This is a genomic window from Paenibacillus sp. FSL R10-2771 (assembly GCF_038000205.1).
Lineage (GTDB): Bacteria > Bacillota > Bacilli > Paenibacillales > Paenibacillaceae > Paenibacillus_AQ > Paenibacillus_AQ phytohabitans.
In genome coordinates, this window is the sequence record NZ_JBBOBM010000001.1 from 7,492,465 (window position 1) to 7,550,135 (window position 57,671).

Genomic DNA, 57,671 nt, shown 5'->3' on the forward strand with positions numbered 1-57,671 from the left:
CAGTACTGGCCGAAATTGAATCGAAAGAGGGGCTATTCGAATGAAGGTCATTTTCATCAAGGATGTTAAGGGTCAAGGCAAGAAGGGGCAGGTTAAAGAGGTGTCGGAAGGTTATGCAGCCAACTTCCTGCTGCCGCGGGGACTGGTTCGTCCGGCTACCGACGGCAATGTGAAGACGCTGGAGAACCAGGCGGCAGCGGAACAGCGCCGTAAGGACCAGGAGAAAGAGGAAGCTGTTCAGCTCGGCAAGAAGATTGATGAGCTGATCTTGACGCTGAAGGCCAAAGCGGGCGAAGGCGGGCGTCTGTTCGGAGCAATCACCAGCAAACAGATCGGCGAAACGCTGGCGGCTACGCAGGGAATCGTGATCGACAAGCGCAAAATTGAACTGAGCGATCCGATCCGCCATGTAGGCACGTTCCAGGTAACAGTGAAGCTGCACACTGAAGTAAAGGCTAACCTCACGGTGCAGGTAACGGAGGAGTAGAATGGGTGGAGATCTCTTTTTCGATCGGGTTCCCCCGCAGAATCTAGAGGCAGAACAGGCCGTACTAGGTGCGGTTCTGCTGTCGGATGAAGCGCTTATTACCGCGATGGAGCGGGTGAATACCGAAGACTTCTACGACAAACCGCATCAGATGATATTTGAGGCGATGGTGCAGCTCGGAGAAGAGAGCCAGCCGATTGACCTGATTACATTGACATCCCGGCTCCAGGACAAGGGGGAGCTTGAGGATGTCGGCGGTGTCAGCTATTTGGCTAAGCTGGCGCATGCAGTACCGACTGCGGCCAACGTCGACTATTATGCACAGATTATAGAAGAGAAGGCGATGCTGCGGCGGCTGATCCGTACAGCAACGCAGATTGTCAGCGAAGGTTATACGGGCGGCGAAGATGTGGGCATCATGCTGAGTGATGCCGAGCGGCGGATCCTGGAGATCTCTAACCGCCGCAGCGGCAGCGGGTTCATTGCCATCCGTGATGTGCTGATGCAGGTATTCGACCGGGTGGAACTGCTCCATCAGAACAAGGGCGGCACTTCGGGGATTCCCTCAGGGTTTGCCGATCTTGACCATATGACGAACGGTTTCCAGCGTAACGACTTAATCATTGTGGCTGCCCGTCCATCCGTAGGGAAGACGGCATTTGCCCTGAATATCGCCCAGAATGTTGCGGTCCGAGCCAAAGAGACCGTAGCGATCTTCAGTCTGGAAATGTCGGCGCCCCAGCTGGTACAGCGTATGATCTGCGCAGAAGCCAATCTGGACGCCAATATTATGCGTACCGGTGATTTCAAAAGCGATGATGACTGGTCCAAGCTGACCATGGGGATCCAGTCCTTGTCTGAGGCTGAAATTTATATCGATGATACACCGGGGGTTACCGTTACAGATATCCGCGCGAAATGCCGCCGGCTGAAGAAGGAAAAAGGCCTCGGTATGATCGTCATCGACTACCTGCAGCTGATCCAGGGCCGCGGCAAAGCCGGAGAGAACCGCCAGCAGGAAGTATCCGAAATCTCCCGTACCCTGAAGCAGATTGCCCGTGAGCTCGATGTTCCGGTTATTGCCCTGTCCCAGCTCAGCCGTGGTGTGGAGCAGCGTCAGGACAAACGGCCGATGATGAGTGACCTTCGTGAATCGGGTTCGATCGAGCAGGATGCCGATATCGTAGCGTTCCTGTACCGTGACGATTACTACAATCAGGATACCGAGAAGAAGAATATTATTGAAATCATCATTGCCAAACAGCGTAACGGTCCGGTAGGCACGGTAGAGCTGGTATTCCTCAAGAACTTTAACAAGTTCGTCAACTACGAGCGGGCACATGCGGAACCGTTCGCAGGTTAGGCGAATTTCGCACAATACACGAACGATCGCACATCTTCAACTGTGATCGTTCGTTTTTATTTGACTTTAAAAAGTGCCGCTGTTACACTGATTATTGTGCTTTGGCGGGCTAGCCCGCCCTGGTGTCCGGAGGGCTGCGTACATAAGAAGTCCGTACCGAGCCCATATTACAAGTGGAAACAGCTTCGCTGTCCGTATAAAGGGACGGCGGGTTTCAGCGTGGAAATAGAAGGATAATTTATAGCTTAATCATGATAATTTATAGCGTAAGCATATAAATTCTTCTATTTTGAAAAATAATGGTGCTTGCTAGCACCTACGGAGGAATGAACATGTCAACGGTAGTCGTCGTGGGAACACAATGGGGAGACGAAGGCAAAGGAAAGATCACGGATTTTCTGGCAGAGAGTGCAGATGTGGTCGCTCGGTATCAAGGGGGTAACAATGCCGGTCACACGATTCTGATTGACGGGAAGAAGTTCAAGCTCAGCTTGATTCCATCAGGTGTATTTTATAAAGAAAAAACTTGTGTTATCGGCAACGGAATGGTTATCAATCCAGAGGCCCTGATTCAAGAAATTAATTATATTCATGAGAATGGCTTTGATACGAAGAACCTGGTGATCAGCGACCGCGCCCATGTCATTATGCCTTATCATATGCTGCTGGATGCGCTTGAAGAAGACCGCAAGGGTCCGAACAAAATCGGAACCACACGCAAGGGGATTGGCCCGTGCTACATGGATAAAGCCGCCCGCAACGGTATCCGGATTGCCGATCTGATGGACGCCGAGGAATTCGAACTGAGACTTCGTCCGTTGATGGAAGAGAAGAATCAGGTTATCACTCAGGTATATGGTGCAGAGCCGCTGGATGTAGAAGAAATTCTAACCAAATATCTAGAGTATGCTGAAGTGCTGCGCGGTTATGTGACGGATACTTCGGTTGTGCTGAATGATGCTATTGATGCAGATTCCAGAGTATTGTTCGAGGGTGCACAGGGTGTAATGCTTGATATTGACCAGGGTACCTATCCGTTCGTCACTTCATCCAATCCTTCCGCAGGCGGTGTCTGCATCGGTTCGGGCGTTGGCCCGTCCAAGATCAAACAGGTTATTGGTGTGGCTAAAGCCTACACTACCCGCGTTGGCGACGGTCCGTTCCCTACAGAACTGAACGATGCCACTGGTGATTATATCCGTGAAACAGGCCACGAGTACGGTACTGTAACCGGCCGCGCACGCCGTGTGGGCTGGTTCGACAGTGTAGTTGTACGTCATGCCCGCCGCGTAAGCGGAATCACGGGTCTGTCCCTGAACTCGCTGGACGTGCTGAGCGGCCTCGAAACCGTCAAGATCTGCACAGGCTACAAGTTCCGCGGAGAGATCATTACGCATTACCCGGCCAGCCTCAAGATGCTCGCGGAATGCGAAGCTGTCTATGAAGAGCTTCCAGGCTGGAGCGAGGATATTACAAGTGCGAAGACTCTAGACGATCTGCCTGCTAACACTCGCAAATATGTGGAACGTGTATCAGAGCTGACAGGTATTCCAATCTCTATCTTCTCCGTAGGCCGTAACCGGGAACAGACAAATCAGGTACTGCCAATCTATATCTAGATTGAAGCAGAATGAATATGAATTACAGGAGCAGGGGCCTCGGAGGAGGCTCCTGTTTTTGTATTTTGGCAGCTGCTAAGCGGCTTTTCTAGGGATAACAGAGGTTTCCCGGGCCGGGTTCTAGTCAATACTGGGAGAATAGGATCACCAAGGACTGATTCTCCGGAGTTGAATAGAGCAGGGCATAAGGGAGCGATGATGATGAAACTAATGAAACGGACGCTTGGCATATGTATGATTGTTGTACTGGCCAGCGGGTTGTCCATGCTGACGACTGCGTATGTGGTCAATACGTATATCCAGTCAGTGCTGGCAGGCTTTGATATTAAGGTAGACGGGCCTGAGCCGGGTATGCTTGGCTTCGTGAAGAGTCTGACGGGGATGGGAAGCAGCAGTTCCTCGTCTACGGATACTAAGGATACTAAGGATACAATTAAAGAGGCAGACTCAAGCAAGGTGGACGGAGAAAAAGGAACTGGCGGAGATTCTCCCGCGAGTGAAACCGGGGATACGGTGGACGAAACGGTGCCTGAGGATGCGCTGCCTGTAATGGGACAAGCGGCGGCCGGAGAAGAACAGAGTGACCGTGCACTGGATCAGGAGCTGGTGATGACGCCGGGTGCACTAAACGACTTGAAGGAGAATATTCCCGCCGATGAGAAATCCAATATTTTCAATATTCTGATGAATAAGCTCCCGCAGGAGGAAATGCTAAAGATTTCCTCGGCTATGGAAGACGGGTTGACAGAGAGTGAGGTAAAGGAACTGCAGGAGATCATTGCGAGGTATGTGGATGAGGAGGAATATGAGTCCTTAATGAAAATGCTTACACCTGATTCTGTACCCTCCACGCAAAATTAATAAATGTCACTTTTTGGACACGGTATATCTGTTTAAAACGCATATTTTGGGATTAAACCCGCGATTTTCGCGGGTTTTGTTGTGTGAAGAAAGTTGAAATTTTTCTTCAGGCTATGGTACAGTAAAAAAGGACTATGAGGGGTTAATATTTTGTAACCTTTTCCGGGCCCAAAAAAGCAGCAATATTCATACTCATGCAAACAGATAAATAGATGACGTACAACATATAAAAGGGGCTCTAAAAATAAGTTTATCCGCTAAGGCGGACCGTATGGGCGGACTGAAAGGGAGAGTTTCATGAAAGGTTTTAAGTTTATGCGCCGGATGGGGAAACTGCGGAACAGCGAAGAAACATCCGCAGGGTCCGGTGCAGCAGGTCAACAGGGCAATAGCACTGCCAGCGAACTCCGGGTCTTTCAGCCGGAAACCAAACCACGCAGACTCCGGCGTTCATGGATAGTGGCTACTGCCGGTCTGGTTCTTCTGACTACCTTCTTAATCGGAGCGGAGAAGAAACATGTTGCGGCGAATACAGTAACCTACTACAAGGTGCTGGTGAAAGGCGAAGAGATCGGAACTTTAAGTCAGGATTCGGATCTTAACAAGCTGTTTGAAGCGAAGAGACGGGAATATCAGCTTAAGTATCCGGATTCCGTCATGGTGCTGCAAACCAGCGGTATCACGACAGAGGCAGCCGAGGCGTACAAACCGGAGATCGACAGCGAAGCTACACTGGACAAGCTGGATGGCATGCTCAAAGCCTATGCGGTAGGCGTGGAATTGACGGTTGATGGCAAACCGCTCGGGATCGTGAAGGATCAGGAGACGGCAGCCGCGGTACTCGAGGCCGTGAAGGCGCATTATATTCCGCAGGCTGTAGCCACTGGCGCGAAGCTGATGAAGACGGCGGCCAAGACGACAGCAGCAGCATCAGCTAAGGCAGACCAAGTGGAATCGGCGGCCATCCGCGAGGAAGTCAGCATTGTTCCGGTCAAGGCAGACCCCAACAAGGTGCTTAGTGTAGAGGAAGCCGTGAAGGTGCTGACCGAAGGCAAGGAAGAGCCGCTGGTCTACTCGGTTCAGGAAGGAGACACGGTCTCTGCCATCGCTTCCAGATTCCAGATTACCCAGGCCGATATCTTCCGCAACAATCCTGCCGTCAAGGAACTTAGCCTGCAGATCGGGGATCAGTTGCAACTGACGGTTCCCCAGCCTGATCTTACGGTCGTGACTGTGGAGCAGGTAACTGAACAAGTAGTTACAGAGCCTGAAGTCATTGTACGCAAAAGCGATCAGCTGGCGGCAGGCAAGAGAAAGGTGGTCCGTGCCGGTCAGACGGGACTCAAGACGATGCAATACAGGCTGACCAAAGAAAATGGACTGGTTGTCAAAGAAGAATGGCTCGGACAGACGGTTGTGAAGGCTTCGCTGCCTGAAGTGGTCTATTCTGGTACAAAGGTTGTAGGTGAAGGAACGGGAATGTTCGCCTGGCCGGTTACCGGAGCTACGATATCCAGCAGTTACGGCGAGCGTTGGGGACGTGCACATAAGGGACTGGATATTGTATCCGGCAACCGTACAATCAAAGCCGCTGATGCCGGTACGGTAAGCTTTGCCGGTGTGCAGAGCGGATACGGTAATGTGGTTATCGTCAATCACAACAATGGATACGTTACTTACTACGGACATTTAAGCAGAATCTCCGTCTCCGTCGGCCAGAAGCTTGGACAGGGCAGCCAAATAGGCATTATGGGCAACACCGGCCGCTCAACCGGAACACATCTGCACTTCGAAATCCGCAAGAATGGAACAGCGGTCAACCCTATGAAATATCTGAAATAATATATATATTTTAAGCTCCGCTTATAGAATGACCAGCCGTCCGGATAATTTCGGGCGGTTTTTATTTAGTTAGATGTGACGCCCGTACAGGTATGTTAAAATAAAGGAATCAAGGACCTGAGTATCGTTAGAAAGGTGAAGCTGAGCATATGCAAATGGGCACGATTCTGGTAGTGGATGATGAACAACCTATTGCTGATATATTGAAATTCAATCTGGAAAAAGAGGGCTATGAGGTTATCTGTGCGTTTGACGGCAACAGTGCGGTTGAGCTGGCCCTGTCCAGACGCCCCGACCTGATGCTGCTAGACCTGATGCTGCCCGGCAAGGACGGGATGGACGTGTGCCGTGAGGTGCGCTCTGCACATCTGGATATTCCGATCATCATGCTGACCGCCAAGGACGGAGAAATTGATAAAGTGCTGGGCCTGGAGCTGGGCGCCGATGACTATGTAACTAAGCCGTTCAGTACGCGTGAGCTGCTGGCCAGAGTCAAAGCCCAGATGCGCCGCCAGCATAAGCCGGCCTTATCCGAAACGCCGAACGAAAGCGTGGAGAGCAAGCAGGGTGTATATCATTTCGGCTTATTCATCGATACGGATATGTATTTGGTCTACAAAGACGGCGAGCCGCTGGATCTGACGCACCGTGAATACGAACTGCTGTATTATATGATTCGCCATGCCGGTAAAGTAATGACCCGGGAGCATCTGCTGCAGGCCGTTTGGGGCTTCGAATATTTCGGTGATGTGCGGACTGTGGATGTAACGATCCGCCGGCTCAGAGAAAAAATTGAGGAGAATCCCAGCAAGCCGGAATATATATTCACACGGCGCGGACTCGGTTATTTGATGCATAGCCCCAAAAGCGGAGGGCTGTGATGAAAGCACTGTCCTTTTTCCGGACGATTCAGGCCAGGCTTATCGTAATTTATGTGCTGCTGATTCTGATTGCGATGCAGCTGATCGGCGTATACTTTGTCAGCTCCATGAAGAATTCCCTGACTGATAATTTCACCAAGGACCTGAAGGCGCGTGCAGAGATGCTCTCGATCCTTACCGCCGACAAGTTCGGGAGTGAGACGGGCACGGCAGATGAAGAATCTGCTGTGGAAAGCCTGCGGGGCATGGTGAACAATCTGTATATTAACGGCGCAGAAATCCAGGTGCTGGATGCGAGCGGCAAGATTATTACCACCTCTGTTCCTTCACAGAATGATTATGTGGGCCGGCGCAATACACAGACGGTTGTCAGCCGTGCCTTACAGGGAATCAGTGACAACGAGGAATATATCATTGCGGATGACAACGTGCGCAAGAAGGTTGTGGCCAAGCCGGTGATTTCCGGTGATAAGGTCGTAGGGGCGATCTATATCGCCGCAGATATGAAGGATTTATATGCCACCATGAGCCGGATTAACAGCGTATTCCTCTCGGGGCTGCTGCTGGCGCTCGCGCTGACAGCAGTGCTGGGGGTTATACTCGCGCATACGATTACCCATCCGATAAAAGAAATGACCAAGCATGCCACTGCGGTGGCAGAAGGACGCTTCAACCGGAAGGTTCCCGTATTCGGCAACGATGAGATTGGCCAGCTAAGCCAGGCATTCAACTATATGACGGACAGACTGCGCGAAGCGCTGTCGCAGAATGAAGAGGAGAAGGAGAAGCTGTCCTCCATCCTCGCGAATATGAGTGATGGCGTGGTAGCGACAGATGAGAGCGGCGCAGTCATTCTGATGAACACCCGCGCCGCCCTGATGCTTGGAGCGGAAGGGCCGCTTCCGGAGGGAGCGCCGCTCGATGAGCTGCTCGGCCTTGACCATGAGCAGTCCGGATCGCTGGCCCAGGGCAATGCGCAGTCGGCAATGCTGCATCTGTCTCCGATGGGCGGAGAGGACCCGAATATCGTGAGGGTCACCTTCACCCCGATCCACCGGCGCGATGGCGGCCGAATCGCCGGGACGATTGCGGTGCTGCAGGATGTCACCGAGCAAGAGAATCTCGAGGAGTCCCGCCGTGAGTTCGTAGCGAATGTATCTCATGAGCTGCGGACGCCGCTCACGACCATTAAGAGCTATGCGGAGGCGCTGGATGACGGTGCGCTGGATGATCCGCAGCTTGCCGTGCGGTTTGTCGGGGTTATCCGCAACGAAACGGAGCGGATGATCCGCCTGGTCACCGATCTGCTGCATCTGTCACGCCTGGATTCGAAGGAGTCCAGTCTGCGCATTCAGCAGACAGACATCTCCGAGATGCTGGAAGATGTGGCGGACCGCTTCTCCTTCCAGATCCGCCAGAAGCGGATTCATATCAGCACGAGAGTGCATAAGGAGGTAGCCGCTGCCTGGCTGGACCGCGATCAGATTGATCAGGTGCTGGGCAACCTGGTCTCCAATGCCTTGAAATATACGCCTGAAGGCGGGACGATCCGGCTTGAAGCCCGTAAGACTGAGGACGGAATGCTGGCCGTTTCTGTACGCGATTCCGGGATCGGGATTCCGAAGAAAGATATTGAACGCATCTTCGAACGCTTTTACCGGGTCGATAAAGCCCGCTCCCGGAACATGGGCGGAACGGGTCTCGGGCTGTCCATTGCCCGGGAAATTGTCAAGGCGCACGGCGGCTCCATTTCCCTGCAGTCTGAGCTGAATGAAGGCTCTTTGGTAACGTTCACGCTGCCTTTGATGAAGCATAGGGGGAGTGAGGCGTGAAGGAGAAAATCAAGTCATGGATGCTGTTCCTGCTTATACTCGGAAGCCTTGTGGAGAGCTATTACTTAATTTACAGGCTGCCGGGCAGTGATTCGGCGGTATTGTCGGAGAGCCTCTATGTAAAGACCGATATTATGGGACCTAAAGAGAAGGTGGAGAACCTGCTCTACCCGGATAAAATGATCATTCATATGGGTGAGGACAAGCACACGCTTTTCTATCCCAGCTCAACCTTCTATAATCTGATTCTGAACCGGCTGAAGGGGCGAAGCTTCGAGAGCTTCCAGCGCCGCTCTGTGCAGGATTTCGACTGGAATAAGATCCGCAGTGAGAATTCTGGCATTGAGCTGTCCTTCGGGGCAGGCATTCCGGTAACGCTGCTGCAGCGGGTGATGCAGATCTCGCCGGATTCGCTGTTTGAAGGAGAGAGCATCGACCGGATCTGGATTTACAATATCAAGAATGATTCCAAAGCGCATGCCATCTTCTTCAGCACCCGCGGTGATATTGTGTATGAGGCGGCCAAGGCCGACCTTACGGTGCAGGATGTGCAGCAGCATGTGGACTTTGGCAAGAACCTGACACTGTACACCACGTTGAACGGGGATTATTATGTGCCTGAGGCAGCCATTCCGCTGGTTGAGGTAGTAATGCCTGCGGGTATGTATACCATTGAGCAAATGCAGAGCAATCTGTTCTTTGATGCAGGCAGCACAAGATATATCCCTGAGAAGGATGGCTCCAAAATTTACACTGACAGCAAACGCAGCCTGCAGGTGGACCAGGAGCAGAACTGGATGAGCTTTAGTGATCCTGCAGCACTTCCGGACGGGGACAGCACACCGGCGAAGGATGCGCTGGAGGCGGTGGAATTCGTCAATAACCATGGCGGCTGGAACGGAACCTATAGGCTGGCTGCGACTGAAGAAGGCCGGCAGGACCGCAAGGTGTCCTTTCAGCAATATTACGGTGCCTATCCATCTGGTTCCTATCCGATTATGAGTAATCCTCAGCTCCAGTACGGTGTGATCCATCTGGAGCTGCAGCAGGGGACTGTATCCTCTTATGAGCGCTCCCTGATGTATATGGATGAAGAGAAGTCCGAGAAAACCATTGTTGAGCTGTCCGGGGGTGAAGTGCTGAAGCAGCGGCTGACCCAGATCGGCAGCTCCTTGCGGGTTACCGATCTGACGCCCGCCTATATGCCTACGCTGACTGAGGAGAAGCTGCAGCTTCGTCCGGTCTGGCGCGTGACGCTCAGCGACGGCAGTGTACTGACGTTGAATTAGATTAGAGGAAAGCAAAGCTGATTTAACAAAAGGCGTGGAGGATCGAAGGGGGATTTTGGAACTGTAGGAGCGGTAGCGACCGCCTTTGTCTGCGGATTTCCACCGCGAAAAGCGGTTGAATTAAAGAAATCTGTAGACAACAGCGGCCGGAAGTCCAAATATTCACCGTAGTGACGTCTTAGCCTTACGTTGTTATCTGAGGAGGAAAGAGTATGGACTGGGGAAGAGCCAAAAGTGTATTAATCTACGCCTTTCTGGTGCTGAATCTGCTGCTATGCTATCAGCTATGGATAGACGTGCGTGATCAGGTCAGCGCGGGGCTTGATTTCACTTCCCTGTCCGCAGAAACGCAGGCGGTGATGGAGGAGAAGGGCATCCGGCTGCTGTGTCCGATTCCGGCTGCCACTCCGCAGCTGCCGGATATCACGTACCGCTACTCCGGAGAAGAGCAGAATGAAGTGCCGGTGAAGCTTAATGAGCCGATCGACAGCAAGCTGATGTATTCCTCGTTCTCCGAGCTGAGCAGTCTGCTGGAGAGCCGGATTCCGGATATTTCCAATTATCGTTTTGATGATCAGGAGAGTGAAGTGGGCAAGTTCGTGCTTCATCCGCTTGTAGACAACAAGTGGTCGCTGTTCAGAGTGCGGCTGGAGCTGATCAACAGCGATCAGAAGATTGTGGCGTACCGCTGGCCGCAGATTGAGATCGGTGCAAGCCGGAGTGATAATCTGCAAAAGGTGCTTCCGGCCTCACAGGCGCTCAGCAGCCTGATCGAGAAGTATTTTCCGGCCGATTCTGCGGTGAAGGAGATTGAGCTTGGCTATTACGGCGAATTGTTCAATTCCGAGAGTCAGGTGGCTTCGCCGATGTGGCGGTTTATGCTGGAGAACGGCAGTGCCTATTACGTGGATGCGATAAGTGCGGATATTATCAGTCCCAAGACAACAGAGTAGAAGGAGCAGGAGAGATATGGGGATTTCATTTACAGTACTGTCCAGCGGTTCTACCGGGAATGTGACGGTGGTGCGTAACGGCGAGACCACGCTTATGATCGATGCGGGCCTTAGCGCCAAACGGATAGATGAGCTGCTGGCGATGCGTGAGCTGACCGGAGCAGAGTTAGACGGAATTCTTGTGACCCATGAGCATTCCGATCATATTAAAGGGCTTGGGGCGATGGCGCGCAAATATGATCTTCCGATCTATGCGAATACCAATACCTGGGGAGCGATAGAGAAGGGGATCGGCAAGATTGCCGAGCATAACCGGGTCATTATGGAAACCGGGCAGCACCGGGATTTCGGCAGTATGCGGGTAGAGTCGTTCGCGATTTCCCATGATGCGGCGGAACCGGTAGCCTACAATTTCTATGACGGCAAAGAGAAGCTATGCGTAGCCACAGACCTCGGGTATGTCAGCGACAAGGTAAGGACGGCAATATCGGATGCCGATGTGCTCGTGCTGGAATCGAATCATGATATTGAGATGCTGCGGATGGGACGTTACCCGTGGAATACGAAGCGGCGGATTCTTGGCGATCTGGGGCATCTGTCCAATGAGGCAGCGGGAGCAGCGCTCAGCGAGATTCTGACGGGGCGGACCAAACGCACCTATCTGGCTCATTTGAGCAGGGACCACAACATGATGGATCTGGCAAAAATGTCCGTACGCGGGGCAATGGAGGACCGGGGCTGCTTCTTCAAAGACAGCGAGTTCAGGCTCTGTGACACCTATTATGACCGGCCTACGCCATGGGATAAGGTGAGCCAGTCATAAGGCGGTCCACTTCAGTGATTTTGTGCTCCAGCTCCTGGCGGGAGAACAGCCCTTTGTCAATCAGCAGCTCGATCATCGCACTTTGGACAAGAATCAGGTGGTAGTGTTCATCCTTAAGATCACCCAGCTTGCCGATAAACTGTACCAGATCCATACTTGTTGAGAATGACTCCATAGTCCGACCCTCCTTTTGAAATGGATTGTAGCGGGAATGTAAAAAATTCGCATCTTTTTAACACAGAAAAAATGTGGGCGGTGCTGCTGCCTGTGATACAATCATATAGAACGTTCCTTTAAGTTATGAGCTGTTGCCGCTTCTAATTCTAGTGTAGTCTTTTAGGTTGCAAAATATTCCGGATACAAGCTTATAAACTTTTTAGTAGGTTGCAAGAATAGGAGAGTCCCCTTGCGCTTAGAACCCACAGGAATGTGGTGAATGAATCAAGTGAAACCTTTTAGCACTTTGTGAAGTCTAAGAGATATAGCGGTTAAGCTCGGGCGTGGTTGCTTGGCGTTCAGGTCTTGAATGCGGTGGCAATAGAGGGGAGAGGATTTAACGTGGGATTGTTTGATGATGATTTCTATTCAACCAAGGTGTCGCGGCGCAGAGCCGGCAAACAGGGTACCTCCAATGGATACGCCGAAGGGAAATGGTCTGTCCGCAGGTCACGGCGTTCGCTGGCAACATGGCAGGTATCGCTGATCAGCTCCGTATGCAGTGCGGTTGTGGCTGTATTGCTGTTCAGTCTGGTTACGGGACAGCTCACCGAGGAGAAAGCACAGGCCCCGGCAGTCATTGACAAGGTGGCTGTGAGCAGTGCAGATCCGTTTGACCGGATTATTCAGGCTGCTGCGCTTGTCCGCCCGGCGGCAGTAAGCATCATTAATCATAAGGAAGACAACAAGGAACTTAATATTCTCGATGAGTCTGCATTAGGATCGGGAGTTATCTATAAAAAAGATGAAGATAAGGCATATATCATTACCAATAATCATGTGATTGAAGGCTCCAGCAAGCTGGAGGTTGTTACCGTGGATGGTGTGACCCGCAAGGCAGAGCTGGTCGGCGCCGACAAGGTGAGTGATATCGCAGTGCTCTCCATTGATTCCAAAGGTATCAACACGGTTGCGCAGATCGGGGATTCCTCCAAACTGCGTCTGGGTGAGACGGTCATTGCGATCGGCAACCCGCTGGGCCTCGGCGATACGCTGACCTCTGGCATTGTGAGCAATACAGAGCGGACGATCCCGGTATCTCTGAACCAGGATGGGGTATACGACTGGGAGCAGGAGGTTATCCAGACCGATGCTGCCATCAATGAAGGCAACAGCGGGGGCGCACTGGTTGACCTGGACGGCAAAGTGATCGGCATCAACACGATGAAGATTTCGGATACAGGTGTGGAGGGGCTGGGATTCGCGATTCCTGCCAACCATGTAATGGAGACAGCGGATGAGCTTGCGGCTAACGGGAAAATTGCCCGTTCCTACCTGGGCGTGTACTCTGTAGATTTGAATAATCCGTATGTACCGCTTGCTGAAGACCAGCGCAAAGAGCTTAACCTTCCAACTACGGTAACCGACGGGGTTGTAGTATTGGATGCAGTGGGTCCGGCAAAGGATGCAGGCCTGCAATTCAATGATGTAATTACCAAGTTTGATGACAAGTCGATTACATCCACCTTGTCCCTGCGCAAATATCTGTACGACCATACCAAGATCGGCGATGATCTGCAAATTACATTTTACCGCAATGGTGAAGTGAAGCAGGTGACGGTACAACTTCTTGAGAAACCCGAGGAATAAAACCGGAAGCCGCCGTATATAATAATAAGGCAGTCAGGATAACGGAAACGGTTCATGCCGTCCTTTTATGCAAAATTTAAGAGGACGGGGCCCGTTTCAAGTCCAAATTAATGGGGTAAACAATGATATCGGCTATAAATATTACTATTTAGACCAACTGGTAACCCTTACATTGGGAAGAAGACCTTATAAGGGAAAAAACGGAGAAATTCGGATGGGACAGCTTGCCTTTGTTAATAAGGTGTGGTAACATGAAATTATTCATACAATTGATACCTAATTCTCGCATTGAAAAGGGCTGTCAAATGAATCACAACCTTTCTCAATGTGTGAATTTTTTCTTTGTCTGAAGATAAAAAGAACATATTAATTTAAATTTGTGGAGGTAACACACATGCAAACAGGTACAGTTAAATGGTTCAACGCAGAAAAAGGATTCGGTTTCATCGAAGTTGAAGGCGGAAGCGACGTATTCGTTCACTTCAGCGCAATCACTGGCGACGGCTTCAAAACTTTGGACGAAGGCCAACGCGTTGAATTCAACGTTGTTCAAGGCAACCGCGGACCACAAGCCGAAAACGTTGTAAAACTGTAATTAATAGAAGGTGCCGTCCCCGCTTGTGAAAGTTGGGACGGTCTTTTTTTATCGTTACTCAGCTTGTAACATAAAGGAAGGGAGGAACGGCAATGAACTACCGGAAGAAGCCTTTGGAGGAAGTACCGGAAGAAAATACCGCAATATGGGCCTGTACCAACGATGGATGTAACGGATGGATGAGGGATAATTTCGCATTTGAGCATGCGCCTTCTTGCCGTCTCTGTCATTCCCCGATGGTTCGTAGCATGAAGATGCTGCCGCAATTGCTTAATTCGAATGGCGATCTCAAATCGCTTAAGAAAGGTATTTCCATTACCTAAACCAATGCCTTTATGAACCAAGACAACTATAAATGATGGACAAATCCAAGACGGTGAAACCGTCTTATTTTTTTTGCTTTCTTTATGTAATATTGTGATATTTGTCACAAATTTATTGAATTTCATGCTCAAACAGGGTGTATAATGTGATAATTATCACACTTTAGGCCCTGAAAATTTGACAGAATAGACATATCGAATGGGGAGAAGGAAGGGGAGAAATATGGATACAGTAATGCTGTCGCGTATACAATTTGCGTCGACGACGATTTTTCATTATTTCTTTGTGCCGGTATCAATCGGACTAGCGCTCTTAATTGCTATTATGGAGACCATGTACGTTAGAAAAGGCAATGAAGAGTACAAAAGAATGGCGCAATTCTGGGGAAAGCTGTTCCTCATTAACTTCGCAGTAGGCGTAGTGACAGGGATATTGCAGGAGTTCCAGTTCGGAATGAACTGGTCTGACTATTCGCGCTTCGTCGGTGATGTTTTTGGAGCCCCGCTAGCTATTGAAGCCTTGTTGGCATTCTTCCTTGAGTCCACGTTCATCGGAATCTGGATCTTCGGCTGGGATAAGGTATCCAAGCGTATTCATCTATTATCGATCTGGCTGGTAGCCTTCGGAACGATGCTCTCGGCATTCTGGATTCTGGCCGCCAACTCGTTCATGCAGCATCCGGTAGGTTTCCAGATCAACAACGGACGGGCTGAAATGAATGATATCTTCGCACTGATTACAAACGGTCAGCTGCTGGTGGAGTTCCCGCATACAGTGCTTGCCGCATACGCTACAGGCGCATTCCTCGTAACGGGGATCAGTGCTTATAAATTGCTTAAGAAGCAGGACGTGGCCTTTTTCCGTAAATCGTTCGAGATCGCGGCCATTGTCGGTATTATCTCTTCATTTGGCGTAGCTGTTGCCGGACATGCCCAAGCGCAGTATCTGGTTGAAACACAGCCAATGAAGATGGCTGCTTCTGAAGGGCTATGGGGTGAGAGCGGCGACCCGGCACCTTGGACAGTCTTTGCTAATATCGATACAGAGAATCAGACCAGCAGCGGAGAGGTGCAGATTCCGTATCTGCTCAGCTTCCTGTCTTACAGTAAATTCTCCGGTGAAGTTAAGGGTATGCTGGAGCTCCAGAAGGAGTACGAATTAGCGTATGGACCTGGAGATTATATCCCGCCTGTCAAAACAACCTTCTGGAGCTTCCGGATCATGGTTGCGGCAGGCTCGCTAATGATTGCACTTGGCGTGTATGCCATCTACCTCATGTGGCGCAAGAAGATGGACAAACCAAATACCTGGTTCATGCGGTTCATGTTCTGGGGGCTGCTGCTTCCGCCGATTGCCAACACGTCAGGCTGGATTATGACGGAGATCGGGCGTCAGCCATGGACAGTATTCGGACTTATGACTACGGAAGACAGTGTATCACCTAATATTACAAGCGGACAGGTGCTGTTCTCGGTGATTTCGTTTACCGCAATCTATGCCATACTGGGTGCGGTAATGATCGGCCTGTTCATCAAGGTTATCAAAAAAGGCCCTTATGCTATGGATAACGAACACGGCGAATCCCACGATCCGTATAACAAGGAGGATTAACCCATGTCACTTAATGAATTATGGTTTCTGCTGATTGCAGTGCTGTTTGTCGGGTTCTTCTTCCTTGAAGGCTTTGACTTCGGTGTAGGGATGGAGACGCAGATTCTGGCCAAGAATGATACAGAGCGCCGGGTACTGATTAATTCCATCGGTCCGTTCTGGGATGCGAATGAGGTATGGCTGATTACGGGAGCAGGCGCGATGTTTGCCGCCTTCCCGCATTGGTATGCGACGCTGTTCAGCGGATTCTATATCCCGTTCGTGTTCGCCCTGCTGGCGCTGATTGCCCGCGGTGTTGCCTTTGAATTCAGAGGTAAACGCGATTCGAAGACGTGGCAGAAAACCTGGGATGTCTGCATCTTCTTCGGCAGCTTCCTGCCGCCGTTCCTGCTGGCTGTGGTGTTCGCCAGCTTCATCAAAGGCTTGCCGATTGACGGGGATATGCAGATGTATGCCGGTTTCTTCGATATCGTAAATGCCTATACAGTTGTAGCGGGAATTACAGTAGTCCTGCTGTGTCTGGTACATGGACTGATGTTCACTACGCTCCGCACCCTGGGAGACTTGCAGGAGCGGGCCCGTAAGCTGGCCCAGAAACTGCTGATTCCTCTGGCAGTGCTGCTGGTGGCCTTCGTTATAATGACGTACAATATGACAGATATCTTCGATAAACGCGGAACCCTGCTATGGATTGTAGTTGCTCTGGGCGTAGTCGCTTATCTGCTCTCCGGATACTTTATGACCAAGAAGAAGGATGGTTATGCCTTCGGAATGACCGGGGCAGTAATGGCGCTGTCGGTAGCTTCGATCTTCATCGGACTGTTCCCGCGGGTGATGATCAGCTCGCTGGATCAGGCGTTCAACCTGACGATTACGAATGCGGCTTCCGGCCACTATTCACTGAAGGTAATGACGATCGTGGCGCTGACCTTGCTGCCATTCGTGCTTGGTTATCAGATCTGGAGTTATTTCATCTTCCACAAACGGGTTCACGAGAAGGAGCATCTTGAATACTAATGGATAAAAATTTGCTTGGGTACAAAGGAGTAAAGCCTGTCTTTCTGATTGTCGGCTTCCTTACCCTGGTGCAAAGCCTGTCCATTCTTCTGCTGGCGAAATCGCTGGCCGAAGTTGTCTCTGCGCTGTTTGCGGGAGAACCGCTGAAGGAACAAGGGGCTAAATCGCTCTTGTTCCTTCTTGCGTTTCTCGTGCGCCATGCCTGTGCCATGCTGATGAGCCGCACATCTTACCGCTTCGCGGAAGCTACCGGCAGCAGCATGCGGAGACAAATGATGGACAAGCTGTTCCAGCTGGGACCGAGGCTGGCAGGTGACCGGGGAACCGGAAATGTGGTCACACTTGTGCTTGAAGGAGTAACCAAGTTCCGCACTTACCTGGAACTGATTATTCCGCGGATGGTCGGTATGGCGGTAACACCGGCTCTGCTGCTTGTCTATGTATATACCCAGGATACGTCCAGCGGTGTCATTCTTACCTTAACGATGCCGATCATCATTGTCTTCATGATTCTGATCGGTATGACGGCCCGCAAGCAGATGGACCGTCAGCTGAAGTCCTATCGTACGCTTTCCAATCATTTCGTGGATTCGCTGCGCGGGCTGGAAACCCTGAAATTCCTTGGACGCAGCCGCAGCCATAGCGAGAGTATTGCAGCGGTCAGCGACCGCTACCGCTCGGCCACGATGCGTACGCTGCGCGTGGCGTTCCTGTCTTCATTCGCAATGGACTTCTTCACCATGCTGTCGGTGGCATCGGTAGCGGTAAGCCTCGGGCTGCGTCTGGTCAATGAGCAGATGACACTGGTTACGGGGTTAACGATCCTGATTCTGGCCCCGGAATATTTCCTGCCGGTACGGCTGGTGGGCGCGGACTTCCATGCCACACTCGACGGCAAGGAAGCCGGAGAAGCGATGAAGAGCATTATTGACCGCGAGACCGTGCAGGCGAAGCTGCTGGAGCCGGGGGAAGAGGAAGCTATACAAGATGGGAAGGCTCCGGGAGCGTTTTTCACGTGGAACAATAACAGCACTTTACGGCTTAACGAAGTTAGCGTCAAATATGAAGAAGAAGGCGCATCCTCGCTCGAAGAGGTGAAGCTTGAATTCAACAGATATGCGAAGATCGGCATTATCGGGGAGAGCGGGGCAGGCAAGTCTACACTCGTGGATATCCTGGGCGGCTTCCTTCATCCGACCTCCGGCAATATCACGATTAACGGAAATGGGGTCAGTGCGCTTACGGATGAGGAATGGCGCAAGCAGACCGCTTATATCCCGCAGCGTCCTTACATCTTCAGCGGCACACTGGCTGACAATGTGCGGTTCTATTATCCGGAGGCTACGCAGGAAGCTGTTGCGGCAGCACTGGAGTCTGCCGGATTATCAAAGCTGGTATCTTCGCTGCCGGGCGGCTTGGATGAAATGATCGGGGGCGGCGGACGTTCGCTAAGCGGCGGACAAGAGCAGCGTGTGGCACTGGCCCGTGCTCTCTTGAGCAGCCGTCCGGTTATGCTGCTGGATGAGCCGACGGCTCACTTGGACATTGAGACAGAATATGAGCTGAAGGAAACGATGCTGCCGCTGTTCGAAGGCAAGCTGGTATTCCTGGCTACGCACCGCCTGCACTGGATGACCGACATGGATCTGATTGTCGTCATGCAGCAGGGACGGGTAGCCGAAGTCGGCACACACAGCGAGCTGACAGCCCGTAAGGGTGCTTACTATGAGCTTATTCAAAGTCAATTGGAGGGAATCCATTGAAACGTGAAGGATGGTTTGCTCCCTATTACTCTGCCTACTTCTGGCGGTTCGTGCTGATCATTGCATTAGGCGCACTGACGATCTTCTCGGCGTCTTCCCTGATGTATACCTCAGGCTTCCTGATCTCGAAGGCATCGATTCCGCCGGAAAATATACTGATGATCTATGTACCAATTGTCGGCGTGCGTACTTTCGGAACCAGCCGGGCCGTCATCCACTATGTGGAGCGGCTCGTAGGACATGATACGATTCTTCGCATTCTCTCGAAGATGCGGATCCGGCTCTACAACATTCTGGAGCCGCAGGCCTTGTTCCTGTCCTCGCGCTTCAAGACCGGGGATATTCTCGGCATGCTGGCCGACGATATCGAATATCTGCAGAATGTGTATCTCCGCACGGTCTTCCCGAGCATCATCGCGCTCCTGATCTATGCGGTAGCCGTTATTTCGCTCGGCACGTTTGATCTGGCGTTTGCCCTGCTTATGGGCCTGTACATGCTGATCCTGGTGGCCGTATTGCCGCTGATCTCCCTGCTGTTCACACAGAAGCGTCAGCGTCAGGTGAAGCAGGAGCGCAACCGGCTGTATCAGAAGCTGACCGATGCCGTGCTGGGTCTGGGCGACTGGGTAATCAGCGGACGGCAGAGCCAGTTCGTCGACACCTATGAGGCCGACGAACAGACCGTCGCCCGGACGGACGGTGCGCTGCGGCGCTGGGCGCGGCTGCGCATGTTCATCGGCCAAGCCGTTGTCGGGCTTGGCGTGCTGTCCCTGCTCTACTGGGCAGGCGGACAGTATGCCGATGGAGCGATTGCCGGAACGCTGATTGCCGCGTTCGTGCTCGTCGTCTTCCCGGTAGCGGATGCTTTCCTGCCCGTATCGGAGGCCATGGAGAAAATTCCGCAATACCGGAATTCACTGGAGCGTCTGAACGGGGTAGAAGCAGCGGAGGGAGCTGTACCGCTTGCGGCCGAAGCAGTTAAGAATGCAGAAGCCAAAGCGAAGGCGGCTGCCGCTGTGCAGGTTATTCAGACCAGCGGGCAGGCCCATATTGAACTGAAGTCGGCGGGCTACCGCTACGCGGCGGGAGACGACTGGTCAGTGCAGAATATGGTGCTGAACCTGCCGCAGGGCCGGAAGGTTGCCGTGATTGGCCGCAGCGGAGCCGGTAAATCGACGCTGCTCAAGATGGTACAAGGCGTAATCACGCCAACCATCGGCTCAGCCACGATTAACGGAATTGACGCTGCGGCTTACGGTGAGCAGATTCCGCAGCTCATCGCCGTGCTGAACCAGAGCCCGCATCTGTTCGACACCACGGTGGCGAACAATATCCGGCTCGGGGACCCGGGTGCTTCGGAGGCAGCGGTTAAGCAGGCGGCAGCCCTGGCGAAGCTGGATCCATTGATCTCTTCGCTGCCGGAGGGCTATAACACTCCGGTACGCGAAGCAGGGCAGCGCTTCTCCGGCGGAGAGCGCCAGCGGATCGCACTGGCCCGTATTCTGCTGCAGAATACGCCGGTTGTTGTGCTCGATGAGCCAACGGTAGGCCTTGACCCGCGCACGGAGCGCGAGCTGCTGGCCACCATGTTCGAGGCGATGGCGGGCAAGACGCTGATCTGGGTTACCCATCATCTGGTGGGTGCGGAGCAGATGGATGAGGTTATTTTCATGGAGAATGGCCTGGTGGAGATGCGCGGCACCCATGCGGAGCTGATGGAGCGGGAACCGCGTTACCGCAAGCTGTATGAGCTGGACCGGCCGAGTCAACTCAATTCATAAATGTTGCGGACGGCAAATAAATATGGATAGATCAAGAAGCTCTTTCCGCCCGGTTGCCGGGTAGAGAGAGCTTTTTTGATCTTTTTAAAGTAAATCCTCCATTGGGAGGAAGGGTATTCAAACGGAATCTCCGGGATAGCTGTACAATATGCAATTAAAAACAGCGATAAGGTCTACTTGCAGACTATAACTGTAGTTCATACAACTAAATTAGCCCGAATTCGTTAATGCGGTCATTATAAGGCCGCTTAAGTGTACAGAATACAATTAAACGGATGCCGGGGCGGAAAACAGACTTTTTAGTTGTACGAAGTGCAGTTAAAGCGCAACAGATGTAAAGAAAGCGGGATAGCTGTATATCTGCTGTGCTTCAACAAGCGATTGTCAAAAGTAGAATTCACTGCGATTAATCTGAGGTAGTACCTGCCCGTTATATACCGTACCGCTCCGACACCCAATCCGCGAACATGGCATAGTCTTTCTCTACCTGCCCGGCATAGCCGTAAGCCCATTCTGCGATATAACGGGCAAAGGCATCAGAATCGGGACCCATGGCCTTGGCGATCTCCTGCTCACTGTGATAGTCGAGAATACCCTTGTCGACATCGGCGTCGGCGCGGGCATGCATTTTGGCGGTCAGGCTGCCCATCTGCTGGATAACTGCGGTCAGCTCGTCCATGTCAGCGATATTCTCCAGCTTCAGACTTTTTTTGTACGGGGAACGCTCTCTGACATAGAACTCCCGGCCGTCCATCGTTAAGAAGCCGAGGTAGGGATCAGCCTTGTGGTGCATCGCCTGCTGGGTCGCGGATACACGTTTGCCCTGATGGGCAAAGGATTGCCAGAACGAATCCGAGTAGGGCAGAAAATAGGCGGGAACGGGAACACGGACTTCTTTGACCTCAAGTACCGTATCGTCGGTCCCGGCCTGCTCCATGCCGCCTTCAATGAGAATATAATAGCGGTCCAGTCCGATGGAAGCCGTTCCCGAGCCGCGTTTGACCGCGATGTCCTTGATCCGGAAATGCTCCTCGTTCAGGCTGCGCGTAACCACTGTCTGTGTATAGAAGCTCCAGGCCAGCTCCAGCTGTGCCTGCTCGGCAGCTCCGGGAATCAGCAGCTCCGAGGTCTCGAGGAATACCCGGCTGGTCTGCATCTGGGCAGTGACCTTCTCCAGGAAATGACTCTGCCGGCGTTTCTCCAGCTTGCGGAGCAGCTTCTTGACGGGGCCTTTGGCCGTATCCTCATCCAGGACGAAATTTCCGGGATTGTCTTTACCATCACAAAAGCGGTGAATTTGCCGGTAATACGCCTCCGCATAACTCCGGCTCAGCTTAAGCTGTTCTGTCTGACCCAGCCCGAGCTGCCTGCCGGCAAGCGCAATACTGACCGCCATCCGCAGCAGATCGTACAGATAAGAGCCGACATACCCCTCGTCAAAATCATTCACATCATACACAATCTCCCCGTCTTCACTGCGGAAAGCGCCGAAGTTCTCGAAATGCAGGTCCCCTTGAATCCATGTAGGGCGCCCGGGTGAGCTGTGGTAAGGGAAGTACTGCCTTGTCGTGTCAAAATAAAACAGATAGGCGCTGCCCCGGTAGAAGGAAAAGGCATTTTGCGCCATTTTGCTGTATTTCTCCGTTCTCCGGTCAGGAGATAGGGCCATGATGCTGCCGTCGAACTCGTCAAAAATAGAAACCAGCAAATCCTTGCGCAGCTTTGAACGTGTACGTATGACTCCTTCGGTAATAGACTGGTTAACCATGCAGTGCTCCTTTCCGGAAATCGGTTATGGCTTGGTATATTGGTATAGTTGATTATATCTAATATTTCCATGGACTTCTAATTTGGCAGGCGTGATATACTGAAATGGATTTTGCAGCAAGGATTATGGCGGGACGGGGTGGAAGCATGTGAGGATGAATTGTTCCTGCGACTATAGATAAGGGGATATTAGAAGATGCAATTAACATGGGATCTGGACCGGATCTATCCCTCCTTCCAGTCGGAGCAATTTCAGCAGGACCGCAGGCTGGTGGAGACACTTGCCGGGGAGCTGAATACATGGTCAGCCTCGCAGATGAATAGCGCTCAGGATGCTGCTAGTGTGATGGGAGAGTTCCTTAGACAATATAATGCTTATCAACATATATATCTTCGCTTGTTCAGCTACGCGGAATTAAGATTCAGCGCAGACAGCAGTAATACGGAAGCCGTTAATCTGATGGATGAGCTGGAGGAGGTTACTTACGGTGCGGGTGAAGCTTTAGTCAGCTTCAGTAAATGGCTGGCGAAGGTAAGCGCAGAGGAACTGGAGCGGAGTATCGGGTCGAGCGCTTATCTGGAGCAGCACGGCTTCTACTTGCGCGAGCTTAAGAGTAAATCAGAGCATTTACTCAGCGAGGAAGGCGAAGCAGTGATTGCCCGGATGCAGGCGACGGGGTCCAAGGCTTGGGAGCGGCTGTACATGCAGACGCTGTCTACCTTGCGGGTCGAGGCGGAGCTGGACGGGCTGAGCCGGAGTGTGTCGCTTGCCGAGCTGCGCAATCTCGCCTATGATCCCGATCCTGCGGTACGCCGGGCAGCGGCAGAAGCGGAGCATGAGGCCTGCCGCAGTGTAGCGGAGCAGAGTGCAGCCTGCATTAATGCCGTAACCGGGGAGGCTGCAGCCGTCTATGAGCTGAGAGGATATGCTTCACCTCTGCATAAAGTGCTGGAAGCATCGCGGATGGATCAGGAGACACTTCAGGTGATGCTTCAGGCCATCGAAGAGAGCCTGCCGGACTTTCGGCGTTATTATGCCAAAAAGGCGGCGTTGCTGGGGCATGCGGGAGGGCTGCCTTTTTGTGATGTTTTTGCGCCTGTCGGGACGGCGGAAGCTGCTGCGGAGCGCATCACTTATGCTGAGGCCCAGGCGATGATTATTGCCGGCTTCAGCAGGTTCAGCCCGGAGCTTGGCGCATTCGCCCGTAAGGTGTTTGAGCAGCGCTGGATCGATGCCGAACCGCGGAGCGGTAAAGGCAGCTTCGGGATGTGCGTTGATATTTTCCCGGTTGGGGAGAGCCGGATCATTACCAGCTTCAATGGCAATTATATAGATGTGAGTGTGCTGGCCCACGAGATCGGTCATGCGTACCACAGCAGCCGCTTAGCTGGAGAAACGATGGTTAACACGGAATATCCGGTTCCGATTGCCGAGACGGCGTCGATTTTTTGTGAGAGTCTGATTCATGTGGAGCTGCTTCAGTCTCTGCCTGCGGGTGAAGCGGCTGCCATACTGGAGCGGAGTCTCTCGGATGCAGGGTATTATATCGTTGATTTCTATGCCCGGTATGGCTTCGAGAGCGGGTTATATGCCCGCAGGAAATCCGGTGCTCTGTCTGTGGAGGAGCTGAATGCGCTGATGCTGGAATCCATGCATGCGGCTTACGGTGAAAGTGTGCTGCCGGACTCGATTCATCCTTACCAGTGGATCAGCAAAGCCGGGTATTATATGGCGGGTAATGAGTTCTTGAACTTCCCGTATTCCTTCGGATTATTATTTTCCAAAGGCCTGTATGCGCAGTACAAGAAGCGGGGCGGAGCCTTCGTAGAGCGCTATGAGCAGTTCCTCTCAGCCAGCAGTACCCGGAGTATTGCGGATGCCGCAAAGCTGATGGATATCGATGTACATTCACTGGCATTCTGGCAGGATGCGCTCGGGCTGATTGCCGGAGATATTGATAAGTTTACAGGGCGGGAATAAGGCGGGGATTTTGCTCTGCGGAAGGTTCCTTTTTGCCGGGAAATGTGGTAGAACAGTAGTAGAAGTATACACCGAAGCGGCACAGAAAGGGATGCTTGATTGAATGTATGTAGTGTGTAAGGAACACGTAGAGCTGGCCATCGACAAATTTGTGGACGAATACGAGGATGCACCCGATGTAGTGGATCTGAAGGAGACGGAGTTCTCGGACTGGGACCCGCCGGCGAAATGTGCGGAATGCGAGCAGAATGCGGAATATCTGGTGGTCTGAGGACTGCTGTAATTAAAAACACCCTGTAGCCGTGAAGGCTGCGGGGTGTTTGGGCTTTCTGGCATAAACATTACTTAATGTTAGGCGTCTGCTGCTTCCGCCATTTCGGCCAGCGTGCTGCTCTGGCTGCTGCGCCCATATATAAAGGCTGATACAATCGCCACGATTGCCGCAATGGATAATCCCCAGTAGATGTTGGAGTAAGCTGTCTGGAGCGGTAGACCACGTTGCCATTCCAGAGCACTTGCGGCCATCGCCACGCTGAAGGCTCCGCTGAAGAACTGCAGCAGCTGGAACAGCCCCATTCCGGAGCCAATCTGCGAAGAAGGCAGGATGCGCGAGATTTCGTTCGATACGCTGCTGGACAGTACGGTGAACGAGAGACTCATAATCATATAGACGAGCATGACAGCAACCCACGACCGCCCGGCGAACAAGGCGAACAGTACGGTCGCGGCCAGTACCAGGAACGGTGCCAGGCGCAGAATTCCGGCATTGCCGTAGCGGTCAATGATCCGCCCCACGGTGCGGGAGACGAAGATCGCCAGCAGCGAGCCGGGGAAGATTACAAGTCCGGCATGGCTGGCGCTGAAGCCGAAGCGGTGAACCAGAATCTGCGGCAGCAGGAACAAGGTGGCGAAGCTGCACAGGTAGGAGGCGACACCCACCAGGGCCAGCACGAGATAGGACCGGTTACGGAACAGCGCCGGCATCACGAATGGATCAGGAGTGGTACGGATGCGGCCGACAAACAAGATAATTGCTACTATTCCGGCGATCAGGGCAACCCACAGTCCGCTGGTCAGGAACAGCAGCAGACCGGTGGTGCCGACACCGAGGAACACACCGCCCAGGATGTCGAAGGAGCCCCGGGTGGGAACTTCCTTAGGCAGCAGGATCAGGAATAGCGGTACCAGGAGCAGAATAGCTGCGGTGACCGCGAACAGCCAGGTCCAGCCGAGATACTCGACAATGGAACCTCCGGCTACCGGCCCGAGTCCCAGACCCAGCGAAACAGCGGACATGATCGTCGCCATTGCTTTGCCGCGGCGGGCCTGCGGGACATAACGGGTGAACAGGACGAGCGATAAGGACATGACTGCGCCTGCTCCCGAAGCTTGCAGAATGCGCACTATAAGCAGGAAGATAAAGTTGGTGCTGAAGAAACCGGCCACAGCAGCAAGCCCTAGCGTAAGCAGCCCGATAACCAGCAGCCGGCGGATCGGCAGGAAGTCAGAGAGCCGGCTGTATGTGATTGAGGCAATAGAGAACATGATGGAATACCCGGTAACAATCCAGGAGGCGGATGCTGCTGTGATGCCGAAGGTCTCGGTCACATCAGGCAATGCCAGATTGAACATCGCTGTATTCATAATGACGAGAACAACAGCAACGCTGAATAGCAGAGTCAGCAGTCCTTCGCGTGGAAGAGTTGCCTGCGGAGCAGCGGTTGAATCGTTTGTACTGTCCTCAGATGTATGTAATGAGGTCATTTAAGGGCCACTCCTTTGTTATTGGACTTATTTAAAATAAAAAACTAAACATTTTTATTTTATAGTTCGATTACTTACGAACAATTGAAATATAGCATGGGCTGATGTAAAATGCAATTAGGAAATAAACAAATCATCTGGAATTTAAAATATATAAATGAATGACAACTATTTGTATTTCAAAGGAGTCTTTCTTATGAAGCAGCTTCATCATCCGGAACGCAAGGATATTCAGCTCGCCTCTGTGCTGTATGCGCTTAGCGATCCGGTCCGTTTATATGTCGTGTCGGAAATCCGCAAACATGGCGCACAGGCCTGCAACAGCTTCAAGGTGCCGATTGCCAAGTCCACCCTGACCCATCATTCCCGGACACTGCGCGAAGCCGGCATAGTGAATACGCGGGTGCAGGGCACGCAGCGTATTCTGTCACTGCGGACAGAGGATCTGGAGGAGCGGTTCCCTGGGCTTCTGGATTCAATATTGCTGGCGTATGAAAAGACGGAGCCCGGTGAGGGATTCGGGGAGCAGGAGCAAGTGACGGAAGAGCAGGGGTAGCGCGAGCAGTAAGATAGCTGAAAGAGCTAGGAGACAGGAATAGTAAAGGCGGATTCCGGTTTATTTTTACCCGGAAATGTGGTAGAACATAGAGGATAACCTTAAGCAGAAAGGACGTAGCGGATACGTCCTTTTGCTGTTTATATAATGAGATAACGGTGATTGAGCCGTGGGACACTATTATGGAGCCCTCTTGATCGGCGAAGGCAAACTCAGGGGGCTTCTGGAACCTCAGCGAATGGTCAGGTGTATATAGAAGCATAACCCACAGGAGGAAGACATGTTCATTCAGATTATCGGCGTAGGCAAATTGAAGGAAAAGTATTTGGTCAGCGGCATCGCAGAATATGCCAAGCGGCTGACGCCATACCTCAAGTTCCAGATGATTGAGGTGGCGGATGAGAAAGCACCTGACAACCTCAGCGATGCGGAGGTTGTTCAGGTGAAGGTGCGCGAGGGCGAGCGTATCCTCGCGCATATCAAGAGCGAGGCGCATGTCATTGCGCTCGCGATCGACGGCAAGCTCTGGAGCTCGGAAGAGCTTGCCGCCGAGATCGACCGGCTCGGCACCTACGGGACGAGCCATGTCGTCTTTGTCATCGGAGGCAGCCACGGGCTCTCCGATGAGGTAATACGCCGCGCCCAGCAGCGCATGAGCTTCGGCCGAATGACGCTGCCCCATCAGCTCATGCGGCTGGTGCTGGTGGAGCAGGTTTACCGGGCGGTGAAGATCAATCGGGGGGAACCTTATCACAAGTAGGGGGAAGTTTTTGAAGAAAACCTGCAGAAGCCTCTATCTACATGATCACTACAAGGGCAGGGTATGTCACACTCTGGCAGGAACGATGTGTATTTACCGTTAAAACAAGTAGGGCGCCAATGTCTATGAAGCCTCTTTAATTCCTTTAATAACAATAAGAGCGGAACATAAGCTAACAGCTTTATGCCCCGCTCTTATTTACGTTCACTCGTTCTCTTGCACTTTCTCATACTCTATCTCAATCAGCTTGAAAAAATCAGATGGTTTGATTTTCAGTCCCTTACAGAGATCAAATATTTTCGTGACGGAGGGCTCATTTCTGCCAACCTCAATCATGGAAATGTAGGATCGGTCGACGTTGCATTCATGGGCCAGATCTTCTTGGCTTAAACCTTGTTTGATACGTATAGCTTTAACGGTTTTTCCGATTATCTGCTTAATGATGTTGGACGGATCGCTCAAGGAAAATAACCCCTTTTAAGTCCATTATCAATCTGATATAATGGTCGTGACAGATAAAGTATTCAACAAAAAGTAAAATAAATACATATATTAGGCCTCTTCTGCACTTCCCTGTAGTTTCTATATGATTCAAAGTTGCTCAGCCCAAAACATGCCGTACAGATAATGTACCTTCATCTATTTAAAAATATTCTTACAGTCTAAAGGAGGCCCTACCCGTGCGCCCATCCTTTCTAAAATCACTCAACCTTGATGTTATTGTGGAGATGATAGAGATGGCTTGCCGCTTGGAGAAGTGGGACAAAGTCATTGAGACATCAGAGATTTTGTATAAATGTGTGCAGTACTTGTATCAGGAACAGCAGTATCGGAAGGCTAAATCTTCACCACTGTTGACAATCGGGCTAGAGCATCCACTGGTCTATTATTACGGATTCAGTTATCTGACTCGGGGGATGGCTTATCAAACGAAAGAGAACTATGAGGAAGCACGGGCATATATAGATAAGTATGCCGAGTTGGGATGGTTGGAGGATCTAGGTGAGGACGGGCTGGAAGTTGTAGAGGAATTCCGATTTCTGGCACAAGCAAACGGATATGCACTTGAACTTATGTCTGGGCAGGTGGGGGTTCTGACTTCTTATACTGTCTTTCTGCGGGAGAATCCAGAAGAAGTACTGCCCGGATTGGATGTGATTCTGCAGGCTGCGCTGCGGTATGGGCTGGATGTGGACGAGTTGCTGATGATGTTCGCGGAGCATACAGCAGAATTCAGCACATATGAGGATGAGGGAAATCTAGAACACTTTTATCGCTTCAGTCATCATTTGGCGCTATACTATAAGCGGGCGGGAAGAATGGTGGAAGCACTGGAGCAGATACTGCAAGCAGTGAGGCTGGCCTATCGGTCGGGGAACGACAGTCATTCTACTAGAAGTCTGGCGCTCTTCGAATCGTTGCGCGATTGGGCAACGGTGGAGCAGGTGAGCGAGATTCAGGCGTTAATTATGGGGTGAACACCGTGATGGATAAGGAAATATTGAAGCTCGTCGGAACCCGGATTTGTGCTCTTCGGAAAGAGCGTGGCGAGAAGAACGTTTCTTTATTGAATTTACATAAGATAGCGGAATCGCTTGAAGTTAATTTAGTTCAGCTGTTTGCGTATCAGAATGAAGAGTTTATGGTTACCTCAGCTGAGAGCGATATTCAGGATATTGTAGGTATGCTTCGTGAGGCCAATGATGAGAAGGTACGCGTGGCGAAAAATGTACTTAAAGAATTATTATGAGATACGTCCCTCAGAGCAAATGAGGTCATTTAAAACAAGCGCACAAGCCATTGGCTTGTGCGTTTTGCTGCAGCTTAAGTATAGTTCTTATTTTATGATTAATGGCAATAGTCTGAAATTTGATTTTCTAATAATCTTATTAATTTAAAAGGGAGAAGCCATGACGTCATTTATCGGATTTATAGTAGTTATTATCGTATTATCCATCTTAACTGGGATGATGCAGGGGACTAAGAAGAAGAGAGGACGCAGTACGGGCAAGCGGAAACCTGCTGCAAAGAAAAGCAATAATAAAAATGTGAAAACGACCTTTAACCGTTCTTCAACAACGTGCAGACCTGACGATGTACTTTTAAGAACATCTTTGGACAAAATTAATGGTGCTGAGTTTGAGCGGTTATTGTCTCTGTACTTCAGGGATCAAGGCTATAGTGTTAAAGAAGTAGGAGTAGGGGGCAAGGATGGTGGTATAGACTTGGTCATTGTCGATAAACGCGGCGAGAAAACTGCGGTTCAAGCCAAGTGTTATGCTGACCACAATAAAGTACAGGTTATGACGGTTCGCGAACTGGTAGGCGCCAAAAGAAATCATGACTGCATCCTGTCTCTGCTGGTCACTACGTCCGATCTTACAGCGGATGCGAAGCGGGAGGCGGAGCAATTCAAGGTTGATTACTGGCATGGGGGGTCTTGTCGAGAACAAGCTCCGGTCTTGGGGGAAATGGCAGCCTGTCAAAACTAAAGCAAAACCGAAAAGGGCCGTTAATACTACAGTCAAAGATGTAAACTGCGCATGCGGGGCTCCAATGGTTCAGCGTAAAAATAAAGAAGGCGCAGTATTCTGGGGCTGCAGTAATTATCCGAGCTGCCGCAAGACCAGGGCTATATAGGCGTAACAAAAAAAATCTTTAATAAAGAAATGTCGCTTTAACTAGCGTACAATTTATGGGTCACAAGGAGGAAGAAATGACTGAATTACTAGCTCCAGCAGGCAATATGGAGGCTTTAAAAGCTGCAATATCTAATGGTTGTGATGCCATATACTTAGGAATGCAAAAGTTTGGTGCACGTGCATACTCATCTAATTTTGATCTAGAATCGTTAAAAGAGGCTGTTACGTATGCGCACCTGAGGAACGTTAAAATCTATGTTGCCATGAATACCATCGTTTTTGAAAACGAAGTGGAAGAGATGAAAGAGCAGATCCACGAATTAAATAAAATCGGTGTTGATGGCATTATCGTCCAGGACCTGACTGCTTTCGATTATATCGTTAAAAACTTTGTTGATATGGAAGCACATTGTTCAACTCAAATGGGAATCGACGATCTAGACGGAACTTTATTATTTAAAGAACTTGGTGCGAAAAGAGTTGTTCTGTCCCGTGAGGTCAAGGTTGAAAAAGTAAAAGAGATCAAAAGAATAGCTGAAATACCTTTAGAAATTTTCGTTCACGGTGCTTTATGTGTATCTTATTCGGGAAACTGTCTAATGTCAGGATTACTCGGCAATCGATGCGCAAATCGCGGAAGATGTGTGGGTTCATGCCGTAAGGAGTATGAACTAATCGATAAGACAACAGATACATCTTTAGGGAAAAGCTATATTCTATCTACTAAGGACTTAAACACCATCGATTATATCCATGATTTAAAAGAAATCGATTCTTTAAAAATAGAAGGCCGAATGAAGGCGCCTACGTATGTTGCTAATGTTGTATCCAAATATCGCAAGGCCTTAGATCATAAAATAACCGAAGAAGACAAAGAAAATCTGAAAAAAACATTCAATAGAACATTTACTAAAGGGTATTTGTTTCACGAAGACAGGAGAAATATTACAAACATCTTAAGACCTAATAACTTTGGTTATGAAATTGGAACAATCAGCGGGATTGTTAAAGACATGTATGAAATAACACTTACACGTCCTTTAAATCAGAACGATACCATCCGAATCAGTCACAACAATGAAGATGTTAATCTAACGGTTGCCAAACTGTACGATAAAGATGGCGAATTAATCAATAAAGCAGAGGATGTCTGCTATATCAAAATCAAAGAAAAGATGTCTAAGGGAGATTTAGTCTATAAAACGAAGGATTATTTCTATAACAAAGAATTAGAAGCATCACTGGAAAAAGAATTTAAGCGGTTTAACCTCGATATTAGAGTATATGCATGTCCAGATTCAAAGCTTGTCATAGATGCGGAAGGCTTAGGCTTTAATTATTCCTATGAAAGCGAGGAAATACTGGGCGAAGCCATTAATAATCCAACAACGAAAGACCAGGTAATCAAGCAATTCTCAAGATTGAATGATACTATATTCGAACTTCATCATGTCGATTATGAGGAATGCAATGCATTTATTCCAGCTAAACTGTTAAATGCAGCAAGAAGAGATATTGTACTGGGCTTGTATGACTTAAAGCTTAACAGCCAGCAGAAAAGAACCAAGGCTTTGGAAGCAAAAGAAAAAATAAGCTTTACCCCTGGAAAACCATACCTTACGGCCTCTGTAACGACTAAGGAACAGTACGATGCTTGCGTGAGCTGTGGAATTAAGGAAATCTATTACGAAAATGTGGTTAGAAGAAATCAGAATGATTATAAGGAACAAGAAGGACAGCTACTAATTGGAGGATATGGGGGGATTAATCACTATAGAGAAACAAACCCGTTTGTTACGGACTATTCTCTAAATGTTATTAATGCCACTAGTTGCTATGAATTATATAAATTAGGTGCTAAACGAGTCACTTTATCTTATGAATTGAATAAGAGCCAAATTGAAGATTTAATGAATGCCTATTATAAAGAAAATGACGGCTATCCTGCACTGGAAATGATTGTATATGGCAGGGCTCCTTTGATGTTTACGAAATATTGTCCGATGAAAAAAATGAATCAATGCAGAATTTGCAAAACGAAGAGCTATGAGTTAAAAGATGAGCACGGAACGTTCCCTATCCTTTCCCATAATGATTGTACAACGACTCTCCTTAATGGGAAGACGCTTAATCTGTTGGATGAGCTACCAAACATCAAAGGAATCGAGGCGCTCAGATTAAACTTCACAGTTGAATCCAAAGAGCAGGTTGTGAAAGTCATTAATATGGCTTCAGGCAAATTAAACGGCTCAATGAATAATGCTGTCTTTAATCAGGATACAGACACAAGAGGACATTTTAATAAAGAGATTGTGTAGGTAGCCAAGGGATGGTTCTGGCTATATGATGGCGGGACGAGTGCAGAGTGAATAGCGAAAGAGTTAAGGTATGAAGGAATAGTGAGGCCTTCAATTTCGTTCTATAGATGTTACGGTGAACCGTATCATAAGTAGGGGCAAGATTCTGTTGCACAGCATACCGTTTCGAGGAGGCAGCAATGAATAAAACAGACCGTTTATTAGCTATCGTGCTGGAGTTGCAAGGCAGGAAAGTGGTACGTGCCGAAGATTTGGCGGCCCTGTTTGAAACCAGTGTACGGACCATTTATCGGGATATTCAGGCGATCAGCGAAGCAGGTGTACCGATTATAGGCACTACAGGTACAGGGTATTCCTTAATGGAGGGATATTTTCTGCCGCCGATCAGCTTCACTATAGAGGAAGCCGTGACCTTACTCATAGGGACGGATTTTATCGAGCATCGATTTGATAATGATTATCGTGACAGAGCTAAGGCTGCTCGGAGGAAGATCGAGGCCACTTTATCAGATAGTGTCCGCAATGAGAGCTCCCGTATACGCAAGGCGCTGCGATTGCTTGCTCCGGGCAAACAGGCAGCTCTGTCAAATGAAAGGGATAATCTTGATAAGATTCGCCGGGTAATATTAGATGGGCGAAAGATCAGATTTCATTATTCGAAGAAAAGTACCGATTCTACGGGGAGCCACCATAGCGATCGCACCGTAGCTCCCTATGGCCTCGTACTCGTTGAAGGATCATGGATGCTCGTGGCTTATTGCGACTTACGCCACGATATTCGCCATTTCCGATTGGCCCGAATGTCTGAACTTGTAGAACTGGAGGAGCGATTCGAGCTTCCTGTACATTTTGACTTAAGAGAGTATACCCCTCGGGATGATCGCCACTTGCGAGTTCTTCTTCGATTTAATCATGACCTCGCAGATAAGGTGAAGGAATCCAACTATCATTACATTGAAGAAATGATAGAGCATCAAGCTGGATTAGATGTGGTTTTACGCGTACGCCAACTGGATGAATTGCTGCAATGGGTGCTCGGCTGGGGAGCGGGTGTAATCGTATTGGAGCCTGAATTATTCCGGAATAAGATTCGTGAGGAAGCCCTAAAAATTTCAGAACGCTACTGACATAACGCTGTCAGTAGCGTTGTTTTATTATCAGGTATGTAAACATAAAGGAGTATAGGAAGGAGGGTGTTTTGTGAATTTTGCTTCTGTACGCATCATTACCGACGATGTGAATCGTCTCGCCGAGTTCTATGAAAAAGTCCTGGGTGTTTCGGCGGTGCACCCCGCGCCTGTTTTTGCCGAACTCGTTATGCCGGCATGTACCCTGGCAATCGGCCACTCCCAAACGGCGCAGCTATTCGGCGCTGGTTCCGTAGTGGCAGCGAGCAATCACACTGTCATCATCGAGTTCCGCGTCGACGATGTCGAAGCCGAATACGCACGCTTGAAGCCAATTGTCTATGATTGGGTAAAAGAACCGACCACGATGCCATGGGGAAACCGTTCTATGCTGTTCCGTGATCCCGACGGCAACCTGGTAAACCTCTTCGAGCCGGTGACCGAGGAAGCGATTAAACGGTTCAGCGGCAGGCATTGATTAACTGACCTTCATGAGGGTCATGTCGAGTAACTGGCACAGGGTGTCTGATTTTCTACATCAGACACCCTGCAGTGTTCACGCAGGATTACGCCGCTATTATCTAGTATTTACTATGTCTTCTTTCGTAAGTTCCTGGTATAGGGTAAGTTTCTCTTCGGCGAGAGAAATCATGTAATCAATTTCTTGCCGCCTGGATTCCAGTCCCATCAGATGTTTCTCAAGGATTTCAATCCGCTTTTTTAAGGTAGGATTATAATTAGAGGGATTCTCCCCTTGTTGAATTTTATCCATTACACAGCCCTCACGAGTAAACTCCGTAATCTCCTCAAGCGATAAGCCCAATTTTTTTAGTTTATTTAGACATTGAATGTAGGATACCTCGCTTTCTTTGTAGACACGTGCCCCTCCACTACTACGCTTGGGTTCATGTAGTACCCCGATTTTTTCATAATAACGAATCGTATAAGGAGTTAATCCCGTTTGTACTGACACCTGACTTATCGTAAGCATCCGATTTCTGTCCCTCCTTTTTAATGCTGGTATTGAAAAATATTATACCCTGAAAACTCTCTTGACTTCTAGTTGACTCTAACTTGTAAGTTAACTTTACGAATTGAAATACAGGAACAAACACTAAGGGGTGTAACAATGAACAACGAATATTTCACGATTCAACAAGCAGCGGAAGGGATCTGGGGTGCTATTTCGGTTCCAGGCAGCGGTTCTCTGGGGAATGCAGCAATTATTGATCTTGGGGATTTAACCGTTGTAGTGGATACAACCAACCTGCCGCATTCTGGTGCTTTGTTACGTCATACTGCTGAACAACTAACAAACAAACCGGTTAAATATGTAGTGAATACACATTTTCATGGAGATCATGTCAACGGCAATCAGGAATTTATGAAAAGCGAATTTATATCTACTGTATGGACAAGAGATTTGCTATCAGATATGGGTGAAGTGAATATTGATTTCATGCAGCAAAACATTCAAAAGTTAATGACTAGCCTAAATCATGTACGTTCAAAGCAAAGAGATCCCCACATGCTAACTGAAATCGACTATGATCTTTCCGTACAGCGGGCCCTTTATGATGCCATCCCTTCCCTATGCAGGGTGATCCCCACGATAACTTTTGACGATAAACTCGTTATTCAAGGAACAAAGCGATCAATCGAAGTTTTATCTTACGGAGGCGGTCATTCTTTAAGTGATGCTGTTGTGTACGTTCCAGAAGAGCAAACCTTGATCGCTGGTGATTTAATATCGACTAAGACCATTCCGGTCATACCCTACGGTAATCCATACGCTTGGATACGCATCCTTAAACGCATTCAAAAAGACCTCAAGGTCAATACTGTCGTTCCGGGACATGGAGATGTATCTAATTCAGATCGAATCACGGATGTCATACAATTTTTGGAGAAAACGATCACTTATGTTTCTGGAGCTGTAAAAAGCGGGAAATCAGAGTCTTACTGGCTGGAACAAGGGGTATTAAAAGGCTATGAGGATTGGCATCTGCCCCAGTATTTCAGCTGGAACTTTCGCTGGCTCTTTAACAGTATGCTTGTTCAAAACAACAGATGAGACAACATGAAATAGAGATCTTGAAAAAAACGAAGTAATGGAAGTTGCTGATGTTGGTCTACCACCACTTCTTATTCAGTAGGTTAGGCATGTCTATGGCTGTTGAATCATTTGGAATAATCTTGACAATGCACTGGAGAAAATGGAATTCCGGCGATGTACAAACCATACATGCAAGTCCCGGTACCCTTCAGGAAGACGATGGGAAGATATTTGACCCGCCTCTTCCGCCTTGGTAATTGACGATTGTGGCAGCATAGACACGCCGAATCCAGCGGCTACACCACTTAGAATTACTTCTAACGTTCCAAACTCCATAATCTGATAAGAGCTCATCCCGCTTTCTCCTAGGAATTTCTCAGCTTTTGCGCGATGTGTACATCCAACGTCGAAGAACAACATCGGCTTCGTAAGCAATTCGCGCATGTCACTCTTACCCGGTTCCGAGATCAGCACCAACTCCTCGTTGAAAGCCACAACATGTTCTATATCAAGCTGGTCAATGGGTCCATAGACAAAGGCTCCATCTAGTTCGTAATCAAGCACCTTTTGTAAGAGACCATGCGTTTCGCCAGTGATGAGCGATAGTTTGACATCGGGATATCGTAAGTGATACTTGGTCAGAAGAGGAGTCAGATGAATAACTGCTGTCGTTTCAATGGAACCTAAGCGGAGAAGGCCCGCAGGATGCTCCGAGTATTGTGTGGATTTCACAGCCTCGTCCATCAGAGTCAGTATTTTATCCGTATACTCCAGCAAGTTCTCACCTGCCGGCGTTAACGTCATCCCCCGATTGGATCGACGAAAAAGAGGGAGCTTCAACTCAGCCTCAAGGTACTGAATCCGGTTCGTCACATTGGACTGCACATAGTTCAAGACTTGCGCGGCCTTCGTTATGGTGCCCTCGCGAGCAACAGCTTGAAATATTTTTAAATCTCCACTTTCCATTTCCATGTCACCTGCCTGGTATAATTCTTTATGATAGTCGCCTTCAGTTTTGATCATTTTACTGGATTATATCCTTTATGTACAATTCAATATAGATTCATTAATAACGACTTAAGGGAGTAATCAAGATGAAAGCAATTGTACATGCTGGACAAAGTGGCCTGAAGGGCTTGAAATATAAAGATATTAGGGACCAAAAGCCGGGGGTTGGCGAAGTAAAAGTAAGGATAGAGGCTGCAGGGCTGAACCATAGGGACTTGTTCATCATGGCAGATCGAACAGAACAGGATGTCCCTCTGGTTATTGGTTCTGATGGCGCGGGCAGGATAGAAGCAGTAGGTGAAGGCGTATTCAGCCATCCATTAGGTGCCGATGTCATCATTAATCCATGTATCGGATGGGAATCCGCCGATAATGTTCCGTATGTTCCAGCCATTGTAGGAGGTCCTTCAGATGGTACATTCGCCGAGTCTATCATCATTCCTGCGCAAAATGTCATCAGCAAGCCAGCTTACCTGTCTTGGGAAGAAGCGGGTGTGCTACCCCTGTCCGCCTTGACGGCCTATCGAGCTCTGTTCACGAGAGGCCGCTTACAGCAAGGTGAACACGTCCTTATTCCTGGCATTGGTGGTGGTGTTGCGACTTATGCCATGAAGATGGCTTCAGCGGTGGGTGCGCGTGTTAGTGTGACATCACGTAGTGAAACGAAAAGACAAGCTGCACTCATTAATGGGGCTGACCATGCATTTGACAGTCATAGCGATTGGAGGGAAAGTATGGATGGAGACACCGTCGATCTCATCCTCGACAGCATCGGACCTGCGACGTTCCCACATTACTTTGACATTATTAAACCGGGTGGCCGTATTGTCACGTTTGGGGCAAGCTCGGGAGATCGAATGGAGATCCCGATGCGGTCCATATTTTTTCCCCAAATTAGTATCATTGGTACCTCTATGGGAAGTAGTGAAGAATTTGCTGCTATGCTTCAATTTATGGAACGCCACTTGCTTCGTCCTATCATTGATCGAGTATATCCTTTACAAGATACAGTTCAGGCATTTCACAGAATGCAGAAGGGGGAGCAGTTCGGTAATATTGGAATAAGAATAGATTGAACAGACAACAGGGCAAATGAGGTCGTAAGAAGCGGTTCAGGCTAAATGTTATGCTGACCATAATAAAGTTCAGGTTATGACCGTCCGCGACAAAAGCGATATAAATCTGAGCAAAGAATATCTTTAGCGTTGTGGGGTGTTTTTTGTCCCTATCTTGCCCCTTCAGAGTTGTGAAAGTCATTAATATGGCATCAGGTAAATTAAATGACTCAAAGAGATTGTGTAGTCGTGGAATTCATTAAATGTTCTAAAATCAATCATAAGGATGGCCTTCAGATGAAAATATTATTAGTTGAAGATGATAAGACGATCGCGTCGGGACTGGAATATTCGCTGCAGCAAGAGGGTTATTGGACCGTTCTCTGCCATGATGCCGCTTCAGCCCGAAAGGTGCTCGCCGAAGACATCGATCAGTTCACTTTGTGCCTGTTCGATTTACAGCTTCCAGACGGAACGGGCTATGAATTATGCAAGATGGTGAAGGAACGACGGGATATCCCGGTCATTTTCTTAACAGTGATTGATGATGAGGTCAATGTCGTGATGGGACTCGATATGGGAGCCGATGATTACATTACCAAACCTTTTCGGGTTCGCGAGCTTCTCTCCAGGATCAAGTCCGTCTTGCGGAGGTACCAGAAGCTGTCCCATGCCGGAGCGGTCATTGACATTGACAATGTGCGCATCCATACGCTGGAAGGCAAAGTATATAAAAACGGTGCCGAAATTTCGCTAACCGCCTTGGAATACCGCTTATTGCTGATCTTTGGCAACCACGTTGGACAGGTCCTCACCAGGAATCAGCTCTTGGAGCAAATCTGGGACGTGGCCGGCGACTTCGTGAATGACAACACGTTAACGGTCTATATCAAAAGGCTAAGGGAAAAGCTGGAGGATAATCCAGAGCAGCCGGCTCTGATCAAAACGGTACGCGGTTTAGGCTATAAGGTTGGTGATTAGATGCTGCGCAATCGGGAAAATCAAATATTATTACTCGTCATGGGTTCGATCAGCTTATCGGCGATCGTCATTGCTGCTTTTATTTCGTCCGTCGCCGCAGCCCTCGTTATTATTGTATCCGTGCTGCTTACCGGCACAGCTTTATTATTCACAAAACGGAGATATTACGAGCTAGAGAAGCTGTCCGTCTATTTGCGGGAGATTAGCAGCGGCCAGGCCTCCCTTGACCCTCGCGATAATCAAGAAGGTGAGCTTAGCATCTTAAAGAATGATATTTACAAGGTGACACGCATGCTCTCCGAGCATCGTTCGCTATTGCAGCGGGATAAGCTTCAACTGACCGACGCCATCTCCGATATTTCACATCAGCTCAAAACGCCGATCACCTCTATGACAGTCATGGCAGATCTGTTAAGCGCTCCTGATCTGCCTCCACTCAAAAGAACGGAGTTCACCCATCATATTCGCATTCAGCTTGAACGGATCGATTGGCTTGTTTCATCCTTATTAAAGCTAGCGAAAATGGAAGCGGGAACTATCCCGTTCAAAAAAGATCGAATACACATGGAAACCCTAATCCAAAAGGCACTGGAGCCGGTTATGATTCCGATGGATATTAAGGGACAGACCGTTTCCATCACAGGGGATGACAACGTCTCTTTTGCCGGCGATTTCCATTGGACTGCTGAAGCGGTTATCAATATTTTGAAAAATGGAGTGGAGCATACACCTGAGGGCGGTGCGATTACCATCACATTTTCCGACAACGTGCTATTTACGGAAATCGTTATTGCTGACAACGGAGAGGGCATTCCGAAAGAGGATTTGCCTTATATTTTCAAACGTTTTTATAAAGGAAAAAATGCTAATGAAGGAAGCATCGGTATAGGGCTTGCGATGGCTCACAGCATCATTGCAAGCCAGAACGGCGTGATTGATGTAACGAGCGACAGCGGGAGGGGTACAGAGTTTCGGATCAAATTTTATAAGCATGTGATTTAACAGCACTCCGTAAGTGACTGAACTGTCACCTCCAACGTCACTGTAAAGTCATTTTGGACAGGTAAAATGATATTCATCAGATGAACGATGGAGGTACAACCATGCAAGTGAAGCAGCAGCGCAAGATTACTTTTATTATCACGATAGGCTACACCCTGATTATTCTTTATTTTATGCTTTTTGCTTTCGGCAGAGCGGATAAGGTAGATCAAATCAGCCAGTACACCTTTATTTTTTTGCCGGACGGTTTTTTTAGGGTGCCGGGTCTTTCCGATCTTCTACATCCGACACTGATGGACTTGGTGGGTATTGGAAACTTTGCAGCCTTCATACCTTTTGGCATACTGTTTCCGCTGTTATACCGCACCAGCTTTGTTCGCTTCATGACAGGGTTTATCCTGTCCATTCTTGTGGTGGAGACCATCCAGGCACTAACATTCCTCGGCAGCTTTGACATGAACGACGTCATACAGAACTCATTGGGCGCTGCTATTGGATTCGGGGCGTACCAGATTGGCTTCCGTACAAAAAACTACTGGAGAAATATCGCTGCTACGGGAATTGCCAGTGCTGTCTTAATGATCGGCGTGTGGGGGGTCTTCGGAGTAGTTGATCAAGTGTTCACCAAAGAGTTGGCCCCTTTTGTAGCGATAAACGAATGGGAAGATAGTACCGGAAATCGAGTAACGGGAACCAAACAGGACAGTCTTAAGATTGGCGGTCAAGACGTGACACCCCAATATAATGTGTATGGCATGGAAGGTAAAAAGAAGGAAACATATACGTATTCGCTAGGCAATAAGGGAGATCTGTATCTTAGCTTGAATTATGGAATTCCTGATCATAAGGATTTTCAGGGCAGCCTTAAGGTTACCGTTGACGCGCATGAGCTCCTGTCTGTATCTGCAGAAGATCAGCTCCATGAGCCGGACAATAGGATCCTTCATCTCACCGGGGCTAAAGAGCTTAAGATAACCATTGAGGGGAATGAAATCCTTTGGGATGTTGGATATAGAGAGATGGTATATAACTGGAATTGAGCATCTAGGGAAGGAGGGATGGCAATGGAGATTCTAACCATTGAAAATTTGTCCAAAATATACGGCACAGGCGAATCGGCGGTGAAGGCGCTTGATGATGTTTCCTTTTCGGTCCAAAAAGGTGAATTCGTCGTAATTATCGGACCTTCCGGATCGGGGAAATCGACACTCCTTCATATGCTGGGCGGTGTGGATCGACCGACTGGCGGGAAAGTGTATGTTCAGGATACGGATATGTATACCTTGGACGAAACGCAGCTGGCCATCTTCAGACGCAGGCAAATCGGGCTGATCTACCAGTTTTTCAATCTGATTCCCGTCCTGACGGTGGAAGAGAATATTACGCTGCCGCTCTTGCTGGATCAACAAAAGGTAGATCAAAAGCAACTGGCTGATCTTGTGAATACGTTGAATTTGCAGCATCGATTAAACCATCTGCCGAATCAGCTATCCGGTGGACAGCAGCAGCGTGTCTCGATTGGCAGGGCGATCATCGGCAATCCTGCGATCATGCTGGCTGACGAACCCACCGGGAATCTGGACAGCAGGAATAGCAGCGAGATCGTCGATTTATTGAAAATGCTGAATAAGACCTATCATCAGACACTGATCGTAATCACTCATGACGAACGGATCGCCCTGCAAGCCGACAGAATCATTTCAATTGAAGATGGGAGGATTGCCAAAGACGAGGTGATAAGGCGATGAATATTGTCAATACATTAACCATCCGGCATCTGAAGCAGAACAAGAGACGAACACTTGTGACTATTCTTGGCGTAATTATTTCGGTATCCATGATGACCGCTGTCATTACGCTTATTTTTTCCTTTGCGGATTTAATGATCAGACAAACTATCACAGATACAGGGGAGTGGCATATTCAGTATCAAGATATAACCAAGGAACAGCTTGCGGCGATACAGGGCGATGATGCAACCAAAACGGTTGCAATCACAAGAGACCTTGGGTATGCCCCATTAGAAGGGGGACAAAATTCCAATAAGCCGTACTTGTTCATTAAGGAATATGATGTGCAAGGGTTCACACAATTTCAGATTGAAATAAGCAAGGGGCGTCTTCCGCACACGGACAAGGAGGTTGTGATCTCCGAGTCTGTTGCAACAAATGGCAAAGTGAAGTACGAAATCGGCGACCGTCTAACGCTTCGCGTCGGCGACCGATTCGAACAAGGGGGCGATCATCCCCTGGATCAGACGGAACCGCTGCGCAGGGAAGACGGCACATTGACCGAGACATTACAGCATAGCATAATTAAGGATTATACGGTGGTAGGCTTCATTAAACCTCCGGTGTCGGAAACGGCTCGGGCCCCGGGTTATACGATCATTAGCTATGTCGATGATCATATCATCGGGGGGGACGATCGGGTCGATGCGTCGGTGGTCTTGCAGCAGGTCAATCCGTTCTTGTTCGCACATGCGGAGAAGCTGGCTGAGAAAAACCAAATGGACACTGTCCAATATAATAACGATTTGCTTCGTTATTATGGCTTGTCCAGCAGCGGAGCCTCATCCAGCATGATGTTCTCATTATCGGCAATCATTATGGGGGCCATTATAATTGGCTCGGTTGGGCTCATCTATAACGCTTTTGCGATATCCGTCTCGGAACGTTCCCGCCATTTAGGGATGCTCGCGAGCGTGGGGGCGACGAAAAGGCAGAAGCGAAATTCCGTATTTTTTGAAGGTATCGTCATTGGTTTGATCAGCATTCCCATTGGCATCTTATGCGGTCTTGCCGGAATCGGAATCACCTTTTCGTTCATGAACACAATGATTGAAGGAGCATTATGGACTAGTGAAAAGCTGAGGCTTATCGTCACGCCGTTATTGCTCTTGATTACTTGTCTTGTTTCGATGCTGACGATTTTCGTTTCGGCGTATCTCCCGGCGGTTAAAGCATCCAGGGTATCTCCCATGGACGCGATTCGCCAAACCACCGACGTAAAGCTTACGGCCAAAGCAGTGAAGACGTCGAAGATCATTCGTAAGCTCTTCGGAATCGAAGCAGAAATCGGGCTGAAAAACTTAAAAAGGAACAAACGAAGATATCATGTTATTCTTTTTTCGCTGGTCATCAGCATCGTTTTGTTTTTGACGATATCGTTTTTCACGACTGGCCTGACACAATCTCTGGCATTGTCGCTGGAAGGCATCAATTACGATATTGAAGTGTCGTCCAGTAATGGCGAAAGACTAGATGACCGGTTGATGCAATCGCTTGTATCTCTGGATGGCGTCACGGAATACAGCGTCAGTCATGAGTTAGTCAGGAACGCTTGGGTCGATGCAGCAAGCATCGCCGACGAGTTGCAAGAGAAGGTTAAGCAGGATAAGAGTATGCTGCAAGACGGGAAATACCCTTACGAAATTAAGCTCTATGCACTGAATGATTCGAGCCTGCAAGCCTATGCCAGAGCGGCTCACGCAGATTACGAACAGCTTACGGATCTGGATCATCCCGCCGCAATCGTGATGGATACGATTCATTACAAAGATATAGATACGGGTAAATATATTCAGACGAAGTCCATATATGCGAATATCGGTCAACATATCGAGCTAACGAGTTTTTTTAATGAGAGCGGGGAAGAAACGAAAGCAAATAAAGTGATATTTGCCGCATTGACGGATAAGGCACCGATGGGGATGAGCCCGGTAGGCGTAGGCGGGTTAAATATGATCGTGTCGGAACGCGTCATGAATCGGCTGGCAGACGGCGAGGAGCTGGCTAACGCTTCGATGTATCTCCATTTGAAAAGCACGGAACCGGTGAAAACGCAGCAGGAAATTGAAGCATTGAATGAGACCAATCTGAATGTCTACAATGTATATCAATCCAGAATAAGAGAAGAACAACAGATTCTGCTGATGAACGTCTTTTCTTACGGTTTTATCGTATTAATCTCTGCGATTTCCGTTGCGAACATCTTTAATACGATCTCAACAGGGCTGGCTCTTCGCAAACGGGAATTTGCAATGCTGAAATCCGTAGGCGCGACGCCAAAGGGGTTTGCAAAAATGCTGAACTATGAGAGTGTTTTTTATGGGGTCAAGTCGCTCTTGTATGGGCTTCCTGTCAGTTTCGCCGTGATGGTTCTGATCTATAAAGCATTTGCGAACAAATTCAGCTATGGGTTCACCCTGCCCTGGATGAGCATTCTGTCTGTCATTGTGTGTGTATTTGTCATTGTCAGCTCTGCGGTTGTTTATTCCGGAGCTAAAGTAAAAAAGGAGAATATTATTGATGCATTAAAGCAAGAGAATATATGATTCACTTATTTCACCCAGAGGAGGAGACGTCACCCGACGTCACACACAATCATGCGAGTCGACCGATTGCTCTCCATGCTGCTGATCATCTCCGGTAAAGGCACAGTAACGGGCAAGGAGCTTGCCGAGCATTTCGAGGTATCCTTACGGACGATCTATCGGGATATCGAAAAAATAAGCGAAGCCGGCATACCGGTTGCCTCGTCCAGCGGTAAGGGCGGAGGATACTATATTATGGACAGTTATAATATAAGCGGCCTCTTTTTAAACCGGGATGAAGCTCATACGTTTGTAGCTGTAATGAAGAATTTACACAGCTTGTTTGGCAGGAACGAAGCTTTTAATGACATCATGCTAAAGGTTGAGCATACCTATAAGCAGGAGCCCGAGAAGCACAAGCTGACTCTGGATATGTCCCATTTCAGCATGGAGCAGGAAATTAAAGAATACATTGGGATCATAAGCAAGGCCATCACGGATAACAGACTGCTGGTGTTCGACTATATCAACAGGGATATGGAATACCTGGAGCGAACGGTAGAGCCAAGCTGGATTGACTTTCGCCACGGAGATTGGTATGTGATAGGTTTTTGCCGGGTCAGAGAGGATTACCGCAGATTCAAGCTCGTGCGGATCAAGCAACTCAGACAGGGGCCGCCTTTTGCAAAAAGAGAGCTGCCGGAAGACCAAATCGCCGAGGTTATTAAGCAAAGCTATTCGCAGCGGGACATACAGGTTGTGCTCAGATTCACTCCGCGAATTGGCGCGCAGCTTCCCGAGTATTTTGAGAAAGAGAAGATTAGCCGGCGTGAAGACGGCTTCTATCTCGTGAGGGATACTTATCCTTATGAGGAGGGTCTGCTGAAATTCATTCTAAGCTTCGGCAAGGAGTGCGAGCTGCTGGAGCCTCGTGAATTACGGGCGGAGCTGCAGCAATATATGCAGAATATGCTTCTATCCTACAATGACTGACGCCCTGGTGTCAGTCATTGTGTTCTATAGTAGGGATATCGGCGGGAGAAATACATAACGCCCGCTATAACTAGGCTAGGAGTGAAACGATTAAATGAAAGCCGGCATTGTGCACAATGATTGCAATGAATGGGATACGGAGGACACACGAATAGAACTGATACGGAAGCTGCAAAGATTGGAGGAGGAACGCTATATCCTGCGTGAGGGAGAAAGGTTACAAGACTTTACCTGTCTGATGCTGCGGCATATTGGCGATCCGGAGTCAGAGCTCCGCGAGCATATCTATTCCACTTTTCACATATGGCTAAAGCGCGATAATAAGTTCTCCTGTGCGGAAATGCGGCAACTTTTGGCTGTCCTGATGGATGACCGGCATTTGTTCTATCGGATTGGAAGCGAGGGTGACCATAGCGTACTCACCAGGGCGTTTGCGGTTCTGCCTGTCGTTCTTATTGTACAGCGGCACAGGAATAATTCATTCTTGACTCCGGATGAGTTCCGGCATCTAAAGCATTCGCTGCTTCGCTACTACCAGGAGGAGAAGGACCTGCGCGGTTATCTGGCAGTTGAAGGCTGGGCTCATGCCGCGGCCCACGGGGCGGATGCCCTGGAGGAGCTGATCCGCTGTCCGGAAAGCGATAATGCAGTGCAACGCGAGGTGCTGGGGGCGATTACAGGGATGCTGCATAACGGTGTCCGGATTTTTGACGAGGAGGAAGACGAGCGCATGGCCAGCATTGTGGACACGATGATTAGCGAAGCGCTGCTTCCGCAGCAGGAGATTGCCGACTGGATTCATAGCTTGTCGCAATGTACGGAATGGCCGGATACGCGCGCACAGAGAGTCGCCAGAGTAAACGGGAAAAATTTTGTGCGCAGCCTGTATTTCAGATCAAGGGTCCGGAGTGACGGAAATAATCTTATTCTTACCGGTGCCATGCTGACGGCTGAAGCTAAATTAAACTGCTTTAAAGAGGCTAATTAAGAAGTGCGCTAGAAATGATACATATGGAGGTAATTAAGTTTGAGTACTCACTACTATTTCAGTTGGTTTAATCATTTTTTTCCAGAGAAGCTGGTCCATTGTTTGCAGGAGGATATACAAGACAGACAATCGCTTGTTATGATTAGCGCTGACCCGTCTGGTTACACAGATGAGCCAATTAACTTTGATGAACTTTCTGAATGGACATGGCTGAATCAGGCTAACATTATTTTTGATGAATATCATTTCATTGATTACCGTATGCAGAAGGAGGATGCCCAGAGGTTCATTCACAACGCTTCTGTCATTTTATTATGCGGCGGGTATCCTGTTTTGCAGAAGGATTTTTTGGCGGATTATGAATTATCGGGTGTTATTAAGAACAGCAATGCCGTTATACTGGGTGCCAGCGCCGGTGCGCTAAACATGTCTGCTCAATGGTTAAGCTTGAATGACACTGGTCATGAAGTTGAAACGAGTACGATTTATGAGGGGATTGGCTTTGATCATTTTGCCTATGAATCCCATTCTAAGCGTGGCTACGCCACGTTTGTTCAAGGCTACCTGTTCCCCTTGTCTGAAGAGATTGATGTTTATGCGGCAGAACAGGAGAGCGCTATACGTGTAAAGGACGGCAAAATAGAAACAATGGGTCCTTTATATTTAATTTCCCGCTCAAAGATTCAGATATTGGTTGAGACGCTCTAATTAGAGAGAGGGGCTACCGAAATGAAATGCTCAAATAATAATTAGTCACCTCTCAATATGGACCTGTATCCAGAGTATCCCGGTAAGCGGCGAAGAGATAAACTCTCTTCTGCCGCTATTTTTTTTAGATGAACATCATTTCCGCTCTATTTCTACTTCCATTATTTAAGCTAAAGTTAAAGTTTTCTTTAAGTTTCAGATGAGGGTTAAATTGCTATGCTAACATAAATGAATATAACAATTGGATGCACAAGAGGCTGGACATTGCATAGGGTGTCAGTCGTTTTTTTTCATGTAATTCATTTATTAGGGGGAATAGTCTTTGTACAAACGGATTATTAGTTTAATGTTTGCAGTGTTATTGTTGGTCTCCCTAGTATCGCCAGGCTTGACATCGGCGCAAACGGGCAGCTCTAGTGATCTGAATGGTTTCAGCGGGTCAAGTAGTTTTAGTGATTCCAGCAATCCTAGTGAGACTAGAACAGAATCGTTGGAATTACCTCCATCCAATGAGCTATCAAGTGGCTGGAGTAATATCGCGCAAAATATCAATCCGGTTGCCGACGCACCGAATTTGACGAATGGGAATACAGCAAGTTCTTTCAATGATGTGAAGCAAGGCAATTGGTTCTTCGAAGCAGCAAATTATGTGTATCAGAATGGCCTGTTCCAAGGTACAGGGGAGCACACTTTCTCACCACAAGGCACGATGACACGTGCAATGTTCGTTACTGTTCTTGGACGTGCAGCAGGAATTGATTCTTCCAAATACACCTCAGCCTCTTCATTCACGGATGTGTCCGCGGGTTCTTATTATGCACCTTACGTAGAATGGGCCAATGAGAACGGTATTGTAACAGGGATAGGCAATCGAAAGTTTGCACCAAACAATACGGTGACCAAAGAGCAAATGGCTACTATTATGGTTAGATATTTCGAGGAATTCAACATCGACTATCAAACAGGGAATCCTATTATTACAGAGCCAAGCGATATTCGTAATGTATCAAGCTGGGCAAGAGATGCTGTAATGGCATTATGGAGAGCTGGTCTAATCAATGGAGACCGGAGCGGTAATTTCAATCCAGCCTCCAATGCAACTCGTGCTGAAGCGGCTTCGTTTGTCATGCGCAGTAATGAGGTGATTAAGAAAAACACTTCACCGGCATCCACAGCGATCCCAACATCCACATCGACACCAACACCGACATCAACACCGACATTAACATCAACATCTGCTGCATCTACATCAACATCCACACCGGTATCTACACCAACACCAACTCCATCTCCAACATCAACTAGCGGAACCTTCACCATTACATTTAATACAAATGGCGGAACCGCTATAGCGAATAGGTACGTTGTTGCAGGTCATTCACTAGGCGAATTACCAACTACGCAAAAAGAAAATTACACGTTCCTAGGCTGGTATACGGATAGTGAGTTTACTACGGAGGTTTCTTCAGATGCAATTGTAACCAGCGACATGACACTATATGCCAAATTCGAAAGATTATCGGATCAAGCACTCGAAGTTCAAAGTATACCTGTGATTAGTAAGCTGGATCAACCAAGCACATTTTCAATTAAAGTCGTTGATAGCTCTGGAGAATTAACAGAATCTATGATTAAGAATGCGATTAGGTTTAGTGCATCTACGCATCTTGATTTTGTGAAGTATTCAGGTATTTCCATAACTAAGGTGGATAATGAATACATTATTACTGCCAATAACAAGAGTAAGCAATTTCCTGAGGGAGGTACATTCAAGCTCGTATTGACTGAAGATGCTTTAGTATTCAAAGAAGGCGATACGGAATATGATTCATCCACAAGGGAAGTTGATTTTACGACAGCTAAGGCTGAAGTTAACAATCTTAAATTCAATTCAAACCTGAAGTTTATAAGTGCAGCTGAAGTGTCTTTGATGAGTCAAGGCGGTCAGCAGGCTAAGTTTATTGCGAACCCGTTATATACGTATGAGATCAATAAGGGAACTACGGAAACAACCGTAAACGACTATCAGGATGGCTACTTCATTCATGAGGGTGGCGGGATCGAAGTAGGAGATACCGTTGCCATTTATGACGGTACTAATCCAAGTGAGCATAATGGAAGCGCGCCGTTAGAGGATGAAGGAAACATTTCTTACGTCCAAATTTTTTCGATCAAAAATGGCAATGAGTATCATTACGGCGCGCCAGATGTAGCGGATATTATTTTTGTACCAGATGTTTTACCCGTAAATGCTGCTGAGGATACGGATGGTGATCCGAACAATAATTCGATCACGGTATCTGAATCAACGATGGATTTCTCGGATGCAAAGTATGCGGGCTTTAATTTCAAAGAAGATCTTACCGTCGAGCCAGGAGATTTCATCGCATTCTATACAGGGGAATTGAGTGAGGCCTCTCAGCTTCTCAACTATGCACAGATCAGAGCAGTTAATCATGCTAATAATACGTATACGATTACTTATGAGGCTATTAGTGAAGAAGCAATGCGCAGCTCATTCGATTATTATAAAAAAGATCAAAAAGTAGAGAATGAAAAGCTGCTTAGTGATGATAGCATTGCCCAACTGCAAGCAGAGATGACTAGTGAAGCAATGGATAGCGGATTTGCACAGCGCGCTTCAGGCTATCTTGCGTCGATGGCACTGCAAACAGACAGCTTTAAGGAGCTTAATGTAGATAACCAGTTCAGCGACAGCGATATTCAGTATCTCAGTGAAAATGCAGCTGCAGGTACTAGCTTGATGAAGATAGCCGGCTCAAAGGTGGAAGTATCTGTTGAACAAGTAAAGGTAGATATTTCACCGAACCTAAACCACTTCGAAGGAAAAACAGGTATCCGCGCCGCTTTACAAATTGAAGCAGAGGTAACCATCGAGGTTAGTGCAAATCACGAAATTAAAATTAAATTAACAGGGACATTTGAGCAAGAATTTTCAGTTAACCTTAGTGCTGGTGGGAATATTTACTGGGAAGAATTCTGGTTTTTCTCAATACCCGTCGATTATTCAGTATATGCCAATCTTGATGTATATACGTATACGGCCGTAAGATTCGATGCCAATCTCGGTCTATTCGAGAAAGAGGAAGATATTGATTGGAATAGTGATGATGTTATTAACGTCGCCAGACAAATTAAGAAGGTTATGGAAGAGTCTGAAAAGTACACAGATAATGAAATTGATGAGATCTCAGACAGCTTGCCGGATCTATATGCAGATTTCCTGGACAATGAAGATATTGATTGGGTTGATATCGTTACACAAGAAATATTTAGGACCCAAGTGCGAGTCGTTAATGGTATTTTTGAGATTGTATTTAAGGCAGAGTTCGTAGTTAGTGCAAAGGTTAATATCTCGGTTGGAATTATATATACGTATGAAAATGGTCAACGCTATGGCTTCAATATGCGCATCATTGCAGCTGAGGTTAGTAACTCTCAAACTACGCTTGTACCTGAAAAGTATAACTTTACCTTCTATGCGATGGGTGAATTAGGGTTAAGAGCCGGGATTCGTCTTACGGTAGAGGTTGGTGCCTTATCCACGGAGCTTAATAGTATAGGGGTGCAAGCAGAGCTAGGAGGGTATATAAAATTATGGGGCTTCTTCTATTATCATTATGAGAGGACTGAAGGGAAACCTGCGATTTCTAGTATGAAAGGGGCTTATCATGCAGAGATCGGGCTGTATTTAGAAATAAAAATTATTGCGCAGGCGTTTAAGGGAACCTTCTCGGTCGTACCTTACTCGACGACCTATGAGAAGCCTCTATTTGAAATGGGTACACGTAGCGCGATCCTGGATTTCTCTTACGAACAGGATGATGTTGAGCCGATAGAGATGCATGGTGAGTTTGGAAAGACGTCTTATCAATTACCACTTGAATACTTTATGATGGATAAGATGGATTTACACGATGGTGAACTGACTTCTTCTCCACAAGATGTTTCTTACTTTAGAATCAGTTTCTCGAATAGGGACAACTTCAGGTATGATCCCCGCAACCGTACTATCACACCTGATCGTGATGATGAAACCGGATATGATACAGAATTATATATCACTTATGACGGGCCAAGCGCATCATTAGGTTCTGATCCTCTGACTCGTACCTATACAGTCTCATATGATAATCTTAAAGACAGCTATACGATGACATTAAAGGAACTTGATGAAAAATTACCAATTTCTGATATGAGAATTATGCGGCAAATTAGTGGTAAATATTTGTCGGCGATTCCTCAGATCCCGGATCCTACCAAGCTAGGGTATACATTCATAGGCTGGTATAATGAGAGCCTGGGAACGATAGGCTGGAAGGTTTCGCTTCCAACTGTAATGGATGCCAAAGATCTTAATTTCTATGCTGCATTTCAACCTGCTACGGATACGCCGTATCTGGTAGAAACCTATACTGAAAATTCATATGATGATGGCTACACATTAGTTGATGCAGAAAAATTAAGAGGAAAAACGAATGCTGTACCTTCAGTAGGTCCGAAAGACATCCCAGGATTCATTACGCCTCAAAAGACTCAAGTGGTTATTAAGGCAGACGGATCAACTGTAATCAAGTACTCTTATAAACGCGAAATGATCGAGCTAACCTTCCAGCTTGACTATTCGAAGGCAACAGATGATGTACCAATTGCCGCAACGCAATATATTGAATATATGAAGTATGGGGCCAGTTTGGATGTTCCGAGCTATGTGACGAATATTAAAGGTCTTACTTTCCTTGGCTGGGAATCAATGGATAATCTTGTTCCGGGTACACCGAAAACCTACACGGCCTATTTCGATTTGAAGAAGGATATGAGGGTACTTGTAGAATATTATTCAAGAGACAGCTACGAAGGAGAATTCTCGAAAGTGGGCAGTGAAATTTATCTGGCAACTGCATACAAAGTGTTCAATGCACGTACCCAAGCGGCAGGCTATTATAACAGTCCCAATGAGTACGAGTTAGCAGATGATTGGGGTCTTCCAACAGATTATACAATTGTAGTAGATCCGGAACGTCCTAAAAATGAGCTTGTAGTGAGGCAATACCTACAGCGTAAATATGAGCTAACGTTTGATTCGAATGAAGGAACTTTTGCTGATGGTATTTCTGGAAAAAGCTATTTAAGTGCAGGAATGCCTTATCAAATACCATCTGACCCAACGCGTGAAGGTTATACATTTACAGGCTGGTCACCAGCAATTCCGTCAGAGAATCGTGAAATGCCAGCGGAAAATCTGACCTACACTGCACAGTGGACGGAGGCTGCACAACGGCAAAAGTATACGGTGGAGCATTATCAAAGAGGTACGGGTATTGATGCTCCATTTGAATTAATGGATACAGAAGAGCTAGAAGGAATAGTAGGGGACACGGTAACTGCAACCCATAAAACCTACTCTGGATTCTATTCTCTAGAAGGAACGGGTACCGATTATGCAACCATAAGCAGTGGAGTGGTTGACGAAGATGGCAGTACGACGCTCCAGCTATATTATGATAGAAATGTGTATAAGGTGAAATTTATCTACATTGATCCATTTACACAAGAAGAAAAGCTAATCAATGAGGAAACCTATCGTTTCGGCGTACAATTCACGATTCCAAGTAAATCTGTCTGGGGATTAGGAGTGACTGGAATTGGATGGAAGGCGCTAGACGGGGCACCGGAAATTGATGAGTATGCTATGAACTTAGTACCGGCACAAAATGTGACTTATGAGCTTATCTTGCCTGACGAAGGAAGCGGAGAAGGTGGAGAGGGTGAAAATCCGGGATTTCCAGGTTTTCCGGGATTTCCGGGAAGTCAATTCCCAGGCCTTACGGGTTTTATAAAGTTCTAATGTAGTTGTTATCATTTAGTTGGTTCTTATGAAAAGGTTCATCGCGGCTGACTGCTGCGATGAACCTTTTTTGCTGACTGTTCTATCACATAGATCACTTAATTTGCCGTCTTATTGATGAAGTCAATCTCATTTCTGATCCCTTTATGAGCGTCATTCCACAGGCTCTTTGTCATCATCTCGGCGTTTTTCTCGTCACATACCCAGCCCAGGTTTTCACCGATACCATCGGCCGTAATAATGCTTGCAAGCAAATATGCTATAATTTATTGGTGATAATAATTCTCAGTTAATATGAGAGGGGTCCAACATGCCGGGACAAGAATCTACAGATAAGCCCCATGGGCAACCACGTATTCATCCGCATCATGTGCAGGATTCCAGGAATAAAATAAATAGAACAGTGGTTCATATGGAAGAACATTTTGAAGAGGCCATTTCACGTGAACAGCTTGCGGTCATTGCCGGGCTTAATCCAGAGCACTATTCCAGAATGTTTAGCAAATACAAAGGAGTAAGCCCCATTAGCTATTTAACAGGATTACGAATGGAGAAAGCCATGGAGCTTATAAAGCATTCGCAGTATTCAATTGCCGAGATTGCCCGAAGGGTGGGTTACTCGGATCCGTATCACTTTAGCCGCCGCTTCAAACAATTGTATGGTGCCGCACCCACTCATTTTAAGAAGCAGGCTTGGCCCAGAGTAATCGCACTGGAAGGGTTAGGTCATTGCCAAGCACTCGGTGTTGATCCGGTTGCTGTTAATCTGGAACATACAAATGGGTATCTGCGTGTGCCTGAATCCAGTCAGATCCTGAACATTAGCCCTGATATAACCCCGAAATTGGATATCAACCAGCTTCTAGCCTTATCCCCTTATGCAATCGTGACCTCGAATCCCCTATTGGAGCAGCAGTTGGTTAAGGTAGCTCCTGTGATTAAGATTGATGTTCTCGAAGACCCCATTTATAAGCAATTGTTTGCAGTAGCTGAAGGTCTTGACCGGGAGCTGGAGGCTCTCGCTTGGGTAGAGAGTTATGAAACGCAATGTACAGTGCTGCGATCACGCTTATTTGGATTCATGGGCGGTGAGCGGGTTGCGATTTTGCGTGTGAGAGAGCAGCTTCTGCAAGTATACGGTATGCTTAATATGGGTTATCCTCTATATCATTCTTTGCAATTAACACCACCGGAAAAAATATCAATGCAATGCATATGCAACGTTCATTTTCATTCTAGTGTCATCACGATCGAGGAATTGCCGTTCTTTGAGGCGGAGCATCTCTTTGTTGTTGTTCAGCCAGATGACGGAGCGAATAAACAGTGGCAGGGGATTACTCAGACAGAAGCTTGGCGTAATTTTCCCGCAGTTCGCAGGGGGAACATACATCATCTGGATGTGGGCAAATGGCTCAGCAATGATCCGGTCTCGATCACGATGCAAATGCATGAAGCTGCAGAGAAGTTAATGAGGAGGCACCGGCATCATAATTATCCATCCCGGATGCAATAAGGGTCTATGGAGGCGGCAAAAGGACTAGGGTAAAATCTGTAGTGATAATCATTATCACTATCAAAGACTTAGCAGGAGGATAACCATGGTCCAGTTAGTTAGAGGCTCTAAGACAATACTAGTTGCGGGTGTTGCATTGTTCATGCTATTGATGATTTCGGCATGCGGCAATGCCGGGAAAGAAAACATGAGTAACCATGCAGCGCCGGATACGCCGCAACAGACAGGCTCAGTAGCGACAAAGGTTGTAACGGATGATTTGGGACGGGAAGTAGAAATACCTGTTGCTCCGCAGCGAATCATTGCGGGTGAATTTGCAAGTGAACTGCTGGAGCTTGGCGTAATACCCGTTGGTGCAGGTGACAATAGTTATAAAATTGTATATACGCTCGATCAGATGAAGGGTGTAGAGCGGATTGGAGACCCGCCGAACGTAGAAAAGATATTGGAGCTTGAGCCTGACCTCATCTTGGCGCCAACCGTTTTTAATGAGATCTATAAAGAGCAAATGGAACAAATCAGTAAAATTGCGCCGGTCTATTATCTTTCTTTTGATCAGGACCCGATTTACGACATTTTCACCAAAATAGCCAGCCTCGTAAACAAGGAGCCGGAAGCCGATGCATGGATTAAGGGCTATGAAGAGGAAGCCGATGCAGCAAGAACGCAATTAAAACAATCGCTGGGGAAGGAGACTGTCTCGATTGTTCGTGTGGAAAAGGGAAGATTGCGCATATATCTGAACCGAAACTTCGGCGGCTATATGCTTCACAGCGGATTGCAGGCGAACGCCCCTGAGGCGGTGACGGCGGAAATAGCGAAAAACCCGTTTAGCTCAGCAATCGAAATATCGCTTGAGCAGCTTCATGAATATGCCGCGGATCATATGCTGCTTATCGTTCGTAATGAGGAAGACGACAAACAGGCAATGGAGGAAATTGAAAAGCTGGGCCTATGGAAGGGTCTCCCCGCAGTCAAACATGGACGCGTTCACAAGCTAGAGACGGAAAAGTATTACGGATCCGATATCGTTACTATTCGCGAGACAATGAAGGAAGCAGTAACGATGCTCGTTAGCGGGAATGCAAAATGATGACAGATGGGAATACCCCTAAATCTAGCGAATTGGTTAGAGTTATAAGGGAACGAAGGACGATACGTGATTTTAACGGTCAACCGCTGGATAAAGATGTCCTCATGGACATTCTGCGCGATGCACAATGGGCTCCCTATCATTCCCGTAAAGAACCGTGGCGATTTATTCTCTTTATGGGAGAAGGCAGGCTGAAATTCGCTGAAGCGGTGGGCCTTACCTATTCAGATGAAGTAAGGGACCGCTGGGGAGAATGGGCGCGCAACCAGTATTGCAATCTCATACCAGCCCACCTTATCGTTACCTACGATGCAGATCCCCGCCAGAAATATTGGGAGGACGCGCTGTCTGCTGCGGCTGCTCTCATTCAGAATATTCAGCTGCTCGCTTGGGAACGGGAAATAGGGGTTGTGTGGAAAACCAACGAATGCAATTGGAACCCGGCCTTTCACCGTGCTGTCGGAGTTAAGCCGGACGAACGGATTGCTGGTATTCTACATCTCGGCTATTTTGACCGGACACCTAAGCCCCGCAAGCGTAAGGCAATTGAACAATGCTTAACGCTGATTGATTCCTAAGTTGTCCCAACCAATTTCATAATATAAAAACTTGCCATTACAGACAGCACGGAGAACCGTATTATAAGTAGGGCAAGTTTTTTGGAGAAAAGCTCGCAGGAGCCTGTATTTGCAGCATTCCAACGATAGGAGCAGGGTATGTTACGCTCCGATTGGAATGCTGTGTATACGGGCGTTTGTGAGTTTAATTGTACTACAGAGTTAATATCGCGGTAGAGCCATCTTACAAAAGGGTAGGTTGCGAATGGAGGCAAACGTTACCATCCATGACCGCTACTACATGGTGACCTTTACTTTAATTAGTAATTTCCTGAGGGACTCACTTTCTGCTTCGGTAAGGCCTTGGATAATGCTCTTCTCGACTTCCATGAATATTGTATTGAATTCTTCAACGAGGTCGCTCCCTTTTTTCAATAAATATATTTTTTTCTGGCGCTCATTATCTTCCGGAATCACCCGCTTGATGTATCCCTTTTTCTCCAGCCCTTGAAGCATACTAGTGATGGTGGCACCCTTCCGGTTGAAATGTTCAGCCAAATCCTTCTGGATTACCCCTTTGTCTTGATGTTCAAAAATATAGCCCATCATTTGCCCCTGCTGGGCGTTCAGGCCCAGCTCCGACAATCGGGCGTTCGCCATGCTTCTAATCTTCATTCCAATGGATCGGATTAAATCCGAATACGGGGTAAGTGAAACATGTTCTGTCATAATACACACAGTTCCCCTTCTATACTTAGAATTCTAACTTTAAGAAAATCATAATGTCCTTTCATCTAACTGTCAATTACACAATGTTTCCACTCTAACAGATAACACGTTGACAATTAGAACTCTAACTATTATAGTTCTATCTATAAACAGTACATTCATATCATTACTGGAGGGAAACGCAATGATTACTGCAATTACCAATGCAAGGATTTTTGACGGCGAGAAAGTGATTGGAGCTGAAACGGTCCTGATCGAAGGCGAGAAGATTATATCGGTGGGCGGTGAAATTCCCGAAGATGCGACCATTATCGATGCTGAAGGAGGGACTTTGCTTCCCGGTCTGATCGATGCGCATGTTCATACTTCCGTGGAAGGTCTGAGGGACGCTCTGCAATTCGGAGTAACGACAGAACTGGAAATGATGGGCGGATTCACGAAAAATGGCCGTGAAACACAATTGAAAGGGATCGAGGATATTGCCGATGTACGATCTGCAGGGATGGGGGTCACACCTCCCGGTGGTCATCCGGATGAACTCATGCCTGGAGACGGAGAAATTCCAGATTTTGTACTGAAGGAATTGGAGAAGATGAGCGAAGAAGATCGGAATGCCCTGCTGGCTGCTCATGCACATGATCATGGAGAGGCTCCTTCGTTATCAACCCCGGACGAGGCTATAACATTCGTGGGTGATCAAGTTAGAGATGGAGCTGACTATATCAAGATTATGATCGAAGAAGGAACCGTATTAGCAGCGCCTGGACTGCCGGTCTTAAGCCAGGATATTCTGAGAGCGGCTGTAGAGGAAGCGCATCGGCAACACAAGATTGCGATTGCCCATGTATTGACTGCGGAATCCTCCCGGCAAGCGATAGAGGTTGGTGTCGAGGGACTCGCTCACTTATTCATCGACCGCCCTGAAACGACTCCGGAACTGGTGAGAATGATTGCGGAGGCAGGTGCTTTTGTTACGCCATGTCTCGTCTTGAACTCCTCAATTATCGGTAAACCCGCTTCGGAAATGGCGGAAGATCCGCGT

At 48.1% G+C, this 57,671-nt stretch carries 51 protein-coding genes (2 of these 51 only partly in view); 44 read left to right on the forward strand and 7 right to left on the reverse strand.

All coding sequences use genetic code 11. The features are described 5' to 3' along the window. The 11 genes from NSU14_RS32490 to NSU14_RS32540 all read left to right on the forward strand — a co-directional run. A protein-coding gene (locus tag NSU14_RS32490) for a DHH family phosphoesterase (protein WP_340948511.1) crosses the window boundary here: on the forward strand, positions 1-44 show its 3' portion. Its footprint begins 1,960 nt before the window's first position; the window shows 44 of its 2,004 coding nt (coding positions 1,961-2,004); its start codon lies beyond the left edge, outside the window; its stop codon occupies positions 42-44. Next, a complete protein-coding gene (gene rplI / locus NSU14_RS32495; RefSeq protein ID WP_340948513.1) occupies positions 41-487 on the forward strand; it encodes a 50S ribosomal protein L9 in 447 nt (148 codons plus the stop codon). The genes NSU14_RS32490 and rplI overlap by 4 nt, the downstream gene beginning before the upstream one ends. 1 nt (position 488) lies before the next feature. Then, positions 489-1,850, forward strand: coding sequence for a replicative DNA helicase (gene dnaB / locus NSU14_RS32500; protein WP_042140590.1), 1,362 nt, complete (start codon positions 489-491; stop codon positions 1,848-1,850). 332 nt (positions 1,851-2,182) lie between these two features. Then, positions 2,183-3,469: an adenylosuccinate synthase gene (locus NSU14_RS32505; RefSeq protein ID WP_042140589.1), complete on the forward strand. Its 1,287-nt coding sequence runs from the start codon at positions 2,183-2,185 to the stop codon at positions 3,467-3,469. A 168-nt stretch (positions 3,470-3,637) separates the two neighbouring features. Then, a complete protein-coding gene (locus NSU14_RS32510) occupies positions 3,638-4,330 on the forward strand; it encodes a hypothetical protein (RefSeq protein ID WP_340948514.1) in 693 nt (230 codons plus the stop codon). Positions 4,331-4,627: 297 nt separating this feature from the next. Further along, positions 4,628-6,172, forward strand: coding sequence for a M23 family metallopeptidase (locus tag NSU14_RS32515; RefSeq protein ID WP_340948515.1), 1,545 nt, complete (start codon positions 4,628-4,630; stop codon positions 6,170-6,172). Positions 6,173-6,321: 149 nt separating this feature from the next. Beyond that, on the forward strand, positions 6,322-7,053 hold the full coding sequence (gene yycF, locus NSU14_RS32520; protein WP_039295853.1) for a response regulator YycF: 732 nt from the start codon (positions 6,322-6,324) through the stop codon (positions 7,051-7,053). 74 nt (positions 7,054-7,127) lie between these two features. Further along, complete coding sequence (walK, locus tag NSU14_RS32525; RefSeq protein WP_445670105.1) at positions 7,128-8,885, forward strand: cell wall metabolism sensor histidine kinase WalK; 1,758 nt, start codon at positions 7,128-7,130, stop codon at positions 8,883-8,885. After that, positions 8,882-10,174 (forward strand): YycH family regulatory protein, encoded by a 1,293-nt coding sequence (locus NSU14_RS32530; RefSeq protein WP_336101303.1) that lies wholly within the window; start codon positions 8,882-8,884, stop codon positions 10,172-10,174. Before walK ends, NSU14_RS32530 begins: the two co-directional genes overlap by 4 nt. 212 nt (positions 10,175-10,386) lie before the next feature. Next, positions 10,387-11,127, forward strand: a complete 741-nt coding sequence (gene yycI / locus NSU14_RS32535; protein WP_336101302.1) for a two-component system regulatory protein YycI — start codon at positions 10,387-10,389, stop codon at positions 11,125-11,127. 16 nt (positions 11,128-11,143) lie between these two features. Next, complete coding sequence (locus NSU14_RS32540) at positions 11,144-11,950, forward strand: MBL fold metallo-hydrolase (RefSeq protein WP_076243729.1); 807 nt, start codon at positions 11,144-11,146, stop codon at positions 11,948-11,950. On the opposite strand, the gene NSU14_RS32545 is transcribed toward NSU14_RS32540, so the two are convergent. After that, positions 11,919-12,125, reverse strand: a complete 207-nt coding sequence (locus NSU14_RS32545; protein ID WP_039295868.1) for a hypothetical protein — start codon at positions 12,123-12,125, stop codon at positions 11,919-11,921. The genes NSU14_RS32540 and NSU14_RS32545 overlap by 32 nt on opposite strands. Before the next feature lie 383 nt (positions 12,126-12,508). Between NSU14_RS32545 and NSU14_RS32550 the strand changes: the two genes are divergently transcribed. From NSU14_RS32550 to cydC, 7 genes are all read left to right on the forward strand, one after another. Then, positions 12,509-13,756, forward strand: a complete 1,248-nt coding sequence (locus NSU14_RS32550) for a S1C family serine protease (RefSeq protein WP_336101300.1) — start codon at positions 12,509-12,511, stop codon at positions 13,754-13,756. A gap of 394 nt (positions 13,757-14,150) precedes the next feature. Next, positions 14,151-14,351 (forward strand): cold-shock protein, encoded by a 201-nt coding sequence (locus NSU14_RS32555; RefSeq protein ID WP_019914582.1) that lies wholly within the window; start codon positions 14,151-14,153, stop codon positions 14,349-14,351. Positions 14,352-14,443: 92 nt separating this feature from the next. Next, a complete protein-coding gene (locus tag NSU14_RS32560; protein ID WP_039295880.1) occupies positions 14,444-14,674 on the forward strand; it encodes a cold-shock protein in 231 nt (76 codons plus the stop codon). A 223-nt stretch (positions 14,675-14,897) separates the two neighbouring features. Continuing rightward, positions 14,898-16,286 (forward strand): cytochrome ubiquinol oxidase subunit I, encoded by a 1,389-nt coding sequence (locus NSU14_RS32565; RefSeq protein WP_171717756.1) that lies wholly within the window; start codon positions 14,898-14,900, stop codon positions 16,284-16,286. A 3-nt stretch (positions 16,287-16,289) separates the two neighbouring features. Next, positions 16,290-17,303 carry a cytochrome d ubiquinol oxidase subunit II gene (gene cydB, locus NSU14_RS32570; RefSeq protein ID WP_039295886.1) on the forward strand — a complete coding sequence of 338 codons (1,014 nt, stop codon included), beginning with the start codon at positions 16,290-16,292 and terminating at the stop codon, positions 17,301-17,303. Further along, the gene (cydD, locus tag NSU14_RS32575; RefSeq protein WP_076243726.1) at positions 17,303-19,066 is read left to right on the forward strand and encodes a thiol reductant ABC exporter subunit CydD; all 1,764 of its coding nucleotides are present in this window, start codon (positions 17,303-17,305) and stop codon (positions 19,064-19,066) included. The genes cydB and cydD overlap by 1 nt, the downstream gene beginning before the upstream one ends. Beyond that, a complete protein-coding gene (cydC, locus tag NSU14_RS32580) occupies positions 19,063-20,847 on the forward strand; it encodes a thiol reductant ABC exporter subunit CydC (protein WP_340948517.1) in 1,785 nt (594 codons plus the stop codon). The genes cydD and cydC overlap by 4 nt, the downstream gene beginning before the upstream one ends. 430 nt (positions 20,848-21,277) lie before the next feature. Here the strand turns inward: cydC and NSU14_RS32585 are convergent, their stop codons facing one another. Continuing rightward, positions 21,278-22,615 carry a DUF2252 domain-containing protein gene (locus NSU14_RS32585; RefSeq protein ID WP_076243724.1) on the reverse strand — a complete coding sequence of 446 codons (1,338 nt, stop codon included), beginning with the start codon at positions 22,613-22,615 and terminating at the stop codon, positions 21,278-21,280. Between the two features lie 195 nt (positions 22,616-22,810). Between NSU14_RS32585 and NSU14_RS32590 the strand changes: the two genes are divergently transcribed. Together NSU14_RS32590 and NSU14_RS32595 are read left to right on the forward strand one after the other, a co-directional pair. Further along, positions 22,811-24,595: a M3 family oligoendopeptidase gene (locus tag NSU14_RS32590; protein ID WP_340948519.1), complete on the forward strand. Its 1,785-nt coding sequence runs from the start codon at positions 22,811-22,813 to the stop codon at positions 24,593-24,595. A 103-nt stretch (positions 24,596-24,698) separates the two neighbouring features. After that, positions 24,699-24,866, forward strand: coding sequence for a CxxH/CxxC protein (locus tag NSU14_RS32595; protein WP_063776434.1), 168 nt, complete (start codon positions 24,699-24,701; stop codon positions 24,864-24,866). 80 nt (positions 24,867-24,946) lie between these two features. Here the strand turns inward: NSU14_RS32595 and NSU14_RS32600 are convergent, their stop codons facing one another. Next, entirely contained in the window at positions 24,947-26,359 is a 1,413-nt protein-coding gene (locus NSU14_RS32600; protein ID WP_076243722.1) for an MFS transporter, read from the reverse strand. 196 nt (positions 26,360-26,555) lie between these two features. Here NSU14_RS32600 and NSU14_RS32605 point away from each other — a divergent pair, with 196 nt between their 5' ends. Both NSU14_RS32605 and rlmH read left to right on the forward strand, forming a co-directional pair. Continuing rightward, the gene (locus NSU14_RS32605) at positions 26,556-26,915 is read left to right on the forward strand and encodes an ArsR/SmtB family transcription factor (protein WP_042140576.1); all 360 of its coding nucleotides are present in this window, start codon (positions 26,556-26,558) and stop codon (positions 26,913-26,915) included. A 280-nt stretch (positions 26,916-27,195) separates the two neighbouring features. Continuing rightward, positions 27,196-27,675: a 23S rRNA (pseudouridine(1915)-N(3))-methyltransferase RlmH gene (gene rlmH, locus NSU14_RS32610; RefSeq protein WP_340948522.1), complete on the forward strand. Its 480-nt coding sequence runs from the start codon at positions 27,196-27,198 to the stop codon at positions 27,673-27,675. A 204-nt stretch (positions 27,676-27,879) separates the two neighbouring features. Here rlmH and NSU14_RS32615 read toward each other — a convergent pair whose 3' ends face one another. After that, entirely contained in the window at positions 27,880-28,137 is a 258-nt protein-coding gene (locus NSU14_RS32615) for a helix-turn-helix domain-containing protein (RefSeq protein WP_081972309.1), read from the reverse strand. Between the two features lie 218 nt (positions 28,138-28,355). Between NSU14_RS32615 and NSU14_RS32620 the strand changes: the two genes are divergently transcribed. The 7 genes from NSU14_RS32620 (at position 28,356) to NSU14_RS32650 (ending at position 34,240) form a co-directional block, all read left to right on the forward strand. After that, on the forward strand, positions 28,356-29,153 hold the full coding sequence (locus NSU14_RS32620) for a DNA-binding protein (RefSeq protein WP_336101294.1): 798 nt from the start codon (positions 28,356-28,358) through the stop codon (positions 29,151-29,153). Positions 29,154-29,158: 5 nt separating this feature from the next. Next, entirely contained in the window at positions 29,159-29,425 is a 267-nt protein-coding gene (locus NSU14_RS32625) for a transcriptional regulator (RefSeq protein ID WP_340949028.1), read from the forward strand. A 160-nt stretch (positions 29,426-29,585) separates the two neighbouring features. Next, positions 29,586-30,167 (forward strand): restriction endonuclease, encoded by a 582-nt coding sequence (locus tag NSU14_RS32630; RefSeq protein WP_340948524.1) that lies wholly within the window; start codon positions 29,586-29,588, stop codon positions 30,165-30,167. Positions 30,168-30,231: 64 nt separating this feature from the next. After that, complete coding sequence (locus NSU14_RS32635; RefSeq protein WP_340949029.1) at positions 30,232-30,315, forward strand: topoisomerase DNA-binding C4 zinc finger domain-containing protein; 84 nt, start codon at positions 30,232-30,234, stop codon at positions 30,313-30,315. A 76-nt stretch (positions 30,316-30,391) separates the two neighbouring features. Further along, complete coding sequence (locus tag NSU14_RS32640) at positions 30,392-32,635, forward strand: U32 family peptidase (RefSeq protein WP_340948525.1); 2,244 nt, start codon at positions 30,392-30,394, stop codon at positions 32,633-32,635. A 179-nt stretch (positions 32,636-32,814) separates the two neighbouring features. Then, on the forward strand, positions 32,815-33,762 hold the full coding sequence (locus tag NSU14_RS32645) for a helix-turn-helix transcriptional regulator (RefSeq protein ID WP_340948526.1): 948 nt from the start codon (positions 32,815-32,817) through the stop codon (positions 33,760-33,762). Positions 33,763-33,835: 73 nt separating this feature from the next. Beyond that, positions 33,836-34,240 (forward strand): VOC family protein, encoded by a 405-nt coding sequence (locus tag NSU14_RS32650; RefSeq protein WP_171717749.1) that lies wholly within the window; start codon positions 33,836-33,838, stop codon positions 34,238-34,240. Between the two features lie 99 nt (positions 34,241-34,339). Here the strand turns inward: NSU14_RS32650 and NSU14_RS32655 are convergent, their stop codons facing one another. Next, a complete protein-coding gene (locus NSU14_RS32655) occupies positions 34,340-34,753 on the reverse strand; it encodes a MerR family transcriptional regulator (RefSeq protein ID WP_042140568.1) in 414 nt (137 codons plus the stop codon). A gap of 138 nt (positions 34,754-34,891) precedes the next feature. Between NSU14_RS32655 and NSU14_RS32660 the strand changes: the two genes are divergently transcribed. Continuing rightward, complete coding sequence (locus NSU14_RS32660; RefSeq protein ID WP_340948529.1) at positions 34,892-35,836, forward strand: MBL fold metallo-hydrolase; 945 nt, start codon at positions 34,892-34,894, stop codon at positions 35,834-35,836. Positions 35,837-35,929: 93 nt separating this feature from the next. Here the strand turns inward: NSU14_RS32660 and NSU14_RS32665 are convergent, their stop codons facing one another. Next, on the reverse strand, positions 35,930-36,784 hold the full coding sequence (locus tag NSU14_RS32665) for a LysR family transcriptional regulator (RefSeq protein WP_042141825.1): 855 nt from the start codon (positions 36,782-36,784) through the stop codon (positions 35,930-35,932). A 128-nt stretch (positions 36,785-36,912) separates the two neighbouring features. Here NSU14_RS32665 and NSU14_RS32670 point away from each other — a divergent pair, with 128 nt between their 5' ends. The 13 genes from NSU14_RS32670 to NSU14_RS32730 all read left to right on the forward strand — a co-directional run bounded on the left by NSU14_RS32670 (position 36,913) and on the right by NSU14_RS32730 (position 55,921). After that, positions 36,913-37,902 (forward strand): zinc-binding dehydrogenase, encoded by a 990-nt coding sequence (locus NSU14_RS32670; RefSeq protein ID WP_042140566.1) that lies wholly within the window; start codon positions 36,913-36,915, stop codon positions 37,900-37,902. A 276-nt stretch (positions 37,903-38,178) separates the two neighbouring features. Next, the gene (locus NSU14_RS32675; RefSeq protein ID WP_042141824.1) at positions 38,179-38,862 is read left to right on the forward strand and encodes a response regulator transcription factor; all 684 of its coding nucleotides are present in this window, start codon (positions 38,179-38,181) and stop codon (positions 38,860-38,862) included. Next, positions 38,863-39,864: a sensor histidine kinase gene (locus NSU14_RS32680; RefSeq protein ID WP_340948531.1), complete on the forward strand. Its 1,002-nt coding sequence runs from the start codon at positions 38,863-38,865 to the stop codon at positions 39,862-39,864. Between the two features lie 101 nt (positions 39,865-39,965). Continuing rightward, complete coding sequence (locus tag NSU14_RS32685) at positions 39,966-40,904, forward strand: VanZ family protein (protein ID WP_340948533.1); 939 nt, start codon at positions 39,966-39,968, stop codon at positions 40,902-40,904. A gap of 24 nt (positions 40,905-40,928) precedes the next feature. After that, entirely contained in the window at positions 40,929-41,612 is a 684-nt protein-coding gene (locus NSU14_RS32690; RefSeq protein WP_039295964.1) for an ABC transporter ATP-binding protein, read from the forward strand. Then, positions 41,609-44,200: an FtsX-like permease family protein gene (locus NSU14_RS32695; RefSeq protein ID WP_340948534.1), complete on the forward strand. Its 2,592-nt coding sequence runs from the start codon at positions 41,609-41,611 to the stop codon at positions 44,198-44,200. The genes NSU14_RS32690 and NSU14_RS32695 overlap by 4 nt, the downstream gene beginning before the upstream one ends. 51 nt (positions 44,201-44,251) lie before the next feature. Beyond that, positions 44,252-45,172, forward strand: a complete 921-nt coding sequence (locus NSU14_RS32700; protein ID WP_340948536.1) for a helix-turn-helix transcriptional regulator — start codon at positions 44,252-44,254, stop codon at positions 45,170-45,172. A gap of 94 nt (positions 45,173-45,266) precedes the next feature. After that, positions 45,267-46,160: a DUF2785 domain-containing protein gene (locus NSU14_RS32705; protein ID WP_340948537.1), complete on the forward strand. Its 894-nt coding sequence runs from the start codon at positions 45,267-45,269 to the stop codon at positions 46,158-46,160. Between the two features lie 39 nt (positions 46,161-46,199). After that, positions 46,200-46,868: a cyanophycinase gene (locus NSU14_RS32710; protein ID WP_340948539.1), complete on the forward strand. Its 669-nt coding sequence runs from the start codon at positions 46,200-46,202 to the stop codon at positions 46,866-46,868. 322 nt (positions 46,869-47,190) lie between these two features. Next, positions 47,191-52,737 carry an S-layer homology domain-containing protein gene (locus tag NSU14_RS32715; RefSeq protein ID WP_340948541.1) on the forward strand — a complete coding sequence of 1,849 codons (5,547 nt, stop codon included), beginning with the start codon at positions 47,191-47,193 and terminating at the stop codon, positions 52,735-52,737. 310 nt (positions 52,738-53,047) lie between these two features. Further along, on the forward strand, positions 53,048-54,250 hold the full coding sequence (locus NSU14_RS32720; protein ID WP_076243711.1) for an AraC family transcriptional regulator: 1,203 nt from the start codon (positions 53,048-53,050) through the stop codon (positions 54,248-54,250). An 85-nt stretch (positions 54,251-54,335) separates the two neighbouring features. Further along, a complete protein-coding gene (locus tag NSU14_RS32725; RefSeq protein WP_076243710.1) occupies positions 54,336-55,343 on the forward strand; it encodes an ABC transporter substrate-binding protein in 1,008 nt (335 codons plus the stop codon). A gap of 32 nt (positions 55,344-55,375) precedes the next feature. Next, the gene (locus NSU14_RS32730; protein WP_340948544.1) at positions 55,376-55,921 is read left to right on the forward strand and encodes a nitroreductase family protein; all 546 of its coding nucleotides are present in this window, start codon (positions 55,376-55,378) and stop codon (positions 55,919-55,921) included. Positions 55,922-56,197: 276 nt separating this feature from the next. On the opposite strand, the gene NSU14_RS32735 is transcribed toward NSU14_RS32730, so the two are convergent. Further along, positions 56,198-56,629, reverse strand: a complete 432-nt coding sequence (locus NSU14_RS32735; protein ID WP_042140554.1) for a MarR family winged helix-turn-helix transcriptional regulator — start codon at positions 56,627-56,629, stop codon at positions 56,198-56,200. Positions 56,630-56,813: 184 nt separating this feature from the next. On the opposite strand from NSU14_RS32735, the gene NSU14_RS32740 reads away from it, so the two are divergent. Next, positions 56,814-57,671 carry the 5' portion of an amidohydrolase family protein gene (locus NSU14_RS32740; protein WP_340948546.1) on the forward strand. The gene runs 423 nt beyond the window's last position, so the window shows 858 of its 1,281 coding nt (coding positions 1-858); its start codon is at positions 56,814-56,816; its stop codon lies off the right edge, out of view.

Bases quoted from the DNA above. Each gene is read 5' to 3' on its own strand.
- rplI (WP_340948513.1), top strand. From the start codon at position 41: ATGAAGGTCATTTTCATCAAGGATGTTAAGGGTCAAGGCAAGAAGGGG.
- dnaB (WP_042140590.1), top strand. From the start codon at position 489: ATGGGTGGAGATCTCTTTTTCGATCGGGTTCCCCCGCAGAATCTAGAG.
- NSU14_RS32505 (WP_042140589.1), top strand. From the start codon at position 2,183: ATGTCAACGGTAGTCGTCGTGGGAACACAATGGGGAGACGAAGGCAAA.
- NSU14_RS32515 (WP_340948515.1), top strand. From the start codon at position 4,628: ATGAAAGGTTTTAAGTTTATGCGCCGGATGGGGAAACTGCGGAACAGC.
- yycF (WP_039295853.1), top strand. From the start codon at position 6,322: ATGCAAATGGGCACGATTCTGGTAGTGGATGATGAACAACCTATTGCT.
- walK (WP_445670105.1), top strand. From the start codon at position 7,128: ATGCAGCTGATCGGCGTATACTTTGTCAGCTCCATGAAGAATTCCCTG.
- yycI (WP_336101302.1), top strand. From the start codon at position 10,387: ATGGACTGGGGAAGAGCCAAAAGTGTATTAATCTACGCCTTTCTGGTG.
- NSU14_RS32540 (WP_076243729.1), top strand. From the start codon at position 11,144: ATGGGGATTTCATTTACAGTACTGTCCAGCGGTTCTACCGGGAATGTG.
- NSU14_RS32545 (WP_039295868.1), bottom strand. From the start codon at position 12,125: ATGGAGTCATTCTCAACAAGTATGGATCTGGTACAGTTTATCGGCAAG.
- NSU14_RS32555 (WP_019914582.1), top strand. From the start codon at position 14,151: ATGCAAACAGGTACAGTTAAATGGTTCAACGCAGAAAAAGGATTCGGT.
- NSU14_RS32560 (WP_039295880.1), top strand. From the start codon at position 14,444: ATGAACTACCGGAAGAAGCCTTTGGAGGAAGTACCGGAAGAAAATACC.
- NSU14_RS32565 (WP_171717756.1), top strand. From the start codon at position 14,898: ATGGATACAGTAATGCTGTCGCGTATACAATTTGCGTCGACGACGATT.
- cydB (WP_039295886.1), top strand. From the start codon at position 16,290: ATGTCACTTAATGAATTATGGTTTCTGCTGATTGCAGTGCTGTTTGTC.
- cydD (WP_076243726.1), top strand. From the start codon at position 17,303: ATGGATAAAAATTTGCTTGGGTACAAAGGAGTAAAGCCTGTCTTTCTG.
- NSU14_RS32585 (WP_076243724.1), bottom strand. From the start codon at position 22,615: ATGGTTAACCAGTCTATTACCGAAGGAGTCATACGTACACGTTCAAAG.
- NSU14_RS32590 (WP_340948519.1), top strand. From the start codon at position 22,811: ATGCAATTAACATGGGATCTGGACCGGATCTATCCCTCCTTCCAGTCG.
- NSU14_RS32595 (WP_063776434.1), top strand. From the start codon at position 24,699: ATGTATGTAGTGTGTAAGGAACACGTAGAGCTGGCCATCGACAAATTT.
- NSU14_RS32600 (WP_076243722.1), bottom strand. From the start codon at position 26,359: ATGACCTCATTACATACATCTGAGGACAGTACAAACGATTCAACCGCT.
- NSU14_RS32605 (WP_042140576.1), top strand. From the start codon at position 26,556: ATGAAGCAGCTTCATCATCCGGAACGCAAGGATATTCAGCTCGCCTCT.
- rlmH (WP_340948522.1), top strand. From the start codon at position 27,196: ATGTTCATTCAGATTATCGGCGTAGGCAAATTGAAGGAAAAGTATTTG.
- NSU14_RS32630 (WP_340948524.1), top strand. From the start codon at position 29,586: ATGACGTCATTTATCGGATTTATAGTAGTTATTATCGTATTATCCATC.
- NSU14_RS32635 (WP_340949029.1), top strand. From the start codon at position 30,232: ATGGTTCAGCGTAAAAATAAAGAAGGCGCAGTATTCTGGGGCTGCAGT.
- NSU14_RS32640 (WP_340948525.1), top strand. From the start codon at position 30,392: ATGACTGAATTACTAGCTCCAGCAGGCAATATGGAGGCTTTAAAAGCT.
- NSU14_RS32645 (WP_340948526.1), top strand. From the start codon at position 32,815: ATGAATAAAACAGACCGTTTATTAGCTATCGTGCTGGAGTTGCAAGGC.
- NSU14_RS32655 (WP_042140568.1), bottom strand. From the start codon at position 34,753: ATGCTTACGATAAGTCAGGTGTCAGTACAAACGGGATTAACTCCTTAT.
- NSU14_RS32660 (WP_340948529.1), top strand. From the start codon at position 34,892: ATGAACAACGAATATTTCACGATTCAACAAGCAGCGGAAGGGATCTGG.
- NSU14_RS32665 (WP_042141825.1), bottom strand. From the start codon at position 36,784: ATGGAAAGTGGAGATTTAAAAATATTTCAAGCTGTTGCTCGCGAGGGC.
- NSU14_RS32670 (WP_042140566.1), top strand. From the start codon at position 36,913: ATGAAAGCAATTGTACATGCTGGACAAAGTGGCCTGAAGGGCTTGAAA.
- NSU14_RS32675 (WP_042141824.1), top strand. From the start codon at position 38,179: ATGAAAATATTATTAGTTGAAGATGATAAGACGATCGCGTCGGGACTG.
- NSU14_RS32680 (WP_340948531.1), top strand. From the start codon at position 38,863: ATGCTGCGCAATCGGGAAAATCAAATATTATTACTCGTCATGGGTTCG.
- NSU14_RS32685 (WP_340948533.1), top strand. From the start codon at position 39,966: ATGCAAGTGAAGCAGCAGCGCAAGATTACTTTTATTATCACGATAGGC.
- NSU14_RS32690 (WP_039295964.1), top strand. From the start codon at position 40,929: ATGGAGATTCTAACCATTGAAAATTTGTCCAAAATATACGGCACAGGC.
- NSU14_RS32695 (WP_340948534.1), top strand. From the start codon at position 41,609: ATGAATATTGTCAATACATTAACCATCCGGCATCTGAAGCAGAACAAG.
- NSU14_RS32700 (WP_340948536.1), top strand. From the start codon at position 44,252: ATGCGAGTCGACCGATTGCTCTCCATGCTGCTGATCATCTCCGGTAAA.
- NSU14_RS32705 (WP_340948537.1), top strand. From the start codon at position 45,267: ATGAAAGCCGGCATTGTGCACAATGATTGCAATGAATGGGATACGGAG.
- NSU14_RS32720 (WP_076243711.1), top strand. From the start codon at position 53,048: ATGCCGGGACAAGAATCTACAGATAAGCCCCATGGGCAACCACGTATT.
- NSU14_RS32725 (WP_076243710.1), top strand. From the start codon at position 54,336: ATGGTCCAGTTAGTTAGAGGCTCTAAGACAATACTAGTTGCGGGTGTT.
- NSU14_RS32735 (WP_042140554.1), bottom strand. From the start codon at position 56,629: ATGACAGAACATGTTTCACTTACCCCGTATTCGGATTTAATCCGATCC.